Consider the following 54,718-nt stretch of genomic DNA (forward strand, 5'->3'; position numbering starts at 1 on the left):
AACGGCTTCACCGCACTCGGCATACCCGAAACTCAAGCCGTGGGATGACTCCGTCGGGGGAAAGGGGAACTCTGACCGTCAGTCAATTTGTGCAACAGAGTCTTGAATCACAGCCGACCGCGCAGGGGAATCCTTTTTGTCAACACACCCTAGCAGTTTCGTCCCCATTCCTTGCCTATAGCCGCGCGTGCAATTGGAAAAAGAGAATTCCCCCTGAACTTATAGAACTACAAGAACAAGAAGGGCTGCGCCCATTTTTGCTGTGGAAGCATCCATGCATCCTGGGCACTCATGGCATCGCGGATCGGCCTTGTCGCGATGCGACGACGCGTGGGCAGCCCCCCTGCCCGGCATCCGCCACCGGACCCGTCCGGTTGCAAACCGAGTCCCACGGGTTCTCCGGCCATGCCGGCTCGGCCAAATCGATATGATATAACATAATAAAACGGCTGGAACTTCGCCGAAAATCGCCCCTTTCGGGAAGATTGCGCCGCCACCCAGCCATTCTGTCACGTTTGCGCCACAGAATAAGACTAGGCCGCCCTTGCGGGAAAACCCTCGGTTTTCCGAAACTCACAAGAGGCGATCATGCGAAATCTGCTTGCGATGCTTGCGGCAACGACCTTTCTGACGGGGGCCGCCCAGGCCGCCACGATCTATCCGCTCGACCGGGCGACGATCCTGGTGAACTCCCCCTTCGATTTCAAGATCGAGCTGGACGAGGTTCATCCCGAAGGCGACGTGGCCGTCACCGTGAACGGCAAGCCCTATGCCGAGATCTTCGGCAAGCCCGCCGAATTCGTGGCCGAGGAAAAGGGCGATGACGACGCGGCCCTCGGCTCGGCCCTGATCCTGCGCGACCTGGCGCTGGCCGAACCGGGCCGATACACGGTCGAGGTCAAGGCCGGCGAGGAAAGCAAGTCGGTCACCTGGGAGGTCTATTCGACCGCCGAGACCCCCAAGGCCAAGAATGTCATCTTCATCCTGGGCGACGGGCTGTCGGTGGCGCATCGCACCGCGGCGCGGATCATGTCCAAGGGCATGACCGAGGGCAAGGCCAACGGCCGCCTGGCCATGGACGACCTGGACCACATGGCCTTCATCGGCACCTCGTCCACCCATTCCATCGCGACGGATTCGGCCAATACGATGTCGGCCTACATGACCGGCCACAAGAGCCGCGTGAACGCGCTTGGCGTCTATGCCGACCGCACCCCGGACAGCCTGGACGATCCCAGGGTCGAAACCATCGCCGAGGCGCTGCGCCGTACCACCAACAAGGCGATCGGCGTCGTCTCGACCTCCGAGCTGCAGGACGCGACCCCGGCCGCGGTCGTGGCCCATACCCGCAAGCGCGCCGACAAGGCCGAGATCGTCGGCATGTTCCACGACATCCAGCCCGAGGTCATCCTGGGCGGCGGCTCGGCCTATTTCCTCAAGGCCGATATCCCCGGCTCGAAGCGCAAGGACGACAAGGACTATATCCAGCTGTTCAAGGATGCCGGCTATGCGCTGGCGACCAGCAGGGATGAACTGGCCGCGGCGGCGGGCAGCAATGCCGGCAAGCTCCTGGGCCTGTTCCACACCGGCAACATGGACACCTGGCTGGACCGCAACCAGCTGAAAAAGGGCACCGTGGACAAGTTCCCCGACCAGCCCGGCCTGGTCGAGATGACGCAATCGGCGCTGGCGCAGCTGTCGAAGAACCCCGACGGCTTCTTCCTGATGGTCGAGGGCGCCTCGATCGACAAGATGTCCCACCCGATGGACTGGGATCGCGCCGTGGTCGAGACCATCGAACTGGACCAGGTCGTGGCCCTGGCCCGCGAATTCGCCGAGGCCAATCCCGACACGCTGATCGTGGTCACGGGCGACCATACCCATGGCGTCTCGCTGATCGGCACGATCGACGACAACCGGCCCGGCGACCAGATGCGCCAGAAGGTCGGCGTCTATGACGAGGCGGGCTTTCCCGACTATGCCGATGCCGATGGCGACGGCTATCCCGACTCGGTCGACGTGGCGCGGCGTTTCGCGATCTTCGCCTCGAACTATCCCGACCATTACGAGACCTGGGGCCCGAAGCTGGACGGCCCGTTCCAGCCCGCAGTGCAGAACGAGAACGGCGAATATGTCGCCAACGACGCCTACAAGGATCTGCCCGGCGCGGTCTTCCGCGAGGGCAACCTGCCCAAGGACAACGACACCGCCGTCCATGCCGTGGACGACATCGTGCTGCAGGCCGCCGGCCCCGGCGCCGAGGCGTTCAAGGGCTATATGGAGCAGTCCGACGTCTACAAGATCCTGGCCGACGTCTTTGCCCTCGGCACCGTGCAGAAGTGAGCCATGCGGCCTGTCCGGGGTTTCCGCCCCGGCCAGGCCGAACCGTATTCGTTGCCGGAGATGCAGGATGACCCGTCCCCAAGACCCGATCCGTTTCCGTCCCGGCCGCCGGGCCTGCCTGGGCGGGCTGGCGGCGCTGCTGGCCCTGGGCGCCCCGGTCCCGGCGCTGGCCCGCGCGCCCGCGCTGACCTTCGACGAGCTTTATGCCGCATACGGCGTGCTGGGGCTGGAGTTCTCGGACAAGGTCAAGCTGCTGACCGGCAAGACGGTCAGCATCCGCGGCTTCATGGCCCCGCCGCTGAAGGCCGAGGCCCAGTTCTTTGTCCTGTCCGAAATCCCGATGGCGCTTTGCCCCTTCTGCTCGTCCGACGCGGACTGGCCGGACAACATCGTCGTGGTCTACCTGGGCCGGCGGCAGACCTTTACCCAGCCCAACCAGATGATCGAGGTGACCGGCCGGCTCGAGCGCGGCTCCTGGATCGACCCCGAAACCGGCTTCGTCAGCCAGCTGCGGCTGCGCGAAGCGCGCTATGCCACGGTCTGAGATCGCACCATGCCCTGCCTGCACCTCGACGCTGCCGAAGTCTCGTTTCCCGGCCTGCCCGCGCCGGTTCTGCGCATCCCGCGGCTGGAGATCGCCGCCGGCAGCCAGGTCGCGGTGATCGGGCCGTCGGGCTCGGGAAAATCCACGCTGGTCAATGTCATCACCGGCCTGGCCCGCCCGACCCAGGGCCGCGTGTTCTGGGACGAACGCGACATCGCGCGACTTTCCGAAGGCGCGCGCGACCGCTGGCGCGGCGCCAATATCGGCCTGGTCATGCAGGATTTCCACCTGTTTCCAGGGCTTTCGGCGCTGGAGAACGTGCTGCTGCCCGCCCGGCTGGCGCGCGTGGCGGACGGCGCCATCCGGGCACGCGCGGGCGCGCTTCTGTCCCGCGTCGGCCTGTCGCGGCCGGACCAGCCGGTCGAGACCCTGTCGCGCGGCGAGATGCAGCGCGTCGCGGCCGCGCGCGCGCTGCTGCGCGACCCCGGCGTGATCGTCGCGGACGAACCGACGGCCAGCCTCGATGCCGAGAACGGCGCGGTCATCGCCGGCCTGTTGCTGGAACTGGCCGCGCAGACCGGCGCCACGCTGATCGTCGTCACCCATGACCAGCGCCTGATCTCGCGCCTGCCGCGCCGGATCGCCATGGCCGACGGCACCGTCCGGTCGGACAGCATGGCAGAGGTCCGGCCATGATCCGCTTTGCCCTGGCCGACCTGAAACGGCTCTGGGCCGGTTCCGTGGTGATCGTCCTGCTGGTCGCGCTGGCGGTGGCGCTTGGCGTCGGCGTCACCTTGCAGGAACGCGCGCTGCGCCTGGGCAGCGCCCGCGCCGCCGAGAAATTCGACGTGATCGTCGGCGCGCCGGGCAGCGAAACCCAGCTGGTGCTGTCCGCGGTCTTCCTGCAACCGGCCGCCCTGCCCCTGATGCCGGGCGAGGTGCTGGCCGAGCTGAACGACGACCCGCGCGTGGAATGGGCCGCGCCGGTGGGTTTCGGCGACTTCCATGCCGGCTACCCGATCGTCGGCACCACCACCACCCTGATCGAGGGCACCGCGGGCGGCTTTTCCCGGGGCGGGATGTTCAGGACCGAGGGCGAGGCCGTCGTCGGCTCGGCCGTGCCGCTGCAACCGGGCGAGACGATCGTGCCGACCCATGGTCAGGTCGAACAGGGCGGGCACGAACACGAAGGCGTCCGGTATCGGGTCAGCGGCCGGCTGAACCCGACCGGCACGCCCTGGGACCGGGCGATCCTGGTGCCGATCCAGGCGGTCTGGCATGTGCATGGCATGGGCCTTGCGCCCGGCCACGACGAACACGGGCAGGGGCAGGGGCACGGGCACGAGGATGAACATGCCGGACACGACCACGCCGGACACGACGCCGCGCATGAAAACGACGAGGCGCATGGCCATCGCGGCCTGGATGCCGACGCGCCCCTGGACGAGGACTGGCACCGCGGCGCACTGCCCGGCCTGCCGGCCGTCCTGGTCAAGCCCAGGACCATCGCCGACGCCTACAGGCTGCGCCAGGATTATCGCGCGGACGGCCGGACGCTTGCGGTCTTTCCGGGCGAAGTCCTGACCAGCCTTTATGCGACGCTGGGCGATGCCCGGCAGGTGCTGGCGGTCATCGCTTCCGGGACGCAGCTTCTGGTCGCGGCGGCGCTGCTGATGGTGACGGTGATCCATGTCGGCCAGCGCCGGCGGCAGATCGGCGCATTGCGGGCCTTTGGCGCGCCGCGGTCGGCAGTGTTCGGGATCGTCTGGCTTGAATTGTCCATGCTGGTCGGGCTTGGCATCCTGCTGGGCTACGGCGGCGGCTACCTGGCCGCCAGCCTGCTGTCGCGCGCCTTCGCCATGCAGCGCGGCTTCAGCCTGCCGGTCGGCTTCACGCCCGAGGATGGCGCGACGCTGGCGATCCTGGTCGCGGCCGCGGCGCTTCTGGCGGCGCTGCCGGCCTGGCTGGCCTATCGCCAGCCGCCGGCCGCCGCCTTGCGCGGCTGACCGCCGACCGGGTTCCGCCGACAGGGCGACCCCTCGACGCCACTTCATATTTGCGATTTAGACCACTGAAAATCATCTATATATTTTCAAGCATCAAAGAGATTGGCGCCGTGGACCGCCAACCGACCGCGACATCCCGACGGCATGGTCGCCAGCAGCGAAATTGCCGCGCTCACCCGAAATCACGCGGGCAAGCAAGGGGAAAACCTGGCGATTCCGACAGGTTGCCGGTTTTCCCTGCATGATGAATTCTTGGTCATCGACGCTCTTGCTTGTTTGTCGCGTTTCCTCGGTATCTGGGTTCATTTCAATGTTCTATGCTGCGCTTTTGGTCCTGCTGACCCTGTCCGCCGCCGGCACCCACCTGGCGCTGACCGGCCCTTCGGAAAGCCATGCCGGCACCGCCCATCCGGCAAGCGCCACCGCACCCCACAGCGTCCCCGAGATCGACCTGTTCGCGGGTGCATCGGTCCTGATGATCGCGGTGATCGTCGGGCTTCTGCTTTGGGAATGGCGCCGGCGTTCGGCCAACCCGTGACCGACAGCGCCGACCCCTCGGACCCGGCCGCGGTTGGCGGCGCCGGCCCGGATCATGGGCAGGCGGAGGCGCCGGCGCCGCAAGCGCCCCTTCTTGCAAGCGGCTGGCGCAGGCTTGGCCTTTTCGCCGCCCTGCTGCTGGGCGAGCTGCTGATCGTCGCCTTCTGCTACCAGTTCCTGGTCGAGATCGAATGCACGGATTTCCAGACGCCGCGGGCCTGCCTTGCGCTGCGCGAGGGGCTGGGACGGCTGCTTGCCCTAGCCCTGCTTGCCGGGCTGGCGATGACCGCGCGGCGCCAGCTGTTCGGCTTCCTGGGCGCGGGCGGCATCGGCGCGGGCGACCTGTCGCCCGGCACCGCAGCGGCCGCGATGCTGGCGGGGCTGGCGATCATGCTGCTGCCGGTGCTTTGGGGCGACATGACCGCCAGCCTGGCGCCGCTTGCCCTGGCCCTTGCCGCGGGCGCCGCCATTTCGGTCGCAGCGGCGCTGGCCGGGACCGCGCCCATCGCCTGCTGGCTTTCGGTGCTGCGCCGGGGCGGCCCCTGGCTGTGGGCGGCCATGGGGATCGCGCTGCTCTCGCCGGAACTGACCGGGCTTTTCAACGGCACCTGGGGCTGGCCGCCCCTGACCGCCGCCACCTTCGAGCTGGTGCTGCGCCTGCTTGCCCTGCTGCCCGGCAGGGTCGTGGCCGCCCCGAATGAGATGGTGATCGGCTTTGACGATTTCCTCATCCGCGTGGGCGACCCATGCTCGGGCATGCAAGGCTTTGCGCTCATCACCCTGGTGATGGCCGGGTTCATCGCGCTCGAGCGGCGGCGCCTGCGCCTGCCTCTGGCACTGGTGCTGCTGCCGGTCGGGCTGCTGGCCAGTTTCGGCCTCAACGTGCTGCGCATCGCGGCCCTGATCTGGATCGGGGCGCGCATATCGCCCGACCTGGCGGTCAATGCCTTTCACAGCTACGCGGGCTGGCTGCTGTTCACCCTGCTGAGCATCGGGATGATCGGCGCGGCGCATCTGGTGCCGGCGCTGTGGCGCGGCGAAAAGCCCGGCCCGGCCTTTGGCGCAAAGACAGCCGCCTTCCGGCACGATCCGGTCAGCGCGATGTTGGTGCCGCTGCTGGTCCTGCTGCTCTCGGGGCTTTTCGTATCGACATTCTTCACCAATCCCGAGGCGGCCTACCCATACCGGGTGCCGGCGATGGGCGCGGGGCTGGTCCTGTTCCTTCCGGTCTGGGCCCGGCTCGACTGGCGCGTCGATCCGCTGCCGCTGCTGGCGGGCGTCGCGGTCGGTATCATGTGGATTGCCGCCGGCGTCGCTGCGGGGGCCGAGCCGGCCCCGCCGCCCTTCGCCGGGCTCGGGCTTGCGGCGGCAAGCTGGATCGTCCTGCGCCTGGTCGGCACCGTGCTGCTGGTGCCCCTGATCGAGGAGGCGGCCTTCCGGGGCTACCTGCTGGGCCACCTGCTGAAACTGCCCGGCCCGGCCGGCCAGGCAGGCGCCGTTCTGGTTTCCTCGGCCGCCTTCGCGCTGCTCCATGACAGCGGCGCGGCGGCCTTCGTCGCCGGGCTGGCCTTTGCCGCGGTCTACAAGCGCCGCGGCAGGTTGACCGACGCGGTATGGGCGCATGCGGCGGCGAACCTCGTGGTCTTCGCCGCCGCGGCGGCCAGCGGCAACTGGGCATTGATCTGAACACGGGCGCGACGACGGAAAAGCGACGCCCCAAGGGATCGGGGCGTCGCGGGCAGGCCGGGGGGTGTTGAGCGAACCCACCGAAGGCGGGCGACCCGCAGCCCGATCCCGGCCTATCCTGCGGCGAACTGGTTCATGGTATTGGCATGCCCGCCCGCCTTCAGCGCGCGTTCGCCCGCCACCATCTCCTTGAACGTGTCGCCCAGGTCCGAGCCGACCTCGTGCTGGTGCCTGACCGCCGAGATGCCGCGGCGGATCTCCTCGCGCTGCACGGTCTGCACATAGGCCAGCATCTTTTCCGCGCCGAAATTGCCGCGGCTGAGTTCGTCCACCGGCTTGGCGGTCAGGTGGAAGGTCGCAGCATGGTCAGGTTGCGGAACACGCCCGCGCGGGCCGATATGTCGGCCTGGAAGCGTTGCAGCCGGGCGTCGGCCTCGCGGTCCTGGCCGGTATCGTCGAAATCGGGCTTCATCAGCGCACTGCCGTCACGATGGTCGGCCTTGCCGATCCGGCCCTCGGCCAGCCATTGTGCCCGCAGCTGCTTGCGCAGGCTCAGCGTCCAGTTGAAGCCGGGCGCGTTGTTATGGGTCAGCTTGGCATCGGGCACCGCCTTGCGGATCTCGGCCACCATGCCGGCGATCTCGTCCACGTTGGGCGTATCGGTCTCGATCCACAACAGGTCGGCGCCGCCCAAGGTCAGCGAGGCGATGCAATCCTCGATCACGCGCCGGCGCCCCGTGCCCTCGCGGATCGGGTTTGCGTCCATGATCGGCTCCACCTTCAGCCATTTGATGTATTGCCGAAAAGGTCTTTCTGCTCATGATGCTTCCTTTCCGCATGATCGGTCCGGGAATCGGCAGGCGCGGCCGGCGGCAAGGCGGGGCATCCGGGGCAAGCGGCCCGCCAAAGGGAGCAAGCGTGCGGATGATGTCCATCGGGGCCCCTCAGTCCAGCGCGTTCAGCACGGCATAGGCCGGCAGGGTGATAAAATCGGGCAAGGTCTCGGCCGTCGCCGCCTCTCGCAGGATGCGCGCGGCCGCGGCGTAATGGCCGCGATGGAGCCCGTTCGGGCCCAGCCGGTCGAGGATGCGGACGATCTCGGCTTGCATCAGATCGCCCTGCCATGCGGCGCTCTCCAGCGCGACCGCGGCGCAGCCATTGCCACAGCTGGGCACGGCTGATCTCGGCGGTGGCGGCATCCTCCATCATGTTTCGGATCGGCACCGCACCGCGGCCCGACAGCCATTGCGCCAGGTATTCGACGCAGACCTGGATGTTCAGCCGCACGCCCGCCTCGGTGATCCGGCCCTGATGCGGGTTCAGCAGCATCGCGGGCTCGATATGGCTGAAGACATGGTCCCAGCAGCCCGATGATCTCGACCCGGCGATCCTCCAGCGCCGGCGGAACGAAGGCGGCCTGCCAGATGCCCTGCCGGATCTCGCGCGTTTGCGGCAGATAGTCGGGCAGATCGCGCCCGGTCGATGCGGTCCGGAACTGGCTCTATGCCCGGCGCAATTACGTCGATAGGCTGGACCGCGCGGCCGAGAAACTGGCCGAGGCGCTGGCGCGGCACCGCAACGAGCCACATATGGCGCTGACCGGCCGGCTGGCCGCGCATGGCATCGCGGTGCGCATCCTGCCCGCCCCGGTCAGGGGCGAGCTGATGCTGTCCGAACTGCTGGGGCAGTCCAGCCGCCGGTTCCAGATCGGCGCGCTACGACGTGGAACTGCTGGGCCACCGCTTCGGTGCCAGTTTCGAGCAGACCGCGCATCGTATGTCCACGCTGCAACGCCCCGAGGCGCGCGGCATCCCGTTCTTCTTCGTGCGGCGGGACCGGGCCGGGGGCAGCCGTGGCGCGGCAGCGGCAAGCCGGCCGGCCATGCTGCCGCTTGCCAGCGCCCGCGCCAGAAGCTAGGGAAGGCGCGTCGGTTTCCGCAAGGAATTGAAAGGGAATCCGCCGGGGCGCCCGCAGGCGTCCCGAACCGGAACTGCCCCCGCAACTGTAGGCGGCGAGCAGGATGCGAGAATGCCACTGTGGCTCCGCGCCATGGGAAGGCCGCATCCCTGCCGTGACCCGCCAGTCAGGAGACCTGCCGACGACGTTTGACCAATCCGAGCGGGTCGGCTCGGGAGGGGTTGCGACCGGCATTCGCCCGGTCTCCATCCGCTCATCCGGCCTGTTCATGATGTAGCGGAAGGAAACATCATGCCAAGGCTCACCACGGCGATGATCGCCACGTTCACCCTGGCGCCGATGGCGGCGTTCGGGGCCACCGAATACCCGCTGACGCTGACCAGCTGCGGCCACGAAGTCACTTTCGACAAGGCGCCCGAAAGCGTCGTCAGCGTCGGGCAAAGCACGACCGAGATCCTCTACATGCTGGGGCTGGCCGACAAGGTGGCGGGCACGGCGCTGTGGATCAACCCCGTCCTGCCCGAATTTGCCGAGGCGGATGCCGGGGTCGAGCGGCTGGCCGACAACGCCCCCAGCTTCGAAAGCGTGCTGGCCAAGAAGCCTGGGCTGGTGGTCACGGCCTATGAATGGATGATCGGCCCGCAGGGCGTGGTCGGCACACGCGAGATGTTCGACGACGCGCAGATCCCCAGCTGGATCATGCCCACCGAATGCGTCGGCAAGGACAATACGCAAAGCATGGACGGCGCGCGCTCGGTCCTGTTCGACACCGCGCTGCTCTACCAGGGCATCGAGGAACTGGCGGCGATCTTCGACGTGCAGGATCGCGGGGCCGCGGTGATCGCCGACCTGAAGGCACGCGAGGCGGCGGCGGTCGAGCGGGCGCAGGCGCTGGACCTGCCCGAAACGGTGTCGGGCCTGTTCTGGTATTCCTCGGCCGAGATCGAGATCGACCCCTATGTCGCGGGTGCCAATGGCGTGCCGGGCTGGATGATGTCCAAGCTGGGGGTCAGGAACGTCGTCGCCTCGGCCGAGGAATGGCCGACCGTGGGCTGGGAAACCATCAGCAAGGCCAATCCCAGCTTCATCGTTGCCGCCGAGATGAACCGGCGCCGCTTTCCGGCCGACGACATCGCCGTCAAGCGGGATTTCCTGACCTCGGACCCGGTGACGAGCGAGATGGGGGCGGTAAAGAACGACCGCATCCTGACCATGCCGGCCAATGCGATGGACCCCTCGGTGCGCGCGATCTATGCGCTGGAATCGCTGGCTGACTCGCTGGCCGGGTTCGACCTGAAATGAGGGCGCGCGCCGCGACCCGCAGCACGGGGCGCAATCGGGGCTGGCTGTGGCTGGCCCCCGCCGTGCTGGTCGCGGCGCTGCTCTTCGGAACGGCGGTGGGCGAGACGCGCATTCCGCTGGCCACCGTCATCGAGGTGCTGGCGGTCAAGGCCGGGCTTGGCTCGGCCGCGCTCGATCCGATCGACGCCAGCGTGATCTGGCATTACCGGCTGTCGCGGGCGGTGGTCGCGGCCTGCGGTGGCGCAAGCCTGGCGCTGTCGGGGCTGATCCTGCAGGCGCTGCTGCGCAACCCGCTGGCCGAGCCCTATCTGCTGGGGATTTCGGCCGGGGCCTCGACCGGGGCGGTCACGGTCGCGGTGGCGGGGATCGGCGCGGGGCTGCTCAGCATGTCGGCGGGCGCCTTTGCCGGGGCGCTGACCGCCTTCGCGCTGGTGGCGGCGCTGGCGCGCGCCGCCGGCGGCGGGACCGGGATGCGCGGCGCCGGGGTCATCATCCTGGCGGGCATCGCCGGCTCGCAGATGTTCAACGCGCTGACCGCGCTGATCATCGCGCAATCGGCCAGCGCCGAGCAGGCGCGCGGCATCATGTTCTGGCTGCTGGGCAACCTGTCCGGCGTGCGCTGGCCCGACAGCTGGGTCGCGGTCCCGATGGCGGCGCTGGCGCTGGGGGTGGCGCTGTGGCATGCGCGCGCGCTCGACGCCTTTGCCTTCGGCGCGGAAAGCGCCGCGTCGCTGGGCATCGACCTGCGGCGCACGCAGGTGCTGCTGATCGGAACGGCCTCGCTGGCGACGGCGATCATGGTCTCGATCGCCGGGGCCATCGGCTTCGTCGGGCTGGTGGTGCCGCATGCGATGCGCATCCTCGTCGGGCCGCGCCATGCCAGGCTGGTCCCGGCGACGGCGCTGGCGGGGGCGGTGTTCCTGGTGCTGTCCGACGTCGTCTCGCGCATCGTCATTCCCGGCCAGGTGCTGCCCATCGGCGTCATCACCGCGCTGGTCGGCGCGCCCGCCTTTGCCGTGGTCATGATCCGGGGAAGGCAACGATGACGCCCATCCTGGAAGCCGTCGGCGCCAGCCATGCCGTGCGCGGCCGCGAGATCCTGTCCGACATCAGCCTGCGCCTGCATCCGGGCGAGACCCTGGGCCTGATCGGGCCGAACGGATCGGGCAAGTCGACGCTGATGGGGATGATGGCGGGCCTGCTGCGCCCCAGCCGCGGAGAGATCCGGCTGGAAGGCCGTCCCATGGCCCGGCTGGGCCGGCGGCAGATCGCGCGGCGGCTGGCGCTGGTCGCGCAATCGGCCGAGACGGCCGAACGGATCACCGTGCGCGATGCGGTGGAGTTGGGCCGCACGCCCTGGCTTGGCCCGCTGCGGCCATGGGGTGCCCAGGACGACGACGCCGTCGCGGCGGCCCTCGATGCCGTGGACATGGCGCATATGGCGGGGCGCGACTGGGCCTCGCTGTCGGGGGGCGAGCGCCAGCGCGTCCATATCGCGCGCGCCCATGCGCAGGCCCCGCGCGTCCTGCTGTTGGACGAGCCGACGAACCATCTCGACATCCATCACCAGATCGCCATCCTCGACCTGGTCGCGCAGCTTTCCGTCACCACCGTCATCGCGCTGCACGACCTGCATCACGCGCTGCGCTGCGACCGGATCATGGTGCTGCGCGCGGGCCGCTGCGTGGCGCTTGGCCCGCCGATGGAAATCCTGACCCCGGCGCTGATCCGCGAGATCTTTGCCGTCGAGGCCGAGATCATCCCCCATCCTGGCGGGGGCCGGCCGGTCTTTGCCTTCCAACGCCTTGCCTGAAGGGACATCCCATGCTGCTTCGCGCCGCGCTTCTTGCCTGCCTGCTGCCCGCCGCCGCCCTGGCCGAGACGCATGAGGTCAGGATGCTCAACCGCAATGCCACCGGCCCGATGCCCTTCGAGCCGGACTACCTGGTGGTCCAGCCCGGCGACACGGTCCGGTTCATCGCCGCCGATCCCGGCCACAATGCCGCCACCATCGCCGGGATGATCCCCGAGAGCGGCGAGAAATTCGTCGGCAAGATCGACGAGGAAATCGAAGTCACGCTGGACGCCGAGGGCATCTGGGGCGTCAAATGCTCGCCGCATTTCACCATGGGCATGGTGATGCTGATCCAGGTCGGCGACAGGCCCGCGACCGAGGCCGACCTGCCCGACGACCTGCCCCCCGCCGCGCGCCAGAGGATGCTGGAAATCCTTGAACGCCGAAAAGCGGACTGAGCCGGGGCCGCGTCGCATTGCAGCACAGGAGGGCGGCGCGGGCCTGCCCCCTCCCGCGGACTGCGCATCGGCGCGGGACTGGGAAAACCGATCTGCCTGGGCACCCGGCGCGGCGGGAATGGGGGGCGAAACAGGGCACGGGAAGCGCGCGCTGCGGGCAGGCAGGACGCTCGCGGGCTTTGCAGCCGGGGGCGATCCTCGTCGCAGGCGCGGGGTTCTTCAGGGCCAGCCCGTACGCATCGACCAGCCGGCCGGCCGGCAGTCCAAGATGCGGGCCGGGGCCACACTTTACGACATGAGCGGACTCGGCGCATTCAAGGCGCTGGACGCCCCGATCCGGCGCAGCCTGCTGCCCGCGCAAGGCTGATGATCGGGCGAGACGGTTCCGCCGATGATCAGCGGGGCGCAAGCGCCCACCGTCCCGCCGGTCCGTTCGCGCATCAGGCGACGGCCCTATTGCGCCGCCTGGGCCAGCGGCCATTCCTTGGCGACCATGGTCAGCACGTCGTATTGCGCCACGACCTCGCCCTTCTGGTTCGTCACCTGGCAATCCCAGCGCACTTCGCCATGGCCGGCATTCTCGCGCGGGTTGATCTCCTTGCAGGTCAGCCGCACCTGCAGCGTGTCGCCGAAATAGACCGGGGTCAGGAAGCGCAGGTTGTCCACGCCGTAATTGGCCAGGACCGGACCCGGATTCGGCTCGACGAACAGGCCCGCCGCAAAGCTGGCGATCAGGTAGCCATGCGCGACGCGGTCGTCGAAGAACGGATTCGCCTTGGCCGCCGCCTCGTCCATATGGGCATAGAAGGTGTCGCCGGTGAAATGGGCGAAATGCTCGACATCCTCGCGGGTGACGGTGCGGCTCGCCGTGACCAGCTGGTCGCCGATGCGCAGCTCGGCCAGCGACTTGCGGAAGGGATGCACACCCTGCTGCACGTCGGCGCCCTCGATCCAGCGCCCGGTGACGGCGGAGAGCAGCCGAGGCGCGCCCTGGACGGCGGTGCGCTGCATGTAATGCTTGACGCCGCGAATGCCGCCCATCTCCTCGCCGCCCCCCGCGCGCCCCGGCCCACCATGGACCAGCGGCGCGAGCGGCGAGCCATGCCCGGTCGAGGATTTGGCCGAGGCGCGGTTGCCGATCAGCACCCGGCCGTGCCAGGGCGCCGCACCCAGCACCGCCTGCTCGGCGACCTTGGGATCGTCGGTAAAGACCGATGTGACCAGCGAACCGCGGCCCAGCCGCGCCAGCGCCACCGCCTCGTCCAGGTCGTCATAGGGCATGACCGTCGAGACGGGACCGAAAGCCTCGACCTCATGCACCGCCGTCGCCTGGAAAGGGCTGGCGGCATACATCAGCACCGGGTTCAGGAAGGCGCCCTTGGCGGCATCGCCCGAGGTCACGCGCACCGCGTCGGGATCGCCCGCCACGATCTCGGCCGCCGCCTGCAGGTCGCGGATGCGCTCGCGCACCTCCTCGCGCTGGTCGAGGCTGGCCAATGGCCCCATGCGCACCCCCTCGTCGCCCGGCAGGCCCAGCGGCGTCTTGCCCAGCCGCTCGTCCAGCGCGGCGACCAGCGCATCGACCTGGGCGCGGGGCGCGATGACGCGGCGGATCGCGGTGCATTTCTGCCCGGCCTTGACCGTCATCTCGCGCGCGACCTCGCGCACGAACAGGTCGAATTCCGGCGTGCCCGCCACCGCGTCCGGGCCCAGGATCGAGGCGTTCAGGCTGTCCGCCTCCATGGTGAAGCGCACGGAATTGGCGACGATCGCCGGATGGGTCTTGAGCTTGCGCCCGGTCCAGGCCGAGCCGGTGAAGGTCACGGCATCCTGTTCGGTCACATGGTCCAGCAGATCCCCGACCGAGCCGCAGATCAGTTGCAGCGCGCCTTCCGGCAGGATGCCGGTCTCGACGATGCGGCGCACCATCAGCTCGGTCAGATAGGCGGTCTGGCTGGCGGGCTTGACCAGGCAGGGCATCCCGGCCAGCAGCGTCGGCGCGATCTTTTCCAACATGCCCCAGATCGGGAAGTTGAAGGCGTTGATATGCACCGCCACGCCATGCAGCGGCGTCAGGATATGCTGGGCACTGAAGCTGCCGTCCCTGGACAGCGGCTCGACATCGCCATCGGTCAGCACGCGGGTATTGGGCAATTCGCGCCGGCCCTTGGAGGCATAGGTCAGCATGGTGCCGATGCCGCCCTCGATATCCACCCAGCCGTCGGCGCGGGTGGCGCCGGTATGCAGGCTTTCGGCGTAGAACTCCTCTTTCTGCGCCATCAGCGCCAGGCCCAGGGCCTTGAGCATGCCGGCGCGTTCGTGAAACGACATGGCGCGCAGCTTCGGCCCGGCCACCTCGCGGCCATGGGCCAGCGCGGCGGCGAAGTCGATGCCGGTCGAATCGATCACGGCCACCGGCTCGCCGGTGGCGGCGTCCAGCAGGGCCTGGCCCGGCTTGTCGCCGGGGGTCCAGCGCCCGCAGACATAGCTTTCAAGACGGCGCGGAGTGGTCATGGGCGTTTCCTCGGTCAATCTTCGTTTTGGTCAGGCGGCAAGGCCGCGCCTGTCGGGGCACGGCCGCAAGCACCGATTCAGAGGCCAAGCGCGGCCAGATGTTCCGACACCAGCGCCTCCCAGCGGGCCAGCAGCGCCTCGTTCGGACTGTGGCGCAGGCCGAAGCGCGCCAGCGTGTCATAGCGCGCCGAATGGGCCACGCCGAAGCCGGCCGCGACGCGCGGCTGCCAATAGGCGACGGCAGCGCGGGCTTCCTCGCGCCCGGTCTCGGTCTGGGCGATCTGCTCCAGCCCCTCAAGGCCCAGCTCGGCATGGCGCGCCTCGCGCGGGGCGATCTCGCGGAACACCTCGGCCAGCGGACCGTAGGAGACGCGGGTCAGCTCGGTCATCTGCACCCCGGTCGCCAGCCCTTGCAGCACGTTCATCACCACCGCATCGGTCCAGCCGGCGATGGGATAATGGAACACCGACAGCCGCATGTCGCCCGGCCGGCGCGCGGTGCCCAGATCGGCATCGCGCTCGACCCGCGCCGCCCAGTCATGGCTGGTCTGATAGCGCGCGGCATCGGTGCCGAACTCGGCCATCACCCGCAGCACGCGCTCGGCATGGTCGGCCTTTTCCAGCGTGATGCGGCTGGCGGCGATGCGCTCCTTGATGCCGGGGGCCAGGTTGATCGCATCGGCAAAGCCGGCCGAGGCGGCCAGCTCGCTGTCGACAAAGGACGACATCAGCCGCAAAAGCTCGCCGCGATAGCGGGCGGGCGCGTTGCCGGGCGCGGTCAGCACCCCGCCCTGCGCCAGGTAGTCCTCGATATTCATGGTATCGGACATGGGTTCCCCTCCTGCGCCCGGATCATTCGTCATAGGTGACGACCACGCGGTCGCTGATCGGATAGGCCTGGCAGGACAGCACATAGCCGGCACGGACCTCGTAATCCTCCAGCGCGTGGTTCACCGCCATCTCGACCTCGCCCTCCAGCACCTTGCAGCGGCAGGTCGAGCAGACGCCCGCCTTGCAGGAATAGGGCGCGTCCATGCTGTTGGCGAGCGCGGCTTCCAGGATCGTCTCGCCCTCGCGCGGCATCTGGAAGCTGCGGGTGGCGCCGTCCAGCGTCACGGTGGCCGCGACCCCCTTGCCGGCACCAGCGGCCTGGGCCGAGACGGGCCGGGCCTTGGCGCGGCCGGGCTGGCTGGAGGCGAACAGCTCGAACTTGATCTGCTCGTCGCGCAGCCCGTGGTCGCGCAAGGACGCCGCGACGGTCAGCATCATCGGTTCCGGGCCGCAGATGAAGGCGGTGTCCACGGCCTCGGCATCCAGCCAGTGCTGGAACAGCGCCGCCATCTTGGCCTCGTCGATGCGGCCGGTGAACAGGTCGATCTCCTGCCCCTCCTGCTCCAGCACATGGATGACCGAGAAGCGGCCGAGATAGAGGTTCTTCAGATCCTCCAGCTCCTCGCGGAACATGATGGTGTTGATCTGGCGGTTGGCATAGACCAGCGTGAACTGCGCGCGCGGCTCGCGCGCCAGCACGGTCTTGATGATCGACAGGACCGGCGTGATGCCCGAGCCGGCGGCAAAGCCCAGATACTGCTTTTCCGCCTCGGGCTCGATCGGGGTGAAGAACTTGCCCATCGGCGGCATCGCCTCGATCTCGTCGCCCGGCGCCAGGTTCTCGTTGGCCCAGGTGCTGAAGGCGCCGCCATCGACGCGCTTGATGCCGACGCGCAGGGTGCCCTCGTCCTTGCCGGCGCAGATCGAATAGGAGCGGCGCAGCTCCTCGCCGTCGAAATCGCGGCGGAAGGTCAGGTATTGGCCCTGGGTGAAGTCGAACAGCGCGCGGTCCTCGTCGCGGGGCGCCAAGGTGACGACCACCGCGTCGCGCGTCTCGCGGCGCACGTCGATGACCTTCAGCGGGTGGAAGCGTGCCATGGGGGTATCCTTCCTGAAGCGGGTCGCCTTCTTACAGGCATTTGAAATAGTCGAAGGGTTCCAGACAGTCCTTGCAGCGATAATTCGCCTTGCAGGGGGTCGAGCCGAACTGGCTGATCTTTTCGGTATTGGTCGAGCCGCAGCGCGGGCAGGCGATGGTCAGGTTGGCGCCGGTCATCCGGGCGATGCGCCCGGCCAGCACCCCGTCCGCCGCCGTGCCGTCCACGGGGGGGACAATGCCATAGGCACGCAGCTTTTCCCGGCCCTCCGGCGTGATCCAGTCGGTGGTCCAGGGCGGCGACATCTGGCGCTCCAGCCGCAGCTTGTCGATGCCGTGGCCGCGCAGCGCGGTCTCGATATCCAGGTTAATGATGCTGGTCGCGGGACAGCCGGAATAGGTCGGCGTGACCCGGACGACCAGCGTATCGCCCTGCCATTCGACGCCGCGGATGATGCCCAGGTCGGTCAGGCTGATGACCGGGATCTCCGGGTCGGGCACCTCGGACAGCCAGCCCCAGACCTGCTCGACGCTGGGATGGGTCGCAGCGGCCATGGCGCCTTACCAGCTGGCGCCGGGATAGGCGCGTTGCAGGAACTGCATCTCGGCCAGGATATAGCCCAGATGTTCCGTGTGGATGCCCTGCTTGCCGCCCTTATGCGCGAAATCGCTTTCGGGGATCTGCAAGGTCGCCTCACCCAGCACATGGCGCAGCGAGGCGTCCCAGCCGGCGCGCAGGCTGGCCGGATCGGGGGCAATGCCGCGCGCGGCCATCTGGGCATCCTTGTCGTCGCCCAGGAACATCTCTCCGGTATAGGGCCAGAGCGCGTCCAGCGCCTGCTGCATGCGGCGATGGCTTTCCTCGGTCCCGTCGCCCAGCCGCACCACCAGGTCGGACGAGCGTTCCAGGTGATAGGCGACCTCCTTGCCGGCCTTGGCCGCGATCTCGGCCACGCGCGGGTCCGACGAGGCCGCCAGCCCCTTCAGCAATTCATGGTGCCAGGCGTCGAACAGGAACTGCCGCATCAGCGTATGGCCGAAATCGCCGTTCGGACGCTCGCAGATCAGCAGGTTGCGGAAATCCCAGGCGTCGCGCAGATAGGCCAGGTCGTCGGCCGAGCGGCCCTGCCCCTCGACCTCGCCGGCAAGCCCCAGCCACAGCTGGGTCTGGCCGATCAGGTCCAGCGCCACGTTGGCCAGCGCGATGTCCTCCTCCAGCGCCGGCGAATGGCCGCACCATTCCGAGACGCGATGGCCCAGGATCAGCGTCGAGTCACCGAGGCGCAGCAGGGTTTCGAACAGCGCCTCCTGGCCCTCGTCGGGCTGGGGCACGGCGGGATGGGCCGGATGGGCCTCGGCCTCGCGCCGGGCCAGTTCCGCCACCTGGGGCGTGTTCATGTCGGGCAGCGACGGCATCACATATGCCCCACTTCTTCGGGAATGTCGAAAAAGGTCGGGTGGCGATAGACCTTGGCGTTCGAGGGCTCGAAGAGCGGCCCCTTGTCCGAGGGGCTCGACGCGGTGATCTGCGCCGAGGGCACGACCCAGATCGACACGCCCTCGTTCCTGCGAGTATAGACGTCGCGGGCGTTCATGATCGCCATTTCGGCGTCGGGCGCGTGCAGGCTGCCGACATGGCGGTGGTTCAGCCCGTGCTGGCCCCGGATGAAGACCTCCCAGAGCGGCCATTCCTTGGACATGGTTCTCTCCCTAAACTTGGTTCTGCGACTGGCGCGTGTTCCTGGCGATGACGGGTTATTCGGCGGCCTGCGCCCGGCGGGCGGCGGCCTTCTCGGCATGGGCCATCAGCCCCTCGCGGAACCAGGCGCCGTCCTCCCAGGCCTTGACGCGGGCGCCCAGCCGGTCCTTGTTGCAGGGCCCGTTGCCGGCGATCACGTCGAAGAATTCCGACCAATCCGGCTCGCTGAAATCGTAGCCACCCTTTTCCTCGTTCCATTTCAGGTCCGGGTCGGGGACGGTCAGGCCCAGGTATTCCGCCTGCGGCACGGTCTGGTCGACGAATTTCTGCCGCAGCTCGTCATTGGTGTTGATCTTGATCTTCCAGGCCATCGACTGCGCCGAATGCACCGAATCCTTGTCCGAAGGCCCGAACATCATCAGCGCCGGATACCAGAAGCGGTTCAGCGCGTCCTGCGCCATGCGCTTCTGCGCCGGCGTGCCCTGGGCCAGCTTCATCATCACCGCATAGCCCTGGCGCTGGTGGAAGCTTTCCTCCTTGCAGATGCGGATCATGGCGCGGGAATAGGGACCATAGCTGGTGCGCTGCAGCGGCACCTGGTTCATGATCGCCGCGCCGTCGACCAGCCAGCCCACCGCGCCCATGTCCGCCCAGGTCAGCGTCGGATAGTTGAAGATCGAGGAATATTTCATCTTGCCGGCATGCAAGAGTTCCATCAGCTCGTCGCGCGAGACGCCCAGCGTCTCGGCCGCCGAATAGAGATAGAGCCCGTGCCCGGCCTCGTCCTGCACCTTGGCCAAGAGGATCGCCTTGCGCTCCAGCGTGGGGGCACGGGTGATCCAGTTGCCCTCGGGCAGCTGGCCGACGATCTCGCTATGGGCGTGCTGGCCGATCTGGCGGATCAGCGTCTTGCGATAGCCCTCGGGCATCCATTCCTTGGGCTCGATCTTCTCGCCGCGGTCGATGCGCTCCTGGAAGGCGATCTCCTGGGGAGTCATCTCCTCGCGGGCCTTCATCCCTTCGGATTTCACAAGCTGGGCATACATGGCAAACTTCTCCCTGGGTCAAACGCGTTCGAGGATCAGCGCGATGCCCTGCCCCACGCCGATGCACATGGTGCAAAGCGCATAGCGCCCGCCGGTGCGATGCAGCTGATACATCGCCGTCGTCACAAGCCGGGCCCCCGACATGCCAAGCGGGTGGCCAAGCGCGATGGCGCCGCCGTTCGGGTTCACATGGGCGGCGTCGTCGGGCAGGCCAAGGTCGCGCAGGGTCGCCAGCGCCTGGCTGGCGAAGGCCTCGTTCAATTCTATCACATCCATCTGCTCGATGGTCAGTCCCGCGCGCGCCAGCACCTTTTTTGCCGCCGGCGCCGGGCCGATGCCCATGATCCGGGGCTCGACGCCGGCCGCGGCCATGGCAACGATGCGTGCCTTGGGCGTCAGGCCGTGGCGCTTCGCGGCCTCGCCCGACAGGATCGCCAGCGCCGCGGCGCCGTCGTTGACGCCCGAGGCATTGCCGGCCGTCACCGTCAGGTCAGGGCCGTTCACGCCCTTCAGCTTGGCCAGCACCTCGGCCGTGGTGCCGGGGCGCGGATGCTCGTCGGTGTCGAAGACCACCGGCTCGCCCTTTTTCTGCGGTATGGTGACGGGCACGATCTCGTCGGCAAAGACGCCGGCCTTCTGCGCCGCTTCCCACCGGGCCTGGCTGCGGGCGGCAAAGGCATCCTGGTCGGCGCGGCTGACGGCGAAATCGGCGGCGACGTTGTCGGCGGTCTGCGGCATCGAATCGATGCCGTATCGCGCCTTCATCGCCGGGTTGACGAAGCGCCAGCCGATGGTGGTGTCATAGACGGCATTGGCGCGCGAGAAGGCGGTTTCCGCCTTGGACATCACGAAGGGCGCGCGGGTCATGCTTTCGACGCCGCCGGCGATGACGAAATCGCAATCGCCCGCCTTGATCGCCCGCGCCGCCATGCCGACCGCATCCATGCCCGAGCCGCAAAGCCGGTTCACCGTGGTCCCCGGCACGCCGATGGGCATGCCCGCCAGCAGCACCGCCATGCGGCCCACGTTGCGGTTGTCCTCGCCCGCCTGGTTGGCGCAGCCATAGATCAGGTCATCGACCGCCGCCCAGTCCACGCCGGGGTTGCGCTCCATCAGCGCCTTCAGCGGCACCGCGGCCAGGTCGTCCGCCCGGACCGAGGCCAGCGCCCCGCCATAGCGGCCGATCGGCGTGCGCACCGCGTCACAGATGAAGGCGTCCTGCATGCTCTCTCCCCCTTTTTGGCAACGGCCGATGATTCTCCAATTCACCGACCGGTTGGTCAACTTATACAATCCAAAACATCACAAAGAAAGAAAAATTTGGTCAGTCGTGTGATGTTTTGGGGCGCAAAAAATAATCCGTTCTTCTCAACTTGTTGTGCGGGACAGGTCGGCCAGCCTCGCCTCGCTTTCCGCGGTCTTTTCCGGCAGGAGGCCGTCGCTGCCTTCGAATTGCGCCCCGATCCAGCGTTCCGCCGCCGGGGAAAGCTGGCGATAGAGGCGGCGGAACAGCGCCCGCGCCTCGTGCCCTTTCCAGTCCGGCGGCAGGGCGGGCTGCGGCAGGCGGGGGTCGCGCAGCAGCACGCCGCGATAGTCATGCACCAAGAGCAGCCGCGCGATCAGCGCCATCTCGTCCGACAGCGCCGCGCCCGCCTCGGCCAGCGGCGCAAAGCGCGCCAGCATGTCGAGATAACGCTGATGCAGCACCGAGAGATCCCAGAACTGCCCGATCCGGCCCAGTTCGGGCGGGTCCGGGGCACGAAAGACCAGCGCGCCTTCCGGCAGCGGCTGGCCGCGGTCGGGCCGGATGAAGACCGCGCCGCCCATATGGCCCATGCGCTGGTGGCGGGCCTCGTCCTCGGTCAGGTCCGGGGCGTGCAGGATCTGCCAGCCCTGCGCCGGCACCTCGGCCTTGTAGAGCAACCCCGCCGCCTGGTCGAACTCCCGCTGGGCCGAGGCGTCCAGCCGGTAGTAGCTGCGCCGCCCCAGCCGCTCGCCGCGCAGCCGGTGGGCGGCGACCAGGCGCGAGACGGCGGTGCGCACCAGCGATTCGCTGATGCCGACCCGCTCGCAGACCTCGATCAGCGTGCCGGTCCACAAGACGCCGCCGCGCGGCACCACCACGTCGCCATAGACGGTGACGATGAAGGCGGCCGAACGCAGCGCCATCCCCTGCAATATCCCGTCGATCAGCCCGCGCTCGGCCATTCCGCCCTGCCGCATGTTTCCCCGCCATCCGCCGCCGCTGCCATAGAAGCCGGGAAAGCGGTCATGCGCAATGCGGCTTGCCCCAGCATCGGGCGCGGAGGCCGGCCACCCGTCGCGATGGCCGGCCGGGCCTTACCGCGGGACGGCGATGGTCTCGCGCGACACGGCGGCCGCTTCGACCTCATCGCGGGTCAGCGCCTGCGGGCGGCAGTCGAAGCCCTCGTAAAGCGCCAACTGGTCCTCGTAATGCGGGGAAGCCTCGCCCGAGGGGCCGATGAAGCCGCTCTGGCCCGGCGGGGTCACGGCGCAGAACTCGGCCTTGCCGTCGCGGAAGGTGATCCGGTTGTTCTCGGTGCCGCGGTTCATCGCGGTGCCGATGGCGCGGACCTCGTCCTCGCCGGCCTGCGGGATGCCCAGGTAGTTGCTGGTCTCGAACACGTGCTGCTTGATCTCGATGCGCCAGTCGGCGGGCTCCTGGCTGCCGAACCTGTCGGCCAGCCGCGCGGCCGCCTTGTCGAGCGAGGCCAGGATGACCTCCTCGCGGCCGGCCGCGTCGGCGCCGTTGAAGAAATCATGGGTCTGCGGCACGCCGGCCCGCTCGCCCAGCAGCGCGTTGTGCAGCATCTGCGCGGCGCGCGAGATGCGGTTGTACAGGATCGCCGGCGGGATCGCCGGGCTGTCGTCGCGCAGCACGTCCTCGACCATCACGTCCAGCCAGGCCTGGAACAGCCCCACCGCCGGGCTGGTCGCGCGGCCGTCCTCGGCCCGGATCTGCTGCCCGTCCCAGTTGCGCAGGATCTCGACCAGTTCGGCGCGCTGGCTTTGCGGGTCGATGCCCTCGGCCGCATCGAGGATGAAGGGCAGGAAATAGCGCGCGTTGATGTCGAGAAAGCTGATCTCGCGGTTGATGTCCCAGATCTCCTCGGGGGTCAGCTTGTCCTTGGCGTCGAGCCGCGCGGTGATCTCGACCACACGGTCGGCGCTGCCCCAGGGCGTGGCCTCGAAATTCGCGGCGTCCCCCTTGGCCGAGCGGTTGTTCCAGTTCGCGATCCAGCCCTGGCCGGGGTTATAGGCCTTGGGCGCATCGGCAAAGGGCCGCACGCCCTGCCAGTCGTCCTTGCCCGGCCGGGCCGGAAGCCGCTGGTCATGGCCTTCGGCGCGGACGGGGACATGGCCGGGCGAGACATAGCCGATATTGCCGTCCCGGTCGGCGTAATACCAGTTGATCGTGGTCGCGACCTTTTCCGCCTGGTCCAGCCATTCCTGGTAATTCTGCGCCTTGGTCGAGTTCACCCAGGCCATGAGGGTCGAGATCTCCTGCCCCTTCCAGGCGCGGTTGAAGGCATAGGCGGTCGCCGTTTCGGGATCGATCTGGCCGACCACGCCGTAATCGCTTTCCCAGACCGTGGTCTCGACCTCGGGCTGGCCCTTGACGCGGAAGGTCTCGCGGCGGGCCGTCATCTCCTTCCAGCTGTCGTGGGCGCGGTATTGCCGCGGATTCTCGGGGTTCAGCTCCAGCCGGTAATAGTCGTTCACGTCGCGCGGCCCGGCGGTGGCGCCCCAGGCGATGGTGCCGTTGGTGCCGAACAGGACGTTGGGCACGGCAAAGGGCGTGTTGCCGGTCAGGTCGAACCCCGCGCCGTGCAGCCCGATGCTGAAGACATAGGACGGGTTGAAATTGCCGAATTGCGGGCCGTTGATCAGGATGGTGCTGCCGTCGGTGGTCTTTTGCGGCCCGGCGATCCACAGGTTGCTGGCACGCGGGCGCTCATCATCGCCGGGCAGCGCGCCGGCGTGCAGCAATTCGGCAAAGCCGCTGGCGGAAGGCGGGGTCAGCCCGGCCTTGCGCTGGTATTGCTCGCCCTCGGGCACGGTGGTCGGGGCCAGCGGATCTTCGTCCCAGAACATCTGGTCGAAAACTGCGCGCGCCTGTTCGGCGCCGAATTGCGCCTCCAGCTCGGCCAGCGTCCTGGCATTGGCCAATTCGGAACTGTAGCCCGAAAAGCGGCCGGCCATGGTCCCGACATAGATCATCGCCACGTCGAACTCGGTCCAGCGGCGGGGCTTGAAGCCGAAATCGTTGAACTGCCTGGGCATCAGCTCGGCCGGTTCGGCCAGAACCCGGTCCACCCACAGGTTGAAGCCCGCCGCGTAGCCGCGCAGGATGTCGCGCTCCTCCGGCGCCAGCGCCTCGATCTGGCGGCGGATCTCGGCATGGTCGAACATGGCCCGGGTCTGGATATCGAAGGGCAGCCGCTCGATGCCCAGCACCTCGGCCACCTCGCCCAGGACCGAGCGCCGCGCCATCTCCATCTGGAACAGCCGGTCCTGCGCCACGCTGTAGCCGAAGCCCGCGTAAAGCCCATGCACGTCGTCGGCATAGACATGCGGCACGCCCCAGTTGTCGCGGATGATCTCGACCCTTGTGTCGGCCAGGGCCGGACAGGCCAGAAGGGCAGAAAGGCCGGCCGACAGCAGCAGGCGGCCAAACGAAGACCTGAACATGGTATTCTCCTCCAGGTGCAAGCGCCTCCTCCGGCGCGTGGCAAGGCTTATCGTTAACCGTTCGGTCGGTCAATTAATTAGGGATGCCCGCTCAGCCGGCCGGCAGGGGATCGGGCCGTTCACGCGATTGTCAGCGCCGACCGCCGCAGGCTGGCCGATCATGGTGGGGCGGCCGCCACGGCCCGCGGCAGTCCCGACCAACATTTCCCAAAGAGGTCCGACATGCAGAATCACGCCCGCATCCTTCCCTCGATCATGCTCGCCGCTGCGCTGACGCTGGGCGCCGCACCCCTGCTTGCGCATCACGGCTGGTCATGGGCCGAGGGCGAACAGACGACGCTGGAAGGAACCGTCGAAAGCGTCTCGATGAACCCGCCCCATCCTACGATCCAGGTCCGCGATGCCCAGGGCACCGTCTGGCAGGTCGACCTGGGCAATCCCAACCAGACCGCCCGTTCGGGCTTTACCGCCGACACGGCAGGGCCCGGCGATGCGATCACGGTGATCGGCAATCGCAACCAGGATCAAAGCGCGCATATGAAGGCCGTCCGCATCGTGATCGACGGGCAGAATTACGACATGTATCCCGAGCGTATCCAGGCGGACTAAGGCCCGTGCAGGAACTCGCGGCCTGGGCCGAGGGCACCGCGCTGGCGGCGGCGCTGCGCCGGTCGGGCCATCTCTATATGGTGGTGAACGCCACGCATATCCTGGGCGTCGCGCTGCTCTTGGGCGCGATCGTTCCGCTGGACCTGCGCCTTGTCGGGATCGTCCGCGGCGGCGCGCTGCGCGTGCTGGCGCCCTTTCTGTCGCGCGCGGCGGGGATGGGGCTGGCCATCACCCTTGCGACCGGGCCGGTCCTGTGGTCGGTCGCGGCCCGCGACTACCTGGCCAATGCCGCCTTTCGCTGGAAAATCGCGCTGATCGCGCTTGGCCTTCTGGTCGTCGCCCTGCAACATGCCGGCAAGGGTTGGCGACAGGCCGTCGAGACCGGGACGCCCGGCCCGGATGCCCGTATCCTGGCGGCGCTTTCGCTGGCGATCTGGCTGTCCGTGCTGCTGGCGGGGCGCTGGATCGGCTTTCTGTGACGGCGCGCGGCTGGATCGGGAATCCCTGAAACGCCGGTATTGGACGGGCCGACGCGTCCTCGCCGGACCTGCCGTCCATACGGGCCGGCCCCCTGGATGCGATCCGCAGAGATATAACCCAAGGGCATATTTCTGCGCGACCATGCGATAATATGGCAACCTTACCCGAGATAGAGTGCCGCTTCAGGACGCTTGCCGCAGGCGCCGGTCGGAGGAGGGCCGGACCCGCAACGGCATGCGGCGGATCATGGGAGGTTTGGCAATGCTCAACAGACGGACATTCATCGCCTCGGGCTCGGCCCTGGCCGGGCTGGGGCTGGCGCGCCCGGCACTGGCGCAGCGCAAGGCGATCAGGATCGGCTATGTCAGCCCGCAGACCGGGCCGCTTTCGGCCTTTTCCGCCGCGGACGATTTCATGGTCCGGCAGTTCCTGGCCGCGGCGCCGGGGCTTGGCCTCGATGCCGAGGTCATCGTCAAGGACAGCCAGTCCAATCCCAACCGCGCCGCCGAGGTGGCGCGCGAGTTGATCAGCCGCGACGAGGTGAACCTGATCCTGGTGGCATCGACCCCCGAGACGACCAACCCGGTCTGCAGCGTGGCGGAATCCGAGGAGATCCCGGTGATCTCGACCGTGGCGCCCTGGCAGCCCTGGTTCATCGGCCAGCAGGGCAACCCCGCCGATCCGGGCAGCTGGCAGGAATTCGACTATGTCTATCACTTCTTTTGGGGGCTCGAGGACAATGTCCGGGTCTTCATGAACATGTGGGACGCCGTTCAGACCAACAAGTCCGTCGGCGCGCTGTGGCCCAACGACAGCGACGGCAATGCCTGGTCCTCGGCGGTGGGCATGCCGCCGGCGCTGGCCGCGGCCGGCTACAGGCTGACCGATCCCGGCCGCTACCAGAACCTGACCGACGATTTCAGCGCCCAGATCAGCGCCTTCAAGCAGGCGCAGGCCGAGATCCTGGTCGGCATCCCGATCCCGCCGGATTTCACCACCTTCTGGACCCAGGCCCGGCAGCAGGGCTACCGGCCCAAGCTGGTTTCGGTCGCCAAGGCGTTGCTGTTTCCCGAAAGCGTCGCCGCGCTTGGCGAGCTGGGCGACAACCTGACCGCCGAGGTCTGGTGGTCGCCGCAGCACCCGTTCCGCTCGTCGCTGACCGGGCAGAGCGCGGGCGAACTGGCCGGCGATTTCGAGGCGGCGGCGAAGCGGCAATGGACCCAGCCCGCCGGCTTCGTCCATGCGCTGTTCGAGGTCGCCGCCGACGCCATCCGCCGCACGGACGACCCGACCGACGGCGATGCGCTGGCCGAGGCCATCGCCGCCACCGATCTGCAAACCGTGGTCGGCCGCGTCGCCTGGGGACAGGAGAACGTGCCCGAATTCGCCCGCAGGAACGTCGCCAAGACGCCGCTGGTCGGCGGGCAATGGCGCCGCATGCAGGACGGCAGCTTCGACCTGGTGATCGTCGAGAACGCTCTCGCACCCCAGATCCCGCTGGGCGACAGCCTCCGGACCTTGGCGTGATGGCCCTGCTTTCGTTGCGATCCGTGTCGAAAAGCTTCGGCGCGCTGAAGGTCACCGACGATGTCAGCTTCGATCTGCAACCGGACGAGGCGCTTGGCATCATCGGCCCGAACGGCGCCGGGAAATCGACGCTGTTCAACCTGATCACCGGCAACCTGCGGCCCGATGCCGGGCAGATCCTGCTGGACGGGCGCGATGTCAGCGCCGATTCGGTCATGGCGCGCTGCGCGGCGGGCATCGGCCGCTCGTTCCAGATCCCGCAGCCCTTCGGCCACCTGTCAGTCTATGAAAACCTGCTGGTCGCGGCGCGGTTCGGCGGCGGGCTCGCGGCGGCCGAGGCGCCGGAATTCTGCATGGGCATCCTGCGCCGCACCGGGCTGGCCGGCGTGGCCGACAGTCCCGCAGGCGGGCTGCCGCTGCTCAGCCGCAAGCGGCTGGAACTGGCGCGCGCCATGGCGACGCGGCCGCGGGTGCTGCTGCTGGACGAGATCGCCGGCGGGCTGACCGATGCCGAATGCGTCGAACTGGTCGCCACCATCCGCGCCATCCACGCCGAGGGCACCGCCATCGTCTGGATCGAGCATGTGCTGCACGCGCTCAACAGCGTCGTGAACCGGCTGATCGTACTGAATTTCGGCCGGCTGCTGATGATGGGCGATGTCCGCACGGTGATGAACGCACCCGAGGTGCGCGAGATCTACCTGGGGGCCGAGGCATGAGCGACCCCATCCTGTCGGTGTCCGGCCTGACCGCGCATTACGGCGATTTCCAGGCGCTGTTCGGCGTCGACCTGGCGCTGGAACCGGGCGAGGTCGTCGCCATCATCGGCGCCAACGGCGCCGGCAAGACCACCCTGATGCGGGCGATCACCGGCATCGCCCGCATCAGCGCCGGCCGGGTCCGGCTGGACGGGCGCGACATCACCGGCTCTGCGGCGCCCGACATCGTGATGGCCGGTATCGCCATGGTGCCGGAAGGGCGGCGGCTGTTCCCCTCGCTCAGTGTCGAGGAGAACCTGCTGATCGGCGCCCATGCGCGCCGCACCGCCGGGCATTGGAACCTGGAAAGCGTCTATCGCCTGTTCCCCGCCCTGCGCGAGCGGCGCCAGCATCCCGGCACGGCGCTGTCGGGCGGCCAGCAGCAGATGGTCGCCATCGGCCGGGCGCTGATGTCCAATCCGCGCGTGCTGCTCTGCGACGAGCTCAGCCTCGGCCTCGCCCCGGTGGTGATCCGCGAGATCTATGCCGCCTTCCCCGAGATCCGCGCCGGCGGCGCCTCGGTCGTGGTGATCGAGCAGGATGTGGGCCAGGCGCTGAAGGTGGCCGATCACGTGCATTGCATGATGGAGGGCCGCATCACCCTGTCCGGCCGGCCGGGCGAGCTGTCGCGCGACGCCATCCACGATGCCTATTTCGGAGCGACCCATTGATGTTCTCGCTGGATACGATCGTGCAGGGCCTGCTGCTGGGCGGGCTCTATGCGCTTTTCGCCGCCGGGCTCAGCCTGGTCTTCGGCATCATGCGGCTGGTGAACCTGGCGCATGGCGACCTGATCGTGCTGGGCGCCTATCTGATCCTCGGCCTCGGCACGGCGACGGGCATGAGCCCCTTTGCCGCGGCGCTGATCGCCATGCCGCTGATGTTCGCGCTGGGATGGCTCTTGCAGACCCGCCTGCTGAACCGCGTGCTGGGCGAGGACATCCTGCCGCCGCTGCTGGTCACTTTCGGGCTGTCGGTGGTGATCCAGAACGGGCTGCTTGCCGCCTCACCGCCGACAGCCGCAAGCTGGCGGCGGGGCCGGTCGAGGCCGCCTCGGTCGCGGTCGGGCCGGTGCAGATGGGCGTCATGCCGGCGATGACCCTGGCCACGGCGGTCGCGGTCATCCTGGGGCTCAACCTGCTGTTCTATCGCACCGCGCTGGGACGCGCCTTCCGCGCCACCTCGGACGATGCGGTGACGGCGCAGCTGATGGGCATCCGGCCGCAGCGCATCTTCGCCATGGCCACCGGCATCGCCCTGGTCGTCGCCGCCATCGCCGCGCTCTACCTGGGCACGCGGGCGAATTTCGACCCGTCCATCGGGCCGGCGCGATTGCTCTATGCCTTCGAGGCGGTGATCATCGGCGGGCTGGGCAGTCTCTGGGGCACGCTGGCCGGGGGCGTGGTGATCGGCCTGGCCCAGACCATGGGCGCGGCGATCAACCCGGAGTGGCAGATCCTGGCCGGGCATGTCGCCTTCGTGCTGATCCTGATGGTCCGCCCGCGCGGGCTGTTCCCCCGAGCCATCGACTGAAAGGGCGCCGTGATGAAGAACGCTTTTCCCGCATATCGCCCCCTGGCGCTCGCCGTCCTTGCCGCAGCCGTCCTGGCCATGGTGCCGCTGATCGGCCCGCGCGCCATGGTGCAGGATCTGTTCGGCATCCTCTGCCTGCTGGTGCTGGCGCTGAACTGGAACATGCTGGCGGGCTTTGCCGGGCTGGTCTCGGTCGGGCAGCAGGCCTTCGTCGGCATCGGCGCCTATACCATGTTCGCCGCGGTCATCCTGTTCGGGCTGGACCCGCTGGCCGGCGTGCTCTTGGGCGGGCTGGTCGCCATGGCGCTGGCCGTGCCGGTGGCCTGTTTCGTCTTTCGCCTGAACGGCGCCTATTTCGCCATCGGCACCTGGGTCGCGGCCGAGATCGCCCGGCTGGGCCTGGGCCAGTGGAAGGCGCTTGGCGGCGGCACCGGCACCTCGCTGCCCAAGGGCACGACGCGCGACATGCTGGGCGTCGGGTCGGTCAAGGAATGGCTGGGCGTGTCCAGCGCCGCGGCCAGCGACATCCTGCTTTACTGGCTGGCGCTGGGGCTGGTGCTGGCGACGCTGGCCGCGTCCTGGGCCTTCCTGCGCTCGCGCCTGGGGCTGGGCCTGCAGGCGATCCGCGACAATGCCATGGCCGCGCGCGCGGTGGGCGTCGATCCGGTGCGGCTCAAGGCACTGGTCTTTCTGCTGACCGCCTTCGGCACCGGCCTTTGCGGCGGGCTGCTGTTCATCCAGATCACCCGCATCACCCCGGACGCGGCTTTCTCGCTGCTGGACTGGACCGCCTTCGTGCTGTTCGTGGTGGTGATCGGCGGCATCGGCACCCTGCCCGGCCCCATCGTCGGCGTGGTGCTGTTCTATGCGCTGGAGCGGCTGCTGTCGGATTACGGCAGCGCCTATCTGATCGTGCTGGGCCTGTTCGGCATCGCGGTCATGCTGTTCGCCCGGCGCGGCCTCTGGGGCAGCCTGTCCGGACGCACCGGGCTGGAGCTGCTGCCGCTGGGCCACCGCGCCCCCGACCCTGCATCGGCCGTCCGGCCCTGAGATTCACGAAAGGAAAGCATCATGTCCTATTTCACCGAAGCAGGCTCGGTCGAGGCGGTGAACGCCCGCATGGGCGAGACGACCGACGCCCGGCTGGCCGAGGTAATGGCCTGCCTGGTCAAGCACCTGCACGCCTTTGCCAAGGAAATCGCCCTGACCCAGGAGGAATGGGAGATCGGCATCGACTTCCTGACCCGCACCGGCCGGATCTGCTCGGCCGAGCGGCAGGAGTTCATCCTGCTTTCGGACGTGCTGGGATTCTCCATGCTGGTCGATGCGATCAACAACCGCCGCCCCGAGGGCGCGACCGAGAACACCGTCTTCGGCCCCTTCCATGTCGAGGGCGCGCCGATCCGCGAGATGGGCGCATGCATCAGCCTGGACGGCAAGGGTGAAAGCTGCCTGTTCGAGGGCCGGGTGCTGGATCTCGACGGCAATCCGGTCGAGGGCGCGACCGTCGATGTCTGGTCCGACAATGCCGACGGCTATTACGACGTGCAGCAACCGGGCATCCAGCCGAAATGGAACAATCGCGGCCGTTTCGTCACCGGACCGGACGGGCGCTACAGCTTTGTCGGCATCAAGCCGGTCAGCTATCCGATCCCCGATGACGGGCCGGTCGGGCAGATGCTGGGCAAGCTGGGCCGCCATCCCTATCGGCCGGCGCATATGCATTACATGGTGACGGCACCGGGCCATCAGCGCGTCGTCACCCATACCTTCGTCGCCGAGGACGACTATATCGCCGACGATACCGTGTTCGGCGTCAAGGAGACGCTGATCGCCCCCTTCCAGCGCGTCGATGGCGACACCCTCTGGCGCTCGCCCTTCGACTTCGTCCTCGTTCCCGCCTGAGCCGATCATGCCCAACGTCAAGATCTATATCGACGAAACCCGCCTCGCCGCCTGCCGCGCCGCCATCGAGGACGCGCTGCCCCGGCTGCGTGACCTGCTCTGCGAGCGGCTGGCGGTCGAGGCCAGCGCCTGCCAGATCGCCGCGCTGCCGGTGCTGGGCCTGCCAGACCAGCCGCAGGTGAATGCCGAGCTGCTGATCCTGCCGCGCAGCGGGCGCACGCCGGAGCGCATCCGCGCCGTCGCCGGGACCATGCGGCAGGTGCTGGAACAGGCCAGCGGCCTCGATGTCGCGGTGCGGGTGGGCATGCTGGACCCCGAGACCTATCTGGCGCTGAAATAGCCCCCTCAGCCGCGCCGGCGCGTCACCTGCTGGTCGTGTTCCATCCGCGCGGTCAGCCGGGCGAATTCCTCGGTCAGGAAGGCGATGAGCTGGCGCATGGCCGGGGGGCCGGGGCGGTTCTCGGGCATCAGCAGGCCCAATTGCCGCTCGGGGTGGTCGATGCGCAGCGGCAGCGCCTCCAGCGGCACGCTGCGGCGCGACAGGAACACCACCGAATAGGGCAGCACGGTCAGCGCATCCGATCCCGCCATCACCGACTGGATCGAGGCCAGCGTGCCGCCCGAGAAGCTGACGTTGAAATCCTCCTGCCCGATGGATTTCAGCGCCCGCTCCAGGTCACGGTAAAGCGGGCTGTTCGCCGGCGGCGCGATCCAGGGATAGGGCGCCAGGTCGGCCTGGGCGATGGCCTTGCGCCGGGTCAGCGGATGGCCGGCGCGGGCCGCCACCACGTTGCGGCCCGCGAGGACCGGGATGAAGCCCAGCCCCGGCGGCACCTGGCTGGGATGCAGGGGCAGGATCGCCATGTCCAGCGTGCCGTTGCGCAAGGACGCCTCCAGCGTATCGACATAGCCATAGGACTGGTCGATCTGCACCTCGGGGTGGCGCATCTGGAAATCCGCGATCATGGTCGAGACCACGCCGTCCATGAAGATCGGCGAGCCGCCGACCCGCAGCCGCCCGGCATGGCCCTTGCGGAAACGCTGGACCAGCAGGCTCGCCTCCTGGTTGGCGGCGCGGATGCGGGCACCGAAGCGCGCCAGGCTCAGCCCCAGTTCGGTCGGGCGCAGCGGCCGGCGGCCGGGCTGGAACAGCGGCATGCCGATGCGCTTTTCCAGCAGCGCCATGCTGCGCGAGACCGAGGGCTGCGACTTGCCAAGCGCCTCGGCCCCCTCGGTCAGCCCGCCCTTTTCGACGATCACCGCCAGGATTTCCAGATGTTCGCTGTCTATTTTCATAACTTATCGCTATATTATACTCCATTCATCCGATCAATATTTGTCTTTGCCCGGTGTAGCTTGCCCCCGATGAGGATCGAGGGAGGAATAGCCGTGTCCTTTTTCCGCGAGGAATTCACCGCGCAAAGCCCGGCCGTCCGGGTGCGGTTCGGCCGCAATGTGCGCAACAGCATCGCCGACGAGATCGACGCGCTCGGCGCCCGCCGCGCGCTGATTCTGACCACGCCGCAGCAGGCCGATATGGCCGAGGAATTTGCCGCGCTTTGCGGCGACCGCGCGGCCGGCCGCTTCACCGGCGCGGTCATGCACACCCCGGTCGAGGTCTCGGAACAGGCGACCGAACAGGCCCGCAGCATCGGCGCCGACGTGCTGGTCGCGGTGGGCGGCGGCTCGACCACCGGCCTCGGCAAGGCCATCGCGCTGCGCACCGGCCTGCCGCAGATCGTCGTGCCCACCACCTATGCCGGCAGCGAGGCGACGCCGATCCTGGGTCAGACCGAAAACGGGCTGAAGACCACGATCACCGACCGCCGCGTGCAGCCCGAGATCATCCTCTACGATGCCGAACTGGTCGCCACCCTGCCGGTGGCGATGACCGTGACCAGTGCGATCAATGCCATGGCCCATGCCGCCGAGGGGCTTTACGCCCGCGACCGCTCGCCCCTGACCTCGCTGATGGCGGTCGAGGGGCTGCGCGCCTTTCGCGACGCCCTGCCCCGCGTCATCGCCGCGCCCGGCGACCTGGCGGCGCGGGGCGAGACGCTTTATGGCGCCTGGCTTTGCGGCTCGGTGCTGGGCCAGGTCGGCATGGCGCTGCACCACAAGCTTTGCCACACGCTGGGCGGCAGCTTCGACCTGCCCCATGCCGAGACCCATGCCGTGATCCTGCCGCATGCCATCGCCTATAACGCGCAGGCGGTGCCCGAGCTGCTGGCACCGGTGGCCGAGATCTTCGGCGATGCCGATCCCGGCCGGGCGCTGCACCGCTTCGCGCGCGAAAGCGGCGCGCCGCTGGCGCTGCGCGACCTGGGCCTGAAGGAAACGGATCTGGACCGCGCCGCCGAGATCGCCACCCGCAACCCCTATTGGAACCCGCGCCCGGTCGAGCGCGACGCCCTGCGCCGGCTGCTGGCCGCCGCCTGGGCGGGCGAGGCGCCGGACCGCTGAGCCGCCCGCCCCGCAGCCACGCATTTCGACGAAACCTCTGGGAGGAGAGACCTCGAATGACTGATATCACCACCGATGTGCTGATCATCGGCACCGGCCCGGCCGGCTCGGCCACCGCCGCGCTGCTGTCGACCTACGGCATCGCCAACATGGCGGTGAACCGCTATCGCTGGCTGGCCAACACGCCCCGCGCCCATATCACCAACCAGCGCACCATGGAGGTGCTGCGCGACCTGGGCCGCGAGGTCGAGGACGAGGCCTATATGTTCGCCACCCATCAGGAGCTGATGGGCGAGAATATCTTCTGCGAAAGCCTGGCAGGCGAGGAAATCGGCCGGCTGAAGGCCTGGGGCAACCATCCGCTGTCCAAGGCCGAACACCTGATGTCCTCGCCCACCCGGATGAACGACCTGCCGCAGACCTATATGGAGCCGCTGCTGTTCAAGACCGCCTGTTCGCGCGGCACGCAGGGGCGGCTGTCCACCGAATACCTGCGCCATGAGCAGGACGAGACCGGCGTCACCACCACCTGCCGCGACCGGCTGACCGGGCAGGAGATCACCATCCGCTCGAAATACCTGGTCGGCGCCGATGGCGGCAAGTCGCTGGTGGCCGAACATGCCGGCCTGCCCTTCGAGGGCAGGATGGGCGTGGGCGGCAGCATGAACATCCTGTTCCGGGCCGACCTGTCGAAATACGTCGCGCACCGGCCCTCGGTGCTTTACTGGGTGATGCAGCCCGGCGCCGATGTCGGCGGCATCGGCATGGGGCTGGTGCGCATGGTGCGGCCCTGGAACGAATGGCTGATCGTCTGGGGCTATGACATCAACGGCCCCGAACCGGAAGTGACCGAGGCATTCGCCACCGGCATCGCCCGCCAGTTGGTCGGCGATCCCGAGCTGAAGATCGAGCTTTTGTCCGCCAACACCTGGACGGTGAACAACTTCTACGCCACCCGGACCGCGAACGGGCGGGTGTTCTGCATGGGCGATGCGATCCACCGGCATCCGCCGTCGAACGGGCTGGGCTCGAACACCTCGATCCAGGATGCGTTCAACCTGGCCTGGAAGCTGGCCCTGGTGCTGAAGGGCCAGGCCGGCGAGCGGCTGCTGGACAGCTATGACGCCGAGCGCGCGCCGGTGGCCAGGCAGATCGTCACCCGCGCCAACCAGTCGATCACCGAGACCGGCCCGATCTTTGCCGCGCTCGGCATGGCCGAGGGGGTGGACCCGGTGCAGATGCAGAAGAACCTGCAGGCCCGCACCGACGGCACGCCCGAAGCCGAGTTGCAGCGCGAGGCGATCCGCAAGGCCATCGCCTTCAAGAAATACGAATTCGACGCGCATGGCGTCGAGATGAACCAGCGTTACCGCTCGGATGCCATCGTGACCGACGACCAGCTGGAGCCGGACTTCCAGCTCGACCCCGAGCTGCATTACCAGCCGACCACCTGGCCGGGCGCCCGCCTGCCGCATGCCTGGCTTTATCGCCACGACGACGGGGCCGAGGTCTCGACCCTGGACCTGTGCGGCCATGGCCGCTTCACCCTGCTGACCGGCCTTGGCGGCGAAGCCTGGGCCGAGGCGGCCGGCAAGGTGGCGCGCGGCCTGGGCATCGACCTGGTCGCCCATGTCATCGGCCCGCGCCAGGCCCATGTCGACCACAGCGGCGACTGGGCCCGCGCCTCGGAAATCAGGGATAACGGCTGCCTGCTGGTGCGCCCCGACCACCATGTCTGCTGGCGCGCGACCGGCCTTGTTCCCCGGCCCGAGGCGGAACTGGCCCGCGTGCTGCGCCAGGTGCTGGCGCGCTGAGCCCCGGCCACCGGGCGCATGCTTGCGCAACGCGCCCGGCGGAAAAGGCGCCTTCGAAATCCCGATGCCGCGTCTGGCTAGGCAGGCCAGGCAAGGCATGGGGCTGACCCATTGCCATGGCGCGCAGATCGGCGCACCCATACGCTTCAGGCGGCTGTTGGGCACCGCGACCCTTGCGGCTACGGGGCAAGCTGTCGCTGCGCAGCGGATTGCTGCCGCCCGCCATCCGTGGCAGGCGGCCATGACGGCCCGGATCCGGGCTTTCGCTGTCTCCGGCGTCTGCTGCCGCGCGGCGGAAGCCGCCTAGACCCGTTCCAGCGCGATGGCGATGCCCTGGCCTACGCCGATGCACATGGTCGAAAGCGAGCGCCGCCCGCCGGTCCGCGCCAGTTCCAGCGCCGCCGTGCCGGTGATGCGGGCGCCCGACATGCCCAGCGGATGCCCCAGCGCGATGGCCCCGCCGTTCGGGTTCACCCGCGGGTCGTCATCGGCAATGCCCAGCTGGCGCAGCGTGGCGAGGCCCTGGGCCGCGAAGGCCTCGTTCAGCTCGATCACGTCGAAATCGGCCGGCGTGAGCCCCAGCCGCGCCATCAGCTTCTGCGACGCCGGGGCCGGGCCGATGCCCATGATGCGCGGCGGCACCCCCGCCGTCGCCCCGCCCAGCACGCGGGCGATAGGGGTCAGGCCGTGCGCCCGCGCCGCCGCCTCCGAGGCCAGGATCAGCGCCGCCGCCCCGTCGTTCACCCCCGAGGCATTGCCCGCCGTCACCGAGCCGTCCGGGAACAGCGGCCTGAGCTTGGCCAGCGCCTCGGCCGTGGTGGCGCGGGGATGCTCGTCGGTATCGACCACCACCGGATCGCCCTTGCGTTGCGGGATCGTCACCGGGGTGATTTCCTGCGCCAGCCGGCCGCTGGCGATCGCCGCCGCAGCCTTGGCCTGCGAGGCCAGCGCCATGGCGTCCTGCGCCTCGCGCGAGATGCCGTAATCGTCGGCGACGTTCTGGCCGGTCTGCGGCATCGAGTCGGTGCCATAGGCCCGATCCATCGCCGGGTTCACGAAGCGCCAGCCGATGGTGGTGTCGTGGATCTCGGCATGGCGGGAAAAGGCGGTCTCGGCCTTGGGCAGCACGAAGGGCGCGCGCGACATCGACTCGACGCCGCCGGCGATCATCAGCCCGGCCTCGCCCGCCGCGATCTGGCGCGCGGCGACCAGCACCGCATCCATGCCCGAGCCGCAGAGCCGGTTGATCGTGGTGCCCGGCACCTCGAGCGGCAGGCCGGCCAGCAGCACGGACATGCGGGCGACGTTGCGGTTGTCCTCGCCGGCCTGGTTGGCGCAGCCATAGATCACATCGTCGACCGCCTGCCAATCCAGGCCGGCATGGCGGGCCATCAGCGCGCGCAGCGGGATGGCGCCCAGGTCGTCGGCCCGCACTGGGGAGAGCGCGCCGCCGAAGCGGCCGATGGGCGTGCGGATATAGTCGCAGATGAAGACGTCGGTCATGTCACAGCTCCGGCACGACCAGGTCGCCGACCGCACCGTCCAGATGCAGCCGCGCGCCGGTCACGGCTTGCAGGTCGTCAAGGGAAATCGTGGCCAGCTTCTCGCGCAGCACGAAACGGCCGTCCTCGATGTCCACCACGGCGAGCGAGGTATAGACCCGCGTCACGCAGCCCACCCCGGTCAGCGGCAGGGTGCAGGCTTCGACCAGCTTCGGCTTGCCGTCCTTGGTGACATGGTCGGTGATGACCGCGACGCGCTTGGCGCCATGCACCAGATCCATGGCGCCGCCCACCGCCGGCACGCCCTTGGGTCCGGTGGACCAGTTCGCCAGGTCGCCGTTCTGCGCCACCTGATAGGCGCCCAGGATCGCCACGTCCAGATGCCCGCCGCGCACCATGGCAAAGCTGTCGGCATGGTGGAAGAAGGCCGCGCCGGGCTTCAGCGTGATCGCCTTCTTGCCGGCATTGATCAGATCCCAGTCTTCCTCGCCCGCCGGCGGGGCCTCGCCAAAGCCCAGCACGCCGTTCTCGGTATGGAACACCGCCTGGCGGCCGGGGGGCTGGAACTTGGCCACCATCTCGGGAAAGCCGATACCGAGGTTCACATAGGCGCCGTCGGCGATGTCCTGCGCCGCGCGCCAGGCGATCTGGGCGTTGGAAAGCTTCGTGGTCATGCCTGCACCTCCTGGGGACGGGCGGGGGGATGGGCCGCCTCGGCGCGGTTCAGCGCCTCTTCCTGCGCCGGGTTGGCGACCTCGACGATGCCGGAGACGAAGATGCCCGGCGTCACCACATGCTCGGGGTCGATGCCGCCCGGCGCGACCGCCCGCGTCACCTGCGCGACGGTGCGCGCCGCCGCCATCGCCATCAAGGGCGAGAAGTTCCGCGCCGCCATGCGATAGGTCAGGTTGCCGTAATGGTCGCCCAGCTCGGCCTTGATCAGCGCGAAATCGGCCTTGAGCCAGCGTTCCTGCACATAGGGACGGCCGTCGAACTCGGCGACCGGCTTGCCGCGGGCCAGGTCGGTGCCGTAGCTGGTCGGCGTGTAGAAGGCCGGGATGCCGGCCCCGCCGGCACGGATGCGTTCGGCCAGCGTGCCCTGCGGCACCAGTTCCAGCTCGATCTCTCCGGCCAGGTATTTCTCGGTAAAGACCCGCGGATCGGCCGAGCGCGGGAAGGAACAGACCATCTTGCGGACCATGCCCTGCTCGATCAGCGCGGCGATGCCGACATGGCCGTTGCCGGCATTGTTGTTGATGACGGTCAAATCCTTGGGGCTGCCGGTGGCCAGGTAGCGGTCGATCAGCGCGTGGATCAGCTCGATCGGCGCGCCCGAGCCGCCGAAGCCGCCGATCATCACCGTGGCGCCGTCCGGGATGCCGGCGACGGCCTCGGCCAGGTTGGGGATGCGTTTGTCCATGACCTCCTCCTGCGGGTTCCGGGGATGTCATGCGCGCATAGCCGCCGCGAGGCCAGAGATTTCGTGCGGATGTTGACATTTGTTCAAACTGCGTAAAAACCTGTGCGCATGGTGAACAAGACCGATTTCATCGCCTCGCTGGCCAAGGGTCTGGGCGTGATCGAGGCGTTCCGGGCGGAACGGCCGCGGCTTTCCATCGCCGAGGTGGCCGAGGCGACGGGGCTGGACCGGGCGACGGCTAGGCGCTGCCTGCTGACCCTGCACGAGCTGGGCTATGCCGATTACGACGGCAAGTTCTTTACCCTGACGCCGCGCATCCTGCGGCTGGGCATGGGGGCCCTGGCGGCGATGCCGCTGGCGCAGCTGGTGCAGCCCTGGCTGGACCAGCTGTCCGAGCAGATCGGGCAATCCACCTCGGTCTCGATCCTCGATGATACCGAGATCGTCTATCTGGCGCGGGCGGCGCAAAGGCGGGTGATGTCCATCGGGCTGATGCCGGGCTCGCGGCTGCCGGCGCATTGCACCTCGATGGGCCGGGTGCTGCTGGCCGCCCTGCCCGAGCCCGAGGCGCGCGCCATCGTCGAGCGCTCGGACCTGACGCCGCGCACCCGCCACAGCCTGACCGCGCCGAACGAGATCATGGCACGCATCGCCCGAGCCCGCGACGACGGCCATGCGGTGATCGACCAGGAGGTCGAGCTGGGCCTGCGCTCGCTTGCCGTGCCGCTGTTGAACGCGCATGGCCGGGTGGTGGCGGCGCTGAATACCGGGGTGGCGGCGGTGCAATCCTCGGCCGAGGAACTGGTCGCACTCTACCTGCCGGCGCTGCTCCGGGTGCAGGAGGGGCTGCGCCGGGTGCTGCGCTAGCGGCCGGGCAGCGGCGGGCGCGGCCGGCCTGCCAGTTCGGTGGCGCTGGCCAGGTCCAGGCCAGCCATGCAGAGCAGACGGGCCACGATCCGCTCGCTTTCCGCGGGGGAAAGCTGGCCTTCGGTGATCGCCAGGCTGGCGCCGATCAGCGCGTGGCAGGTCAGCCGCCAGGTCAATTCGGCGTCCTCGGCCCGAAAGCGGCCGGCCGCCGAGGCCTGGCGCAGGTCGCGGATCGCAAAGGGGCCCATCATGCGGAACAGCGCATCTGCGATCACCTCGGAACGGTGCAGCATCTGCCGCCAGCGCGGATCGCCGGTCGCAGCGTCCAGCACGGTGCGGATGCCGAAGGCATAGACCTGCGCCGGATCCTCGAACCGGTCGGTGACGGCCTGGATGCTGACCCCCAGGTCATGCATCAGCCCCTCGAGTACGGCGATGGCCAGTTCGTCCTTGGATCTGAAGTAATTGTAGATCGTCCCCGCCCCGACATCAGCGCGTTCGGCGATCTCCAGCATGGTGGCGGCCTCGGCGCCCTTCTCGGTCATGATCTCGCGCGCCGCCTTGATCAGCGCCGCCCGGTTGCGCCGCTGGCGCCGCGCCACGCGGCCCTCGCCCTGGATCCCTGCCTCGGCCATGCCCTGCTCCGTATTCGAACCCGAACCATATTCGGAAACGAATCGGATCTCAAGCCGAGGGGCGGCTCGCCCCGCCGGCGCGACAAGAAGCCGCGGGCGGTGGGAGAGTTTTTAGCGTCCAGTCAATGCGTTGCAAGCTTCCGGCCGATATGAATTATAATCAAAGTTGACGATAATTCATTTTTAGAACAAATTCACCGCCGACCGATCCACCCGCATGGGAGCGCGGGCGATCGGGCCGGAACCCCCGGCAATCGTTTCAGGGAGGAGCAAGCATGACCCCATCAACCCAAGCCATCGACACCGATGTCGCCATCGTCGGCGCCGGTCCGGTCGGGACGCTGCTGGCGATCCTGCTGGGCCAGCGCGGCAAGCGCGTCACGCTGATCGAGCGTTGGAGCACGCATTACGACCTGCCGCGCGCCGTGACCTTCGACCACGAGATCGCGCGCATCCTGGCCACGCTGGGCATCGACGCCGAATCCGACCCGTCGATCAACCATCACGACGAGCTTTACTACTGGCGCAACGCCAGGGGCGAGAACCTGCAGATCGTGGATTGGCAGAGCCGGTCGGCCAGCGGCTGGCGCGTGCGCTACTGGTTCAACCAGCCGCTGCTGGAAAAGCGCCTGCTGAAGATCGCGGCCGGCATGCCGGAAATCACCGTGATGCGCGGCTGGAACGCCGTCGCGCTGGACCAGGAGGCCGAGGGCGTCACCCTGGCGCTGCAACGGAACCCCGAGGAGGTCGGCCCGGATGGCGAGCGCCGGACGATCCGGGCGAAATTCGTCGTCGGCACCGACGGCGCCAACAGCTTCGTGCGCCATGCGCTTGGCATCGAGAACGAGGACAAGGGCTATTTCTTCGACTGGCTGATCCTCGACATGCTGCCGAAATTCGACTATTGCGCCGCGCACCCGGATGAGCCGGCGCAATGGCAGCTTTGCGACCCCAGCCGCCCGACCACCATCGTCCCCGGCGGGCCGGCACCGCTGCCCGGCCAGCCCGACCGCCGCCGCTGGGAGTTCATGGTCCTGCCCGGCGAATCGGCGGCCGAGATGCAGACCCCGGAAAAGGCGTGGGAATTGCTGCAGCCCTGGGGCCTGACCCCCGAGAATGCCGCGCTGGAGCGCGCCGCCGTCTATCGCTTCCAGGCCCGCTGGGCGAAGCAATGGCACAAGGGCCGCTGCCTGATCGGCGGCGACGCCGCGCATCTGATGCCGCCCTTTGCCGGCGAGGGCATGTGCGCCGGCATCCGCGACGCGGTGGCGATGGCCTGGCGGCTGGACCTGATCCTCGAGGGCAAGGCAGGGCTCGGCCTGCTCGACAGCTATACCAGCGAGCGCAAGGATCATGCCTGCCACTACATCGACTTCAGCCGGGAACTGGGCCGCATCATCTGCATCGCCGACGCGGCCGAGGCCGCGGTGCGCGACACCCGCATGATCGCCGAGCTTCAGGCCCGCGGCCAACGGCCGGTGCCGACCGACATCTGCCATCTCGGCCCCGGCGCCTGGTGCCCGGCCAGCGCCCATGCCGGCGAACTGTCGGTGCAGGGCGTGGTCGAGCACAAGGGCCGGCGCGACCGTTTCGACCAGGCCGTGGGCCGGGGCTGGGTGGTGATCGGCCACGAGGCCGATCCGCTGGCGGCGCTGACGCCGAGGCAGCGGGCGCAGCTTGACCTGCTCGAGGGGTTCGGCGTGCAGCTCTGCGCCCCCGGCGGCGGCTGCGCCGTGATCGACACCGAGGGCACCTACAGGCGCTGGTTCGACGAGATCGACGCGAAATTTGTGCTGATCCGGCCGGATTTCTATGTCGCGGCCACAGCAAACAGCCCCGAGGTCTTCCAGCAGCGCGTCGATGCGGTGATGCGCACGCTGGACCTGGCCGACAGCCCGGCGCTGGCGGCGGAGTAAGGGACCGGCCTCTGGTCCCGGTGCCGGGCGCCCCGCCCGGATCCTGTCCGGGGTGGGCCGGGCAGGCGGGGCCTGTTCGCTGCCTTCCTGCGCATCGACGGCCAGCCCATCATCCGATGACGCGCCGCGCAAGGCGGATTCGAGCCGAGGCGCAAGCCCTGACAGAAACGGCCGCGCCAAGCCGGCGCGGCCCTTGTCATTTTCGCTGCCCGAGCGGAGATTTGTTCCATAGTATAGAATGGCATATTTGCAAAGGATCGCCAGATACCGCCAAAATCGCGGCAACTGGCAATTTTCACTTGCACTTTGTCAAGAATCGCCCAGAAATTCCCAAAAACGCGGCAGCTGTAATGTCCATATCATGGATCATCAGCAGGGAGGGGAGGCCCGCCGCCATGGGAGGGATGCGATGCAACTGACCGACACCCCGCCCGAGGGCGAGCTGGCCCTGGGCGGCATCGAGGCACTGGCCGAGCCCAAGCGCGCCGAGTTCTGGATGCGCCCGGTCGAGATCGCCGCCGCCGGCCTTCTGGTGGTGATGATCGTCACCGTGCTGGCCAACGTGTTCTTCCGCTATGTGCTGACCAAGCCCTTGATCTGGGGCGACGAGGTCGCGTCCATCAGCTTCATCTGGATGGCGATGCTGGGCGCGGCGCTGGCGGTGGACCGGCACGAGCATATGCGCCTGACCGTGTTCCTGCCCCTGCTGCCCGAGCGGCTGGCGCGGGTGGCCGAGGTGACGGGACAGGTTCTGGTCTGCGTATTGCTGCTGCGGCTTTTGCCGGTCGCGGTGGAATATGCCTATGAGGAAAGCTTTGTCAGGTCGCCGGCGCTGGGACTGCCGATGTCCTGGCGCGCCTCGGCCCTGCCGGCGGGGATCGGGCTGATGGCGGTGCTGGCGGTGCTTTCGGTCCTGCGCTCGCGCGAATGGCGCATCATCGCCGCGACCCTGGCCATTACGGCACTGGCAGTGGCGCTGATGTGGTTCGCGCGGCCGGCGCTTCTGTCCATCGGCAACTGGAACCTGCCGATCTGGCTGGGCCTGCTGGTCGCGGTGCTGCTGTGCATCGGCGTGCCCATCGCCTTCTGCTTCGCGCTGGGGACGCTGGCCTATCTGACCTTCGCCAGCCACGCGCCGATCTTCGTGATGATGGGCCGCATCGACGAGGGCATGTCCTCGCTGATCCTGCTGTCGGTGCCGGTCTTCGTGCTGCTGGGCTGCATCCTCGACGCCACCGGCATGGGCAAGGCCATCGTCAATTTCCTCGCCTCGCTTCTGGGCCACGTCAAGGCGGGGATGAGCTATGTGCTGCTGGGCTCGATGTTCCTGGTCTCGGGGATTTCCGGCTCGAAGGTCTCGGACATGGCGACGGTGGCGCCTGCGCTTTTCCCGGAAATGCGCCGTCGCGGCCATTCCGCGCCCGAGATGACGGCGCTCCTGGCCACCGGCGCGGCCATGGCCGATACGGTGCCGCCCTCGATCGTGCTGATCGTGCTGGGCTCGGTCGCGGGCGTGTCCATCGCCGGGCTCTTCACCTCGGGCTTCGTCATCGCCATGGTGCTACTGGTCGTGCTGGCGGTGCTGGCACGCTGGAAGGCGCGGGCCGAGGACATGTCGGGCGTACGCGCCGCCACCCTGCCGCTGATCGGCCGGACCGCGCTGATCGCGGCGCCGGCGCTGGTCCTGCCCTTCATGATCCGCAGCCTGGTCGGCGGCGGCGTCGCCACGGCGACCGAGGTTTCGACCATCGCCGTGGTCTATGCCTTCGTCATCGGCGTCGTGCTCTATGGCGGCATCCCGGTCCGCAGGCTGGGCACCATGCTGGTCGAGACCGCGGCCATGTCGGGCGCGATCCTGCTGATCCTGGGCGCGGCCTCGGCCATGGCCTGGGCGCTGACGCAATCCGGCTTTGCCCGCGACCTGATGGCCGTCGTCACCGGCCTGCCGGGCGGCTGGATGGTGTTCATGCTGGCCTCGATCCTGATCTTCCTGATCCTCGGCTGCGTGCTCGAGGGGCTGCCGGCCATCGTGCTCTTGGCACCGATCATGTTCCCCATCGCCCGCGGCCTGGGCATCCACGACATTCATTACGCCATGGTCATCGTCACCGCGATGAACATCGGGCTGATGGCACCGCCCATCGGCATCGGCTTCTACATCGCCTGCAAGATCGCCAACGTGCCCGCCGACCAGGTCATGCGCCGGATCTGGCCCTATCTGGCGGCGCTGCTGGTCGGCCTGCTGGCCATCGCCGCCGTGCCGGCGTTCTCGACCGCCTTGCTTTGACGTCAACAACCCTCGGGGAGGAGGAAACCATGACCATCACCCGCCGCAGCATCCTGATGGGTGCCGCCGCAGGCGCGCTTGCCGCGCCCTTCATCCGGCCGGGCGCCGCCCGCGCCGCCGAGTTCAGCTACAAGATCGCGAACAACCAGCCCTTGGAGCATCCCAGCAACGTGCGGCTGGCCGAGGCGGTCAAGGCGATCCTCGAGGAAACCTCGGGCGCGGTGGATATCCAGATCTTCCCCTCGAACCAGCTGGGCGCCGATACCGACGTGCTGGGCCAGCTGCGCTCGGGCGGGGTCGAGTTCTTCCAGCTTTCGCCGGTGATCCTGTCCACGCTGGTGCCGAATGCCTCGATCAACGGCGTGGGCTTCGCCTTCCCCGACTACGACACGGTGTGGAAGGCGATGGACGGCGAGCTGGGCGCCTATGCCCGCGGCCAGATCGAGAATGCCGGCCTGGTGGTGATGGACAAGATCTGGGACAATGGCTTTCGCCAGACCACCACCTCGACCAAGCCGATCCAGACGCCCGAGGATCTGCAGGGCTTCAAGATCCGCGTGCCGGTCAGCCCGCTCTGGACCTCGCTGTTCTCGGCCTTCGGCGCCGCGCCCGCCTCGATCAACTTCGCCGAGGTCTATACCGCGCTGCAGACCGGCATCGTGGACGGGCAGGAAAACCCGCTGGCGATCATGAAGGTCGCCAAGCTGTGGGAGGTGCAGAAATACCTGTCCATGACCAACCACATGTGGGACGGGTTCTGGCTCTTGGGCAACCGCCGCGCCTGGGGCGCCCTGCCCGAGGACGCGCAGCAGGCCGTCGCCAAGCATTTCAACGCCGGCGCGGAACGCCAGCGCGAGGATGTGATGGCGCTGAACGCCACCCTGCGCGGCGATCTGGAAAGCCACGGCTTCGTCTTCAACGACGTGGATCCGCAGCCCTTCGAGGACAAGCTGCGCGAGGCGGGCTTCTATGCCGAGTGGAAAAAGACCTATGGCGACGAGGCATGGGAGATCCTGGAAGCCGCCATCGGCCGGAAGCTGGCCTGATGACGGACGCGCCCGCCCCCGAAACGACCGGCGGCGCGCAGGCGGTGGCGCGGGCGCTGTCGCTGCTGTCGCTGGTCGGCAGGGGCGGCGATGCGGGGCTGGCGCTGGGGCAGCTGGCCGCCGCCTCGGGGCTGGCAAGGCCCACGGTGCGGCGGCTGCTCTTGGCGCTGGCCGCGGCGCGCATGGTCGAGCAGGACCGCCAAACCCGGCGCTATCACCTGGGCCCCGAGGCCTATCTGCTGGGCAGCTTCGCCGCCGAGCGCCACGGCATCCTGCATCACGCCCGCGACTCCATGCTGCGGCTGGCGCGCGAGACCGGCGACACCCTGCTTTTGACCGTGCCGCAGGGCGACCATACCCTGTGCCTGGAGCGGATCGAGGGCGATTTCCCGATCCGCACCCATGCGTTGATGCGCGGCGACCGCAAGCCCGCGGGCGTCGGCGCGGGCGCCTTGGCGATCCTCGCCGCCCTGCCGGTGGCCGAGGGCGACGCGCTGCTGCGCCGCGTGGCGCCCCTGGCCGAGGCGCTGGCCCCCGGCCTTGCCGCCGCGCTGGCCGAGGATCTGGCAGGGGCACGCGCGGCCGGGCACGCGCTTAACCCCGGCCGGCTGGTGCCGGGATCCTGGGGCCTGGGGGTGGCGATCCTGTGGCCCGACGGGCGGCCGGCCGGCGCGCTTTCCATCGCCGCCATCGAGAACCGCATGGGCGCGGCGCGGCAGGCCGAACTGGCCGCCCTGCTGCATCGCGAGGCGCGGCGGGTCGAAGCCCGCCTGGCCGCGCTGGACACGCAACCGAAAAGGAACATCGCATGAGTGATCCGCTGATCGTCGGCTGGGCGCATACGAAATTCGGCAAGTCCGAGGCTCCCGACACGCTGGCCCTGATGGCCGAGGTGGCACGGCCGGCGCTGGACCATGCGGGCCTTGGCGCCGATGCTGTCGATGGCATTTTCGTCGGCGTCTACAACAACGGTTTCTCGCGGCAGGATTTCCAGGGCGCGCTGGTCGCCATGGGCACGCCGGAGCTGGCGGGCGTGCCCTTCATGCGCACGGAAAACGCCTGCGCCACCGGCTCGGCCGCGCTGTATGCGGCGGCGGATTTCATCGCCTCGGGCCGCGGCAAGGTCGCCCTGGTCATCGGCGCCGAGAAGATGAGCGCGACGCCCGGCGACCAGGTCGGCGACATCCTGCTGTCGGCCAGCTACGTCCCCGAGGAGGGCGAGATCCCCGGCGGTTTCGCCGGCGTCTTCGGCCGCATCACCGAGAGCTATTTCCAGCGCCACGGCGACCGGTCCGAGGAACTGGCGATGATCGCCGCCAAGAACCACGAAAACGGCATGCGCAACCCCTATGCGCATATGCAGAAGCCTTTCGACCTCGCCTTCTGCAACACCATCTCGGACAAGAACCCGCGCGTCGCCGGGCCGCTCAGGCGCACGGATTGCTCGCTGGTCTCGGACGGGGCGGCGGCGCTGGTGCTGGCCGCGCCCGAACTGGCGGCCGACCTGCAGCGCGCCATCCGCTTCCGCGCCCGTGCGCAGGCCGGCGACCTGCTGGCGCTGTCGCGGCGCGATCCCATCGCCTTCGACGGCCCGCACCGGGCCTGGGCTGCGGCGCTGGAGCAGGCGGGGCTGGGCATCACGGACCTGGCGCTGGTCGAGACGCATGACTGCTTCACCACCGCCGAGATGATCGAATACGAGGCCATGGGCCTGGCCCCGCGCGGCCAGGGCTGGCGCGTCATCCGCGACGGCGTGACCCGGTTCGACGGCGCGCTGCCGGTGAACCCCTCGGGCGGGCTGAAATCGCGCGGCCATCCGATCGGCGCCACCGGCGTCTCGCAGCATGTCATGGTCGCCATGCAGCTGGCCGGCGATGCCGGCGCCATGCAGGTGCCGGGCGCCAGCCTGGGCGGGGTCTTCAACATGGGCGGCGCCGCGGTCGCCAGCTATTGCTCGATCCTGGAGCGGGTGAAATGACCGAACCCGCCACCGACCCGGCTGGCGGCGTGACCCCGGTCTCGACCCGGGTAATGAATCTTGCCACCTTCCTGACCCAGGCCGCGCGGCGCGACCCGGACGGCATCGCGCTGGTCATGGGCGAGGCGCGCTGGACATGGGCCGAGTTCGAGGCCCGCGCCGACGCCCTGGCCCATGCGCTGCAGACCCGCTTTGGCCTGCGCAAGGGCGACCGGGTCATGTGCCAGTCGCAGAACTGCATGGAGATGATGCAGGCCATGTTCGCCACCTGGCGCGCGGGTGGCGTCTGGGTGCCCGCGAACTTCCGCCAGACGCCCGAGGAAGTGGCCTGGCTGACCGAATCCTCGGGCGCGACGCTGATGTTCTGCAATGCCGCCTTTCCCGATCACGCCGCCGCCTGCGGCGTGACCACGCTGGTCTTCGGGCAGGCCGGTTTCGGCCCCTCGGTGCAGGCCATCACCGCCGAGCATATGGGAAGCCGCCCGCAGGTGGCGGCGGTGGATCGCGACGATCCCTGCTGGTTCTTCTTCACCTCGGGGACCACCGGCCGGCCCAAGGCCTCGGTGCTGACCCACGGCCAGATGGGTTTCGTGGTCACGAACCACCTGGCCGACCTGATGCCGGGCCTGACCGGAGACGACGCCTCGCTGGTCGTGGCGCCCCTGTCGCATGGCGCGGGCGTACACCAGCTGACCCAGGTGGCGCGCGGGGTGAAAACCGTGCTGCTGCCGACCGAGCGTTTCGACGTGGCGCAGGTCTGGGATCTGGTGCGGGCATGGCGGGTGTCCACCATGTTCACCGTGCCGACGATCCTGAAGCTCTTGGTCGAGCATCCGGCGACGGAGACGGCCGACACCTCGTCCTTGCGCTACGTGATCTATGCCGGAGCGCCGATGTATCGCGTGGACCAGCAAAAGGCGCTGCGCGTCCTGGGCAAGGTGCTGGTGCAATATTTCGGCCTGGGCGAATGCACCGGCAACATCACCGTGCTGCCCGCGCATCTGCACGAGGCCGAGGACGGCCCGACCACCCGCATCGGCACCTGCGGCCATGCCCGCACCGGCATCGAGATCCAGATCCAGGACGATCAGGGCCGCGAATTGCCGCCCGGCCAGACCGGCGAGATCTGCGTGATCGGCCCGGCAGTCTTTGCCGGCTACTATCAGAACCCGCAGGCCAATGCGAAGGCCTTCCGCGACGGCTGGTTCCGCACCGGCGACCTGGGCCATATGGACGAGGCGGGGTTTCTCTATATCACCGGGCGCGAGTCGGACATGTTCATCTCGGGCGGCTCGAACGTCTATCCGCGCGAGATCGAGGAAAAGATCCTGACCCATCCCGCCATTTCCGAGGTCGCGGTGCTGGGCGTGCCCGACCCGCTCTGGGGCGAGGTCGGCTGGGCGGTCTGCGTGGCCGAAACCCCCGTGACCGAGGAGGAGCTGGCGGCATTCCTTGCACCGAAACTGTCGCGCTACAAGCTGCCCAGGCGCTTCCTGTTCTGGGACGGCCTGCCGAAATCGGCCTATGGCAAGATCACCAAGAAGATGATCCGCGAGGAGCTGGAGGCGCGCGGCCTGCTGGAGCAGGCCCCGGCATGAACATGGTCCATCCCGGCCCCCGCGCGGTCGAGCGCGTGCAGGCCCGGCGCGCCGCGCTGCGTCCCGTCCATGGGCAACTGCGCGCCGGGCAGACGGTGATGCAGGCGGTGGGCGAGCTGTTCGCCGATCACGGCTGCAAGGGTGGCGTCGTCTCGCTGGCGGGCCTTGCCTGCGCGCCGATGCGCTATGTCCTGCCGGCGCTGTCGACCGACGGGCTGCACGCGGCCTGGTATTCCGACACCCATGCGCCCGCCGGCCGCTGGACCCTCGACAGCGCCACCGCGACGGTCGGCAGGAAGGACGGCGCGCCCTTCCTGCATTGCCACGGCATCTGGTCGGACGGGCGAGAGGTCGCGATGGGCCACCTGCTGCCCTTTGATGCGGTGATTGCCGAGGACGTGGCGGTCGAGGGGCTGGGCGCGGCGGAGACATGGTTCGAGGCGCTGCCCGACGAGGAAACCGCCTTCACCCTGTTCACCCCGCAGGGCGGCGGCGACGGCCCCGGCATCTTCGCCCGCATCCTGCCGGGCGAGGATGTGGTCTCGGCCATCGAGACGCTGGCCGCCCGGCACGGCATCGCCACGGCGCGGCTGCATGGCGTGGGCAGCATCGACCATATCCGCTTCGCCGAGGGGCATCGCATGGACTGCCTGGCCACCGAGCTGCGGCTGGACGGCGCGCGGCTGGCCCGGGGCACGGCGCATGTGCCGATCGAGGTTGTGGACATCGACGGCCATATCGCGCGCGGCACGCTGGAACGGGGCGCGAACCCCGTCGGCGTGACGCTGGAACTCATCATCGAACCGACAGGGGAAACGCCATGAAAACCGCCATCGTCACCGGGGGCTGCCGCGGCATCGGCCTGGCCGCCACCGAGATCTTCCTGGAACAGGGCTGGCGCGTCGCCATGGTCGACCGCGACACCCAGGAACTGCACCGGGTCGCAGAGGGCATGGAGAACGTGCTGGCGGTCGAGGCCGATGTCTCGGACCCCGACCAGGTCGAGCGCATGGTGGCCGAGACCGTCGCCGGCCTTGGCCGCGTCGATGCGCTGGTCAACAACGCGGGCGTGGCGCTGTTTTCGCGCGCGGGCCGCACCAGTTTCGAGGAATGGCGCGAGGTGATGGCGACCAATCTGGACGGCGTGTTCCTGTGTACCCAGGCCGCGGCGCCGGAACTGGCGAAAACCGGCGGCGCCATCGTCAACATCGCTTCGATTTCCGGGCTCAGGGCCTCGACGCTGCGGGTGGCCTATGGCACCTCGAAGGCGGCGGTGATCCACCTGACCAAGCAATTCGCCGCCGAACTGGGCGAGCATGGCATCCGCGTCAACTGCGTCGCCCCCGGCCCGGTCAAGACCAAGCTGGCCATGGCGGTGCATGCGCCCGAGATCATCTCGGCCTATTACGACGCCATCCCGCTGAACCGCTATGGCGAGGCGCGCGAGATCGCCGAGGCCATCGTGTTCCTGTGCTCGGAGAAGGCCAGCTTCGTCTCGGGGCAGACGCTGGCGGTGGATGGCGGCTTCGACGCCACCGGCGTCGGCCTGCCGGCGCTGCGGCGCGAGAACGAGCCGGCCTGACGGCGGCGCGCGCGCCGGACCGGATCAGCCGATTTCGACGCGCAGCCTTTCGATCATCCTGTCGCGCTCGCGCAGGGCGCGGCGCGCGGCCGCCGGCCGGGTGGCGGCGCAGGCGTTGACCAGGCATTCGACGGCGACGGTAAAGGCGCCGATGCTGTTCGACAGGAAGCTGGTCTCATGCGCGACCAGGATCGCGGCGCGCGAGCTTTGCACCAGCGGCGAATCGGTCCGGTCGGTCAGGGCCACGGTGCCGATGCCAAGCTTGCGCGCCTCGGCCGCGACCTCGACCACCTGCGCCGAATAGGGCGCGCAGCTGGTCGAGATCAGCACCCCGCCCTCGCCCAGCAGCGCCAGCCCCTCGGCAATGCCCAGCCCGTTCGCATCGAGCAGCGCCACGTCCGAGCGGATCATGCGCAGCCCATAGACCAGGAAGCTGGCGATGGAATGGAACTGGCGGATGCCGTGAACCACGACCCGCGGCGCCGCCATGATCATCTCGGCCGCCATATCGAAGGCGGCCTCGTCGAACTGTTCGATGAACCGGTCGATATTGGCCTGGTTCTCGCGGCACAGCCGCGCGGCGCGGGCGCGGGTCGAACTGCCGCCCTCGAGCGCCGAAGCCGCCCGGCGCGAATAGAACGCCCCCGGCGCGCTCATCGAGGCCGAGAGCAGAACCTGCTGGAAACCGGGAAAGCCGGAGTAGCCCAGCGAATGCGCCAGCCGGGTCAGGGTCGAGGGGCTGACCTCCAGCCGCTCGGCCAGCGTGGTGATCGACAGCAGCACCGGATCGCCGGTCAGGTCCAGGATGCGCGACAGCGCGCCGCGCGCCTTGGCCCCCAGCGAGATGCCGCCCTCGCCCTGCGCGATGGCGACGGCCAGGGCGCGCAGCTCTTGCAGGGTCTCAGGCGGTGCCGCTGTAGCGGGCGGGTCCGGTGGCGCGGTCATGGATGCTCCAATCGAGCCCCCGGACGGTCAGGCGCAGGATCGCGGTGCCGAGGGTGTTTTCTTCGTCGGGATCATCCTCCGCATCGCGCCGGATGGGAAGCCCCTCGCCGCCGGTATCGCGCAGGATCGCCAGCGGAGCCGCGCCCGCCGCCACCAGCGCATCGCCGCGCCGCTGCCGGTCGCCCGAGGACGCGGTGACGATCTGGCCGTCAAGGCCGCGCGGCAGGTGCAGCGCGTGATTGGCATGCAGCGCCGGGGCGACGATCTCGCGCCGCGACATCGCGCCGCCGCCGAACTCGACCGACAGGATGCGCCCGTCACCGCGCTGCATCAGCGCGAAATGGAACCCGCCCGAGGCGGCATCGGCCAGCACCTCCAGCGCCGCCGCCAGCGTCGGGCAGGCCAGCACCGCCCGGCCCAGCACCATGCGCGGGATTTCCGCCTCGACCCCGGTCAGGCGCAGGTTGTTCACCGTCTGCACCAGCCCGGCGCCGGTAAAGGCAAAGGTATGGCCGGGGATCGAGCCGGGATAGCAGAAGGCATGGAAGCCCGGCTCGGCCTCGGGCCGGGCCTCGGCGATGAAGCAGGCGCCGCGAAAGCAGGGCAGCCCGTCCTCGTTATGCGCCAGCAGCGGCTCGGGGCCCGGCAGCATGACGGTGGTGCAGCCGTCCGGGACCGAGGCCAGCAGGTCGCCGCGGCAGTTCCAGGCAAAGACCTGCGCCACCGGCAGGCCCAGCCCCTCGGCCAGCCCCTCGATTTCCTGCCAGATGCGCGGAAAGCGGGCACGGGTCGCCGCGGCCATGGCGGCAAGGCGGGGGGCATGGGCGGCGGCGTTGACCTCCTGCCACAGCGGATGGCCGGACAGGTGCCGCCGCACCGCCGCGCGGCCGGCGCGGCCAAGCGCGACGCCGATCTGATGCGGGGTGCCGGCCAGTTGCAGCCAGCCCAGCCCGGGCGCGGTCGAAACCTCAGACATGTTGCAGGAAATCCCTCAGCCGGTCGTTGGGCGGGTTGGCGATGGTCTGGACCGGATCGCCGTCCACCGAGATCTTGCCATGTTCCATGAAGATCAGCCGCGTGCCGACCTGGCGGGCGAAGCCCATCTCATGGGTGACGACGACCATGGTCATGCCCTCCTGCGCCAGTTCGCGCATGACGTTCAGCACCTCCTGCTTCAGCTCGGGGTCGAGCGCCGAGGTCGGCTCGTCGAACAGCATGACCTTGGGCCGGATCGCCAGCGCCCGGGCGATGGCCACGCGCTGCTGCTGGCCGCCCGACAGCGCCGAGGGCGGATGATGGGCACGCGCCGCCAGCCCGACCTTTTCCAGAAGCCGCATCGCCTGCGCCTCGGCCTCGGCGCGCGGCAGGCCGCGCACCTTGCGCGGGCCGAAGGCCACGTTCTGCAAGGCGGTCATCTGCGGGAACAGGTTGAACTGCTGGAACACCATCCCGGCCTCCTGCCGGATGCGGCGCAGCTGCTTGGCCCCGGCGCGAACCGAGATGCCATCCACCAGCAGGTCGCCGCCGGTGATCTGTTCAAGCCCGTTGATGCAGCGCAGCAGCGTGGACTTGCCCGAGCCCGAGGGGCCGATCAGCACCACCACCTCGCCGGTCTCGATGGAGAGATCGACCTCGTCCAGCACCTTCAGGTCGCCGAAGTGCTTGGAGGTCTTGCGAAACTCGATGATGCTCACAGGATCCTCATGCGTTTTTCGATCAGCCGCAGGACAAAGGTCAGGACGCCGGTCATGACCAGGTAAAGCACCGCCACCGCCGTCCAGATCTCGACGGCGCGGAAGTTCGAGGCCATGATCTCCTGCCCGGTACGGGTCAGCTCGCCCACCCCGATCACGATGAACAGCGAGGTGTCCTTGAGCGAGACGATGAACTGGTTGCCCAGGGGCGGGATCAGCCGGCGAAAGGCCAGCGGACCGACGATATGGGTCAGCACCTTCCATTGCGGCAGGCCCATGGCCAGCCCCGCCTCGGTCAGGCCGCGCGGGATCGACAGGAAGGCGCCGCGCACGATCTCGGCGATATAGGCGCCGGCATTGACCACGATGGCCAGGATCGCGGCGGTCATCGGGTCGATGCGCACCCCGGCCAGCACCGGCAGCGCGAAATACAGGAACATCACCTGCACCACGATCGGCGTACCCCGGATCACCTCGATATAGGCGAAGGCGATGGCGTTCAGGATGACGCCGCCATAGGCGCGCATCAGCCCGGCGATCAGCCCGAGGACGGTGCCACCGACCAGACCGGCCAGCGCGATGAGGATGGTGACGCGGGCGCCGGCGAGAAGTTGCGGCAAGAAGCCGGGAACGACGGACCAATCGACTTCCAAGGGAAGACCTCCGTGACGCGGAAAGGACAGGATACGGCCGGACGGACGGGGACGGATCGGTCCCCGTCACCCGCGCTGGCCGCCCGGAACGATCACTCGGCGGGCTTGGTGCCGAACCATTTCTCGTAGATCGCTTCGTAGCGCCCGTCGGCCTTGAGCTTGGCCAGCGCCTCGTTGACCTTGGGGGTCAACTCGCTGCCCTTGGGAAAGCCGATGCCGTATTCATGCGCCATCATCTGCTCGCCCACGGCCTTGACCTGGCCGCCGCCGGCGGTGGCGATGTAGTAAAGCACGTTCGGCGTGTCATGCATGGCCGCATCGACGCCGCCGGTGCGCAGCTCCAGATAGGCGTTGTCGATGTTGGGGAACTTGCGCAGCGTGGTTTCCTCGAAATTCTCCTCGGCATAGTCCGAGGACGAGGTGCCGGTCTTGACCGCCAGGGTCTTGCCGGCCAGGTCGGCATGGCTGGCGACCTCGCTGTTGGCCGGCACCATCAGCATCAGGCCGCTGTCGTAATAGCCGTCCGAGAAGTCGATGACTTCCTGCCGCTCGGGCTTGATGGTGATGCCGGCCAGCGCCACGTCCACCTGCCCGGTCTGCAAGGCCGGGATGATGCCGGCGAAATCCATCGGCCGCAGCTTATAGGTGACGCCGATCTCGGTGGCGATGGCATCCCAGAGGTCGATGTCGAAGCCGACATACTTGTCGCCCTCCTTGAACTCGAAGGGCACGAAGGCGGTGTCGGTGGCGACGACCAGATCCTCGGCCATGGCGGCGGTCCCGATGCCCAGGGCCAGGACGGCAGCGCCGGCGAATGCGAAAAGCGTCTTCATTTGTTCTTTCTCCCTGTGGAACGGCACCGAGAGACCGGCACCGCGCTCGCAAATTTATTTGCATAAATCACCAAACAATGCAATTAGATTTGCTTATCACTGGCCCATGAAAGGATGGAGTCGCGATGCCCGGGCATGTTTTCGGACGAACGACCAAGGGGGTGCTGCCGGTGGCGGCACGCGGCG

General features: G+C 68.7%; 57 protein-coding genes, 1 pseudogene and 1 riboswitch (1 of these 59 cut by a window edge). Of the genes and pseudogenes, 33 read left to right on the top strand and 25 right to left on the bottom strand.

From position 1 onward, the window contains the following. Positions 1-588 precede the first annotated feature (588 nt). The 4 genes from ACDP63_RS01180 (at position 589) to ACDP63_RS01195 (ending at position 4,893) form a co-directional block, all read left to right on the top strand. Positions 589-2,343 (top strand): alkaline phosphatase, encoded by a 1,755-nt coding sequence (locus ACDP63_RS01180; protein ID WP_024843386.1) that lies wholly within the window; start codon positions 589-591, stop codon positions 2,341-2,343. A gap of 67 nt (positions 2,344-2,410) precedes the next feature. Then, positions 2,411-2,887 carry a hypothetical protein gene (locus ACDP63_RS01185; RefSeq protein WP_024843387.1) on the top strand — a complete coding sequence of 159 codons (477 nt, stop codon included), beginning with the start codon at positions 2,411-2,413 and terminating at the stop codon, positions 2,885-2,887. Between the two features lie 9 nt (positions 2,888-2,896). Further along, entirely contained in the window at positions 2,897-3,583 is a 687-nt protein-coding gene (locus ACDP63_RS01190) for an ABC transporter ATP-binding protein (protein ID WP_024843388.1), read from the top strand. Next, positions 3,580-4,893 (top strand): FtsX-like permease family protein, encoded by a 1,314-nt coding sequence (locus ACDP63_RS01195; RefSeq protein ID WP_024843389.1) that lies wholly within the window; start codon positions 3,580-3,582, stop codon positions 4,891-4,893. Before ACDP63_RS01190 ends, ACDP63_RS01195 begins: the two co-directional genes overlap by 4 nt. A gap of 93 nt (positions 4,894-4,986) precedes the next feature. On the opposite strand, the gene ACDP63_RS01200 is transcribed toward ACDP63_RS01195, so the two are convergent. After that, on the bottom strand, positions 4,987-5,199 hold the full coding sequence (locus ACDP63_RS01200; protein WP_167521746.1) for a hypothetical protein: 213 nt from the start codon (positions 5,197-5,199) through the stop codon (positions 4,987-4,989). A 4-nt stretch (positions 5,200-5,203) separates the two neighbouring features. Here ACDP63_RS01200 and ACDP63_RS01205 point away from each other — a divergent pair, with 4 nt between their 5' ends. Together ACDP63_RS01205 and xrtE are read left to right on the top strand one after the other, a co-directional pair. Continuing rightward, entirely contained in the window at positions 5,204-5,431 is a 228-nt protein-coding gene (locus tag ACDP63_RS01205; protein ID WP_024843390.1) for a hypothetical protein, read from the top strand. Next, complete coding sequence (gene xrtE, locus ACDP63_RS01210; RefSeq protein WP_177209317.1) at positions 5,428-7,116, top strand: exosortase E/protease, VPEID-CTERM system; 1,689 nt, start codon at positions 5,428-5,430, stop codon at positions 7,114-7,116. The genes ACDP63_RS01205 and xrtE overlap by 4 nt, the downstream gene beginning before the upstream one ends. A gap of 113 nt (positions 7,117-7,229) precedes the next feature. On the opposite strand, the gene ACDP63_RS01215 is transcribed toward xrtE, so the two are convergent. The 4 genes and pseudogenes from ACDP63_RS01215 to ACDP63_RS01230 form a co-directional block, all read right to left on the bottom strand. Further along, a complete protein-coding gene (locus tag ACDP63_RS01215; protein ID WP_024843392.1) occupies positions 7,230-7,448 on the bottom strand; it encodes a hypothetical protein in 219 nt (72 codons plus the stop codon). Positions 7,449-7,459: 11 nt separating this feature from the next. Further along, the gene (locus ACDP63_RS01220; RefSeq protein ID WP_024843393.1) at positions 7,460-7,882 is read right to left on the bottom strand and encodes a hypothetical protein; all 423 of its coding nucleotides are present in this window, start codon (positions 7,880-7,882) and stop codon (positions 7,460-7,462) included. Positions 7,883-8,060: 178 nt separating this feature from the next. Next, positions 8,061-8,291, bottom strand: coding sequence for a hypothetical protein (locus tag ACDP63_RS01225; RefSeq protein WP_024843394.1), 231 nt, complete (start codon positions 8,289-8,291; stop codon positions 8,061-8,063). 22 nt (positions 8,292-8,313) lie between these two features. Continuing rightward, positions 8,314-8,445 (bottom strand): annotated as a pseudogene (locus ACDP63_RS01230) (hypothetical protein); the annotation flags it as partial. Positions 8,446-8,838: 393 nt separating this feature from the next. Here ACDP63_RS01230 and ACDP63_RS01235 point away from each other — a divergent pair. The 5 genes from ACDP63_RS01235 (at position 8,839) to ACDP63_RS01255 (ending at position 12,588) form a co-directional block, all read left to right on the top strand. Continuing rightward, a complete protein-coding gene (locus ACDP63_RS01235; protein WP_024843395.1) occupies positions 8,839-9,033 on the top strand; it encodes a short-chain fatty acyl-CoA regulator family protein in 195 nt (64 codons plus the stop codon). After that, a riboswitch (cobalamin riboswitch) is annotated at positions 9,028-9,231 on the top strand. (Overlaps the previous gene by 6 nt.) Positions 9,232-9,324: 93 nt before the next feature. Further along, a complete protein-coding gene (locus ACDP63_RS01240) occupies positions 9,325-10,335 on the top strand; it encodes an ABC transporter substrate-binding protein (protein ID WP_024843396.1) in 1,011 nt (336 codons plus the stop codon). Continuing rightward, positions 10,332-11,381 carry a FecCD family ABC transporter permease gene (locus ACDP63_RS01245; protein ID WP_024843397.1) on the top strand — a complete coding sequence of 350 codons (1,050 nt, stop codon included), beginning with the start codon at positions 10,332-10,334 and terminating at the stop codon, positions 11,379-11,381. Before ACDP63_RS01240 ends, ACDP63_RS01245 begins: the two co-directional genes overlap by 4 nt. Continuing rightward, complete coding sequence (locus ACDP63_RS01250) at positions 11,378-12,148, top strand: ABC transporter ATP-binding protein (protein WP_024843398.1); 771 nt, start codon at positions 11,378-11,380, stop codon at positions 12,146-12,148. Before ACDP63_RS01245 ends, ACDP63_RS01250 begins: the two co-directional genes overlap by 4 nt. Positions 12,149-12,159: 11 nt before the next feature. After that, positions 12,160-12,588, top strand: coding sequence for a pseudoazurin (locus ACDP63_RS01255; protein ID WP_024843399.1), 429 nt, complete (start codon positions 12,160-12,162; stop codon positions 12,586-12,588). Positions 12,589-13,041: 453 nt separating this feature from the next. Here the strand turns inward: ACDP63_RS01255 and paaZ are convergent, their stop codons facing one another. The 10 genes from paaZ to ACDP63_RS01305 form a co-directional block, all read right to left on the bottom strand. Beyond that, entirely contained in the window at positions 13,042-15,102 is a 2,061-nt protein-coding gene (gene paaZ / locus ACDP63_RS01260) for a phenylacetic acid degradation bifunctional protein PaaZ (protein WP_024843401.1), read from the bottom strand. Positions 15,103-15,179: 77 nt separating this feature from the next. Next, on the bottom strand, positions 15,180-15,932 hold the full coding sequence (locus tag ACDP63_RS01265; RefSeq protein ID WP_024843402.1) for a Phenylacetic acid catabolic protein: 753 nt from the start codon (positions 15,930-15,932) through the stop codon (positions 15,180-15,182). Positions 15,933-15,954: 22 nt separating this feature from the next. Further along, complete coding sequence (gene paaE, locus ACDP63_RS01270) at positions 15,955-17,031, bottom strand: 1,2-phenylacetyl-CoA epoxidase subunit PaaE (RefSeq protein ID WP_024843403.1); 1,077 nt, start codon at positions 17,029-17,031, stop codon at positions 15,955-15,957. A gap of 31 nt (positions 17,032-17,062) precedes the next feature. Further along, positions 17,063-17,584, bottom strand: a complete 522-nt coding sequence (gene paaD / locus ACDP63_RS01275) for a 1,2-phenylacetyl-CoA epoxidase subunit PaaD (RefSeq protein ID WP_024843404.1) — start codon at positions 17,582-17,584, stop codon at positions 17,063-17,065. Positions 17,585-17,590: 6 nt separating this feature from the next. After that, a complete protein-coding gene (gene paaC / locus ACDP63_RS01280) occupies positions 17,591-18,445 on the bottom strand; it encodes a 1,2-phenylacetyl-CoA epoxidase subunit PaaC (protein ID WP_024843405.1) in 855 nt (284 codons plus the stop codon). Beyond that, a complete protein-coding gene (paaB, locus tag ACDP63_RS01285; RefSeq protein WP_024843406.1) occupies positions 18,445-18,729 on the bottom strand; it encodes a 1,2-phenylacetyl-CoA epoxidase subunit PaaB in 285 nt (94 codons plus the stop codon). Before paaB ends, paaC begins: the two co-directional genes overlap by 1 nt. Positions 18,730-18,784: 55 nt before the next feature. Further along, positions 18,785-19,774 (bottom strand): 1,2-phenylacetyl-CoA epoxidase subunit PaaA, encoded by a 990-nt coding sequence (gene paaA, locus ACDP63_RS01290; RefSeq protein WP_024843407.1) that lies wholly within the window; start codon positions 19,772-19,774, stop codon positions 18,785-18,787. An 18-nt stretch (positions 19,775-19,792) separates the two neighbouring features. Beyond that, positions 19,793-20,998: a 3-oxoadipyl-CoA thiolase gene (gene pcaF, locus ACDP63_RS01295; protein WP_024843408.1), complete on the bottom strand. Its 1,206-nt coding sequence runs from the start codon at positions 20,996-20,998 to the stop codon at positions 19,793-19,795. A 144-nt stretch (positions 20,999-21,142) separates the two neighbouring features. Continuing rightward, entirely contained in the window at positions 21,143-21,997 is an 855-nt protein-coding gene (locus ACDP63_RS01300) for a PaaX family transcriptional regulator C-terminal domain-containing protein (RefSeq protein WP_024843409.1), read from the bottom strand. Positions 21,998-22,114: 117 nt separating this feature from the next. Next, positions 22,115-24,487, bottom strand: a complete 2,373-nt coding sequence (locus ACDP63_RS01305) for a penicillin G acylase (RefSeq protein WP_024843410.1) — start codon at positions 24,485-24,487, stop codon at positions 22,115-22,117. 222 nt (positions 24,488-24,709) lie between these two features. Between ACDP63_RS01305 and ACDP63_RS01310 the strand changes: the two genes are divergently transcribed. The 10 genes from ACDP63_RS01310 to ACDP63_RS01355 all read left to right on the top strand — a co-directional run bounded on the left by ACDP63_RS01310 (position 24,710) and on the right by ACDP63_RS01355 (position 31,639). After that, positions 24,710-25,096 (top strand): DUF6152 family protein, encoded by a 387-nt coding sequence (locus ACDP63_RS01310; protein WP_024843411.1) that lies wholly within the window; start codon positions 24,710-24,712, stop codon positions 25,094-25,096. A gap of 5 nt (positions 25,097-25,101) precedes the next feature. Next, positions 25,102-25,575, top strand: coding sequence for a DUF6644 family protein (locus ACDP63_RS01315; protein ID WP_024843412.1), 474 nt, complete (start codon positions 25,102-25,104; stop codon positions 25,573-25,575). 262 nt (positions 25,576-25,837) lie between these two features. Next, complete coding sequence (locus tag ACDP63_RS01320; protein ID WP_024843413.1) at positions 25,838-27,103, top strand: ABC transporter substrate-binding protein; 1,266 nt, start codon at positions 25,838-25,840, stop codon at positions 27,101-27,103. Beyond that, entirely contained in the window at positions 27,103-27,822 is a 720-nt protein-coding gene (locus ACDP63_RS01325; RefSeq protein ID WP_024843414.1) for an ABC transporter ATP-binding protein, read from the top strand. Before ACDP63_RS01320 ends, ACDP63_RS01325 begins: the two co-directional genes overlap by 1 nt. Next, positions 27,819-28,532: an ABC transporter ATP-binding protein gene (locus ACDP63_RS01330; RefSeq protein WP_024843415.1), complete on the top strand. Its 714-nt coding sequence runs from the start codon at positions 27,819-27,821 to the stop codon at positions 28,530-28,532. Before ACDP63_RS01325 ends, ACDP63_RS01330 begins: the two co-directional genes overlap by 4 nt. Then, positions 28,532-28,960: an ABC transporter permease subunit gene (locus ACDP63_RS01335; RefSeq protein WP_409927636.1), complete on the top strand. Its 429-nt coding sequence runs from the start codon at positions 28,532-28,534 to the stop codon at positions 28,958-28,960. Before ACDP63_RS01330 ends, ACDP63_RS01335 begins: the two co-directional genes overlap by 1 nt. Beyond that, complete coding sequence (locus ACDP63_RS01340; protein WP_409927637.1) at positions 28,948-29,394, top strand: branched-chain amino acid ABC transporter permease; 447 nt, start codon at positions 28,948-28,950, stop codon at positions 29,392-29,394. Before ACDP63_RS01335 ends, ACDP63_RS01340 begins: the two co-directional genes overlap by 13 nt. A 12-nt stretch (positions 29,395-29,406) precedes the next feature. After that, positions 29,407-30,444, top strand: a complete 1,038-nt coding sequence (locus ACDP63_RS01345; RefSeq protein WP_024843417.1) for a branched-chain amino acid ABC transporter permease — start codon at positions 29,407-29,409, stop codon at positions 30,442-30,444. Positions 30,445-30,465: 21 nt separating this feature from the next. Next, complete coding sequence (locus ACDP63_RS01350; protein WP_024843418.1) at positions 30,466-31,299, top strand: intradiol ring-cleavage dioxygenase; 834 nt, start codon at positions 30,466-30,468, stop codon at positions 31,297-31,299. 7 nt (positions 31,300-31,306) lie between these two features. Beyond that, a complete protein-coding gene (locus ACDP63_RS01355) occupies positions 31,307-31,639 on the top strand; it encodes a hypothetical protein (RefSeq protein WP_024843419.1) in 333 nt (110 codons plus the stop codon). A gap of 5 nt (positions 31,640-31,644) precedes the next feature. On the opposite strand, the gene ACDP63_RS01360 is transcribed toward ACDP63_RS01355, so the two are convergent. Continuing rightward, positions 31,645-32,595 carry a LysR family transcriptional regulator gene (locus ACDP63_RS01360; protein WP_024843420.1) on the bottom strand — a complete coding sequence of 317 codons (951 nt, stop codon included), beginning with the start codon at positions 32,593-32,595 and terminating at the stop codon, positions 31,645-31,647. Positions 32,596-32,688: 93 nt separating this feature from the next. Between ACDP63_RS01360 and ACDP63_RS01365 the strand changes: the two genes are divergently transcribed. Beyond that, positions 32,689-33,762, top strand: a complete 1,074-nt coding sequence (locus tag ACDP63_RS01365; protein WP_024843421.1) for a maleylacetate reductase — start codon at positions 32,689-32,691, stop codon at positions 33,760-33,762. A 56-nt stretch (positions 33,763-33,818) separates the two neighbouring features. Beyond that, the gene (locus ACDP63_RS01370; protein WP_024843422.1) at positions 33,819-35,576 is read left to right on the top strand and encodes an FAD-dependent oxidoreductase; all 1,758 of its coding nucleotides are present in this window, start codon (positions 33,819-33,821) and stop codon (positions 35,574-35,576) included. A 303-nt stretch (positions 35,577-35,879) separates the two neighbouring features. Here the strand turns inward: ACDP63_RS01370 and pcaF (ACDP63_RS01375) are convergent, their stop codons facing one another. Genes pcaF (ACDP63_RS01375) through ACDP63_RS01385 form a run of 3 tightly spaced genes read right to left on the bottom strand, consistent with a single transcriptional unit; the run spans position 35,880 to position 38,498 of the window. Further along, on the bottom strand, positions 35,880-37,079 hold the full coding sequence (gene pcaF, locus ACDP63_RS01375) for a 3-oxoadipyl-CoA thiolase (protein ID WP_024843424.1): 1,200 nt from the start codon (positions 37,077-37,079) through the stop codon (positions 35,880-35,882). A 1-nt stretch (position 37,080) separates the two neighbouring features. Further along, complete coding sequence (locus ACDP63_RS01380) at positions 37,081-37,752, bottom strand: 3-oxoacid CoA-transferase subunit B (protein ID WP_024843425.1); 672 nt, start codon at positions 37,750-37,752, stop codon at positions 37,081-37,083. Then, on the bottom strand, positions 37,749-38,498 hold the full coding sequence (locus ACDP63_RS01385; RefSeq protein WP_024843426.1) for a 3-oxoacid CoA-transferase subunit A: 750 nt from the start codon (positions 38,496-38,498) through the stop codon (positions 37,749-37,751). The genes ACDP63_RS01380 and ACDP63_RS01385 overlap by 4 nt, the downstream gene beginning before the upstream one ends. Before the next feature lie 108 nt (positions 38,499-38,606). On the opposite strand from ACDP63_RS01385, the gene ACDP63_RS01390 reads away from it, so the two are divergent. Further along, the gene (locus ACDP63_RS01390; RefSeq protein WP_024843427.1) at positions 38,607-39,365 is read left to right on the top strand and encodes an IclR family transcriptional regulator C-terminal domain-containing protein; all 759 of its coding nucleotides are present in this window, start codon (positions 38,607-38,609) and stop codon (positions 39,363-39,365) included. On the opposite strand, the gene ACDP63_RS01395 is transcribed toward ACDP63_RS01390, so the two are convergent. Then, complete coding sequence (locus tag ACDP63_RS01395) at positions 39,362-40,000, bottom strand: TetR/AcrR family transcriptional regulator (protein ID WP_024843428.1); 639 nt, start codon at positions 39,998-40,000, stop codon at positions 39,362-39,364. The two genes, ACDP63_RS01390 and ACDP63_RS01395, sit on opposite strands and share 4 nt — an antisense overlap. Positions 40,001-40,275: 275 nt before the next feature. Here ACDP63_RS01395 and ACDP63_RS01400 point away from each other — a divergent pair, with 275 nt between their 5' ends. From ACDP63_RS01400 to ACDP63_RS01435, 8 genes are all read left to right on the top strand, one after another. Further along, positions 40,276-41,916 (top strand): bifunctional 3-(3-hydroxy-phenyl)propionate/3-hydroxycinnamic acid hydroxylase, encoded by a 1,641-nt coding sequence (locus tag ACDP63_RS01400; protein WP_024843429.1) that lies wholly within the window; start codon positions 40,276-40,278, stop codon positions 41,914-41,916. Between the two features lie 409 nt (positions 41,917-42,325). Beyond that, a complete protein-coding gene (locus tag ACDP63_RS01405; protein ID WP_409927638.1) occupies positions 42,326-44,203 on the top strand; it encodes a TRAP transporter large permease subunit in 1,878 nt (625 codons plus the stop codon). A 29-nt stretch (positions 44,204-44,232) separates the two neighbouring features. Then, entirely contained in the window at positions 44,233-45,249 is a 1,017-nt protein-coding gene (locus tag ACDP63_RS01410) for a TRAP transporter substrate-binding protein (protein ID WP_114669156.1), read from the top strand. Beyond that, complete coding sequence (locus ACDP63_RS01415; RefSeq protein ID WP_409927639.1) at positions 45,249-46,061, top strand: IclR family transcriptional regulator; 813 nt, start codon at positions 45,249-45,251, stop codon at positions 46,059-46,061. The genes ACDP63_RS01410 and ACDP63_RS01415 overlap by 1 nt, the downstream gene beginning before the upstream one ends. Then, positions 46,058-47,227: an acetyl-CoA acetyltransferase gene (locus tag ACDP63_RS01420; RefSeq protein WP_024843433.1), complete on the top strand. Its 1,170-nt coding sequence runs from the start codon at positions 46,058-46,060 to the stop codon at positions 47,225-47,227. The genes ACDP63_RS01415 and ACDP63_RS01420 overlap by 4 nt, the downstream gene beginning before the upstream one ends. Next, the gene (locus ACDP63_RS01425; protein ID WP_409927640.1) at positions 47,224-48,825 is read left to right on the top strand and encodes an acyl-CoA synthetase; all 1,602 of its coding nucleotides are present in this window, start codon (positions 47,224-47,226) and stop codon (positions 48,823-48,825) included. Before ACDP63_RS01420 ends, ACDP63_RS01425 begins: the two co-directional genes overlap by 4 nt. After that, complete coding sequence (locus ACDP63_RS01430) at positions 48,822-49,649, top strand: PCC domain-containing protein (protein ID WP_024843435.1); 828 nt, start codon at positions 48,822-48,824, stop codon at positions 49,647-49,649. The genes ACDP63_RS01425 and ACDP63_RS01430 overlap by 4 nt, the downstream gene beginning before the upstream one ends. Further along, a complete protein-coding gene (locus ACDP63_RS01435; protein WP_024843436.1) occupies positions 49,646-50,407 on the top strand; it encodes an SDR family NAD(P)-dependent oxidoreductase in 762 nt (253 codons plus the stop codon). Before ACDP63_RS01430 ends, ACDP63_RS01435 begins: the two co-directional genes overlap by 4 nt. A 24-nt stretch (positions 50,408-50,431) precedes the next feature. Here ACDP63_RS01435 and ACDP63_RS01440 read toward each other — a convergent pair whose 3' ends face one another. From ACDP63_RS01440 to glnH, 5 genes are all read right to left on the bottom strand, one after another. Beyond that, positions 50,432-51,352: a MurR/RpiR family transcriptional regulator gene (locus ACDP63_RS01440; RefSeq protein ID WP_024843437.1), complete on the bottom strand. Its 921-nt coding sequence runs from the start codon at positions 51,350-51,352 to the stop codon at positions 50,432-50,434. Further along, a complete protein-coding gene (locus ACDP63_RS01445) occupies positions 51,309-52,328 on the bottom strand; it encodes a C45 family autoproteolytic acyltransferase/hydolase (protein WP_024843438.1) in 1,020 nt (339 codons plus the stop codon). The genes ACDP63_RS01440 and ACDP63_RS01445 overlap by 44 nt, the downstream gene beginning before the upstream one ends. Then, positions 52,321-53,040 carry a glutamine ABC transporter ATP-binding protein GlnQ gene (gene glnQ, locus ACDP63_RS01450; RefSeq protein ID WP_197025545.1) on the bottom strand — a complete coding sequence of 240 codons (720 nt, stop codon included), beginning with the start codon at positions 53,038-53,040 and terminating at the stop codon, positions 52,321-52,323. The genes ACDP63_RS01445 and glnQ overlap by 8 nt, the downstream gene beginning before the upstream one ends. Before the next feature lie 2 nt (positions 53,041-53,042). Continuing rightward, complete coding sequence (gene glnP, locus ACDP63_RS01455) at positions 53,043-53,699, bottom strand: glutamine ABC transporter permease GlnP (protein WP_024843440.1); 657 nt, start codon at positions 53,697-53,699, stop codon at positions 53,043-53,045. 92 nt (positions 53,700-53,791) lie between these two features. Next, entirely contained in the window at positions 53,792-54,532 is a 741-nt protein-coding gene (glnH, locus tag ACDP63_RS01460) for a glutamine ABC transporter substrate-binding protein GlnH (protein WP_024843441.1), read from the bottom strand. Between the two features lie 125 nt (positions 54,533-54,657). Between glnH and ACDP63_RS01465 the strand changes: the two genes are divergently transcribed. Then, positions 54,658-54,718: the 5' portion of an aspartate aminotransferase family protein gene (locus tag ACDP63_RS01465; RefSeq protein WP_024843442.1), read on the top strand. The gene runs 1,268 nt beyond the window's last position; 61 of the gene's 1,329 nt are visible here — the first part of the coding sequence; the start codon lies at positions 54,658-54,660; the stop codon falls past the right edge of the window.

Source organism: Paracoccus sp. P2 (genome assembly GCF_046335115.1).
Lineage (GTDB): Bacteria > Pseudomonadota > Alphaproteobacteria > Rhodobacterales > Rhodobacteraceae > Paracoccus > Paracoccus pantotrophus.

Coding starts and splice junctions, on each gene's coding strand:
- ACDP63_RS01180 (WP_024843386.1), top strand. CDS start 589: ATGCGAAATCTGCTTGCGATGCTTGCGGCAACGACCTTTCTGACGGGG.
- ACDP63_RS01185 (WP_024843387.1), top strand. CDS start 2,411: ATGACCCGTCCCCAAGACCCGATCCGTTTCCGTCCCGGCCGCCGGGCC.
- ACDP63_RS01190 (WP_024843388.1), top strand. CDS start 2,897: ATGCCCTGCCTGCACCTCGACGCTGCCGAAGTCTCGTTTCCCGGCCTG.
- ACDP63_RS01195 (WP_024843389.1), top strand. CDS start 3,580: ATGATCCGCTTTGCCCTGGCCGACCTGAAACGGCTCTGGGCCGGTTCC.
- ACDP63_RS01200 (WP_167521746.1), bottom strand. CDS start 5,199: ATGAACCCAGATACCGAGGAAACGCGACAAACAAGCAAGAGCGTCGAT.
- ACDP63_RS01205 (WP_024843390.1), top strand. CDS start 5,204: ATGTTCTATGCTGCGCTTTTGGTCCTGCTGACCCTGTCCGCCGCCGGC.
- ACDP63_RS01220 (WP_024843393.1), bottom strand. CDS start 7,882: ATGGACGCAAACCCGATCCGCGAGGGCACGGGGCGCCGGCGCGTGATC.
- ACDP63_RS01240 (WP_024843396.1), top strand. CDS start 9,325: ATGCCAAGGCTCACCACGGCGATGATCGCCACGTTCACCCTGGCGCCG.
- ACDP63_RS01245 (WP_024843397.1), top strand. CDS start 10,332: ATGAGGGCGCGCGCCGCGACCCGCAGCACGGGGCGCAATCGGGGCTGG.
- ACDP63_RS01250 (WP_024843398.1), top strand. CDS start 11,378: ATGACGCCCATCCTGGAAGCCGTCGGCGCCAGCCATGCCGTGCGCGGC.
- ACDP63_RS01255 (WP_024843399.1), top strand. CDS start 12,160: ATGCTGCTTCGCGCCGCGCTTCTTGCCTGCCTGCTGCCCGCCGCCGCC.
- paaZ (WP_024843401.1), bottom strand. CDS start 15,102: ATGACCACTCCGCGCCGTCTTGAAAGCTATGTCTGCGGGCGCTGGACC.
- ACDP63_RS01265 (WP_024843402.1), bottom strand. CDS start 15,932: ATGTCCGATACCATGAATATCGAGGACTACCTGGCGCAGGGCGGGGTG.
- paaE (WP_024843403.1), bottom strand. CDS start 17,031: ATGGCACGCTTCCACCCGCTGAAGGTCATCGACGTGCGCCGCGAGACG.
- paaD (WP_024843404.1), bottom strand. CDS start 17,584: ATGGCCGCTGCGACCCATCCCAGCGTCGAGCAGGTCTGGGGCTGGCTG.
- paaC (WP_024843405.1), bottom strand. CDS start 18,445: ATGCCGTCGCTGCCCGACATGAACACGCCCCAGGTGGCGGAACTGGCC.
- paaB (WP_024843406.1), bottom strand. CDS start 18,729: ATGTCCAAGGAATGGCCGCTCTGGGAGGTCTTCATCCGGGGCCAGCAC.
- paaA (WP_024843407.1), bottom strand. CDS start 19,774: ATGTATGCCCAGCTTGTGAAATCCGAAGGGATGAAGGCCCGCGAGGAG.
- pcaF (WP_024843408.1), bottom strand. CDS start 20,998: ATGCAGGACGCCTTCATCTGTGACGCGGTGCGCACGCCGATCGGCCGC.
- ACDP63_RS01300 (WP_024843409.1), bottom strand. CDS start 21,997: ATGCGGCAGGGCGGAATGGCCGAGCGCGGGCTGATCGACGGGATATTG.
- ACDP63_RS01305 (WP_024843410.1), bottom strand. CDS start 24,487: ATGTTCAGGTCTTCGTTTGGCCGCCTGCTGCTGTCGGCCGGCCTTTCT.
- ACDP63_RS01310 (WP_024843411.1), top strand. CDS start 24,710: ATGCAGAATCACGCCCGCATCCTTCCCTCGATCATGCTCGCCGCTGCG.
- ACDP63_RS01320 (WP_024843413.1), top strand. CDS start 25,838: ATGCTCAACAGACGGACATTCATCGCCTCGGGCTCGGCCCTGGCCGGG.
- ACDP63_RS01325 (WP_024843414.1), top strand. CDS start 27,103: ATGGCCCTGCTTTCGTTGCGATCCGTGTCGAAAAGCTTCGGCGCGCTG.
- ACDP63_RS01330 (WP_024843415.1), top strand. CDS start 27,819: ATGAGCGACCCCATCCTGTCGGTGTCCGGCCTGACCGCGCATTACGGC.
- ACDP63_RS01335 (WP_409927636.1), top strand. CDS start 28,532: ATGTTCTCGCTGGATACGATCGTGCAGGGCCTGCTGCTGGGCGGGCTC.
- ACDP63_RS01340 (WP_409927637.1), top strand. CDS start 28,948: ATGCCGGCGATGACCCTGGCCACGGCGGTCGCGGTCATCCTGGGGCTC.
- ACDP63_RS01345 (WP_024843417.1), top strand. CDS start 29,407: ATGAAGAACGCTTTTCCCGCATATCGCCCCCTGGCGCTCGCCGTCCTT.
- ACDP63_RS01350 (WP_024843418.1), top strand. CDS start 30,466: ATGTCCTATTTCACCGAAGCAGGCTCGGTCGAGGCGGTGAACGCCCGC.
- ACDP63_RS01355 (WP_024843419.1), top strand. CDS start 31,307: ATGCCCAACGTCAAGATCTATATCGACGAAACCCGCCTCGCCGCCTGC.
- ACDP63_RS01360 (WP_024843420.1), bottom strand. CDS start 32,595: ATGAAAATAGACAGCGAACATCTGGAAATCCTGGCGGTGATCGTCGAA.
- ACDP63_RS01370 (WP_024843422.1), top strand. CDS start 33,819: ATGACTGATATCACCACCGATGTGCTGATCATCGGCACCGGCCCGGCC.
- pcaF (WP_024843424.1), bottom strand. CDS start 37,079: ATGACCGACGTCTTCATCTGCGACTATATCCGCACGCCCATCGGCCGC.
- ACDP63_RS01380 (WP_024843425.1), bottom strand. CDS start 37,752: ATGACCACGAAGCTTTCCAACGCCCAGATCGCCTGGCGCGCGGCGCAG.
- ACDP63_RS01385 (WP_024843426.1), bottom strand. CDS start 38,498: ATGGACAAACGCATCCCCAACCTGGCCGAGGCCGTCGCCGGCATCCCG.
- ACDP63_RS01390 (WP_024843427.1), top strand. CDS start 38,607: ATGGTGAACAAGACCGATTTCATCGCCTCGCTGGCCAAGGGTCTGGGC.
- ACDP63_RS01395 (WP_024843428.1), bottom strand. CDS start 40,000: ATGGCCGAGGCAGGGATCCAGGGCGAGGGCCGCGTGGCGCGGCGCCAG.
- ACDP63_RS01400 (WP_024843429.1), top strand. CDS start 40,276: ATGACCCCATCAACCCAAGCCATCGACACCGATGTCGCCATCGTCGGC.
- ACDP63_RS01405 (WP_409927638.1), top strand. CDS start 42,326: ATGCAACTGACCGACACCCCGCCCGAGGGCGAGCTGGCCCTGGGCGGC.
- ACDP63_RS01410 (WP_114669156.1), top strand. CDS start 44,233: ATGACCATCACCCGCCGCAGCATCCTGATGGGTGCCGCCGCAGGCGCG.
- ACDP63_RS01415 (WP_409927639.1), top strand. CDS start 45,249: ATGACGGACGCGCCCGCCCCCGAAACGACCGGCGGCGCGCAGGCGGTG.
- ACDP63_RS01420 (WP_024843433.1), top strand. CDS start 46,058: ATGAGTGATCCGCTGATCGTCGGCTGGGCGCATACGAAATTCGGCAAG.
- ACDP63_RS01425 (WP_409927640.1), top strand. CDS start 47,224: ATGACCGAACCCGCCACCGACCCGGCTGGCGGCGTGACCCCGGTCTCG.
- ACDP63_RS01430 (WP_024843435.1), top strand. CDS start 48,822: ATGAACATGGTCCATCCCGGCCCCCGCGCGGTCGAGCGCGTGCAGGCC.
- ACDP63_RS01435 (WP_024843436.1), top strand. CDS start 49,646: ATGAAAACCGCCATCGTCACCGGGGGCTGCCGCGGCATCGGCCTGGCC.
- ACDP63_RS01440 (WP_024843437.1), bottom strand. CDS start 51,352: ATGACCGCGCCACCGGACCCGCCCGCTACAGCGGCACCGCCTGAGACC.
- ACDP63_RS01445 (WP_024843438.1), bottom strand. CDS start 52,328: ATGTCTGAGGTTTCGACCGCGCCCGGGCTGGGCTGGCTGCAACTGGCC.
- glnH (WP_024843441.1), bottom strand. CDS start 54,532: ATGAAGACGCTTTTCGCATTCGCCGGCGCTGCCGTCCTGGCCCTGGGC.